Source organism: Streptomyces sp. NPDC006624 (genome assembly GCF_040611555.1).
GTDB lineage: Bacteria > Actinomycetota > Actinomycetes > Streptomycetales > Streptomycetaceae > Streptomyces.
The window spans coordinates 1-54898 of the sequence record NZ_JBEXOM010000014.1 but is presented as its reverse complement, the minus strand read 5'-3'; the positions used below and the strand labels follow the sequence as shown (position 1 = coordinate 54898).

Sequence of the window (54898 nt, the reverse complement as noted above, 5' to 3'; positions counted from 1 at the left end):
CAGGAGCCCTTCGACGAGCAGGACCAGCGCCTGGCCGAGGACCTCGTCGCGCGCGCCGCGGTCTACCTCGACAACGCCCGCCGCTACACCCGTGAGCGGGACGCCGCCCTGGTGCTGCAGCGCAGTCTGCTCCCGCGCCGGCTGCCCGAGCAGGAGGCCGTCGAGGTGGCCGCCTGCTACCGGCCGGCCGACGAGCTCACCGGGCTCGGCGGCGACTGGTACGACCTCATCCCGCTGTCCGGGGCGCGGGTCGCGCTGGTCGTCGGCGAGGTGCCGGGGCACGGGATCGACGCCGCCGCGGCGATGGGCCAGCTGCGGACCGCGGTCCGCACCCTGGCGGCTCTGGACCTGCCGCCGGAGGAGGTGCTGGCGCACCTCGACGACCTGGTGGCGCGCTCGGCGCGGGACAACGGCGAGGAGGACGCCGAGCCGGACGCGGTGGACGCCGACAGCGGGCGGTCGGTGGGCGCCGCGTGCCTGTACGCCGTCTACGACCCGGTCGACGGCACGTGCGCCATGGCCGCGGCGGGGCAGCCCGCGCCGGCCGTGGTGCTGCCCGACGGCTCGGTCACCTTCGCCGACCTGCCGCAGGGGCCGCCGCTCGGCGTGGGCGGCCCGCCCTTCGAGGCGGTGGAGCTGTCCCTGGCCGAGGGCACCGTCCTCGCCCTGCACACCGACGGGCTGCTGGCCCGCGGTGAGACCTGGGCCGTCGACGCCGGGCGCGAACGGCTGCGCCGGGTGCTGGAGCAGGGGGGACCGCTGGAGTCGTACTGCCGGACGGTGGTCGACGCGCTGGTGCCGGCGCGCCCGCACGACGACGTGGCCCTGCTGATGGCCCGGACGAAACGTCTCGGCACCGGGCAGGTCGCGGCCTGGGAGCTGCCCTCCGACCCGGCCGTGGTCGCCGACGCCCGCCGCACCGCGACCGGGCAGCTGGCGCGCTGGGGGCTGGACGAACTGGTCTTCACCACGGAGCTGGTGGTGAGCGAGCTGGTCACCAACGCCATCCGGTACGCCACCGGGTCGATCCGGCTCCGGCTGATCCGCGACCGCGCGCTGGTGTGCGAGGTGTTCGACGGCGGCGCCACCGCACCCCATCTGCGCCATCCCCGGACGACCGACGAGGGCGGGCGCGGGCTGCTGCTGGTCTCCCAGCTCACCCAGCGCTGGGGCACGCGGTTCGTCCCGCAGGGAAAGATCATCTGGGCCGAGCAGTCCCTGACGGACCTTCCCGAATGAAGCGGGGCAGAATTCGCTCATACCGTGGGAAACTGGTGTGATCCCGGCAGGGTGAGGCGGCAGCCATGGCGGATACGGCGATCGACTACGCGGCGGTGTTCCACGCGCTGCCCGGCATGGTGGCGCTCCTGACCCCCGAGCTCGTGTTCGCGGACGTCAACGAGGAGTACGCGCGCGTCTCCGGCCGCTCACGCGAGGAGCTGGTCGGCCGGTACCTGTTCGACGCCTTCCCGGACAACCCCCACGACCCGGCCGCCACGGGCGTGCGCAATCTGTCGGCCTCGCTGTACCGCGTCCTGGCCACCAGGGAGCGTGACGCCATGGCGCTGCAGCGTTACGACCTGGAGGATCCCGAGCGGCCCGGGACCTGGGAGGAGCGCTACTGGAGTCCGGTGAACGCGCCGCTGCTCGGCCCCGACGGGAAGGTCGCGCTGATCCTGCACCGCGTGGAGGAGGTCACCGAGCTCATCCGGGCCCGGGGCCGCTCCGGAGGCAACCGGAACGGCCGCGCCCGGGTGCTGGAGGCCGAGCTGTACACCCGCGCCCGGGAACTGCAGGAGCTGAACGAGCGGCTGCGGCGCGCGCACTCGCGGGAACGGGAGGTGGCGCTGGCCCTGCAGGAGGCGATGCTGCCGGCCCGCCGCCAGGTCCGCCACCACCACCGGGCCGCCGTCCGCTACCGGCCGGCCGTGGGAGCGCTCAACGTCTGCGGGGACTGGTACGACCTGGTCGACCTGGTCGGCGGCCACCGGATCGGCGTGTCCGTGGGCGACGTGGTCGGGCACGGGCTGGAGGCGGCCGGGGTGATGGGCCAGCTGCGCAGCGCGCTCAGCGCGGCCTCCCGGGTCGCCGCGGGGCCGGGACAGGCCCTGGACGTGGTGGGGCGGTACGCCCACGTGGTCGACGGTGCCGAGTCGGCGACCGCGGTGACGACGTTCATCGACTTCGACCGGCACGCCATCACCTACAGCAGCGCCGGGCACCCCCCGCCGGTGCTGGTCCACGCCGACGGCCGTACGGAGTTCCTCGACCGGGCCACCGACACCCCGCTCGACGCCCGGCCCGACCCCATCCCCCGGCCGCAGGCCGAGACCTCGTACACGCCGGGCGCCACGCTCGTGCTGTACACCGACGGCCTGGTCGAACGGCGCCGCGAGGACATCGACGTGGGCCTGGACCGGCTGGCCGAGGCACTGCGCCGGCACCGCGACCAGGATCCCGAGGCCCTCGCCGACACCGTCCTGCTGGAACTGCTGCCGTCCGGGGGCGCCACCGACGACACCGCACTGGTCATCGTGCGGCTGTGACCTACAGGCGGGACTTGCCGTGATCGAGCAGCCGGAGGCGGTCCACGTTCTGCCGGTCCTCGGCGTCCGTGCTGGGCTCGCCCGCGAACCAGGCGTCGAGGATCTCCCGCAGCAGCGGCTCCGAGGTGAGCCGCAGACTGAGCGCGAGCACGTTGGCGTCGTTCCAGCGGCGCGCCCCGTCGGCCGAGTAGGCGTCCGTGCACAGGGCGGCCCGCACGCCGGGCACCTTGTTCGCGGCGATCGAGGCTCCCGTGCCGGTCCAGCAGCACACCACCGCCTGGTCGGCCGCGCCGTCGGCGACCTCGCGGGCCGCGGCCTCGGAGCACACCGCCCACTGCGCGTCGCCGCCGGGGCGCAGCGCGCCGTGCGGGTGCACCTCGTGGCCCCGGTCGCGCAGCGCGGCGACGAGGGCGCGGGCGACGGGCTCGTCCATGTCCGAGGAAACAGAGATGCGCATGCCTCGCAGGTTACTCGGCCGGGCGGTGGAAGCCACCGGCCCACAACGGCCCCGCGCCGGCAAGAGCCGGCGGCGCGCCGACCACCCGCCGCGATCACGCCAGGACCCCCGTTCGGCTTGCCGGTCACCCGAGTGGCGCAGCACGCTGGTCGCGCGGTCCTCCCCCGCCGCTCGAGCACCCCGGGACACTCGCGCCTGACTGACCGTCAGTCAATCGGCGAAGGATCCACACGGCCTGTCCGACGAGGTGCCCGGCGGCTGCGCCTGCACCTACACTGGCACCCCACGACATGCCGGTTGACCTGCTGGAACGCGACGGCTGAGGCCGTCGCGAGAGTCGAGGAGCGCCCGCTTTGTTCTACTACCTGTTGAAATACGTGCTGCTGGGCCCGCTGCTGAGACTGGTCTTCCGGCCCCGGATCGAAGGCCTGGAGCACGTTCCGCAGGAGGGCGCGGCCATCGTCGCCGGCAACCACCTGTCCTTCTCGGACCACTTTCTGATGCCCGCGATCCTCAAGCGGCGCATCACCTTCCTCGCGAAGGCCGAGTACTTCACGGGACCGGGCGTCAAGGGGCGGCTGACGGCCTTCTTCTTCCGCAGCGCGGGACAGATCCCGGTCGACCGCTCCGGCAAGGACGCCGGCCAGGCCGCGATCCGCGAGGGCCTCGGCGTGCTGGGCAAGGGCGAGTTGCTCGGCATCTACCCCGAGGGCACCCGCTCGCACGACGGGCGGCTCTACAGGGGCAAGGTCGGTGTCGCGGTGATGGCCCTCAAGGCCGGGGTCCCGGTCGTCCCCTGCGCGATGATCGGCACCTTCGAGGCGCAGCCGCCCGGCAAGGTCATCCCGCACATCCGCCCGGTGGCGATCCGCTTCGGCGAGCCCCTGGACTTCTCCCGTTACGCCGGCATGGAGAACGAGAAGACCATCCTGCGGGCGGTCACCGACGAGATCATGTACGCGATCCTGTCCCTGTCCGGGCAGGAGTACGTCGACCGGTACGCGGCCGACGTGAAGGCCGAGGAGGCGGAGCGGGCGGCCGCCGCGAAGGAGCGGAAGTTCCCGCGGGTGCCGCGCCGTTGACGTCCTCCTGGGACGCGGTGGGGTGACGCGCGGCAGCGGCAGGAACCGGAGGCGGCCCGCCGAGGTGCGGACGCGGCGGGGCGAGCCGGAGGGGCATCCCCCGGTACGCCGCCGTGCCGGCCGGGGAGGCCCGCTGCACGGCCCGGGGAGTACGAGGGAGGGGCGGCCGGAGGACTCCGGCCGCCCCTCGCCCCGTTCGGTCGGGATCGTTGCCGCTACGGCTTCGGCGTGGCGTGCGGCGCGCAGGTCACGTCCGCGGAGTCCAGCCGGCCCGTCAGCAGGTAGTTGTCCACCCGGTCGTTGACGCACGGGTTGGCCAGGCCGGTGACGCCGTGGGAGCCCGCGTCCTTCTCGGTGATCAGGCGGGAGCCCTTGAACCGCTTGTGCAGTTCGACGGCGCCCCCGTACGGGGTGGCCGCGTCCCGCTCGGACTGGACGATCAGCACCCCGGGCAGGCCCTTGCCGGTCCTGACCTCCAGCGGCGTCCGCTGCTTGACCGGCCAGGTGGCGCACGGCAGGTTCATCCACGCGTTGGACCAGGTGAGGAACGGGTTGTCCCGGTGGAGCCGGGTGTTGTCGCGGTCCCAGGTCCGCCAGTTCGTGGGCCACTTGGCGTCGGCGCACTCGACGGCGGTGTAGACGGCGTTGCCGTTCTCCGAGGCGGCGTTGCCCACCGTGTCCGACAGGTCGGGGGCGGCGGCGTCGACGAGCGCCTGGGTGTCACCGGCGAAGTACTTGCTCATCACCGCGGCGACCGGCGCCCACGCGGAGTCGTAGTACGGGGCGCGCTGGAAGAAGCCGGTCAGCTCGGCCGGGCCGACGACCCCGCCGATCGGGTCCTTCTTCGCGGTGGCGCGCAGCCGGAGCCACTTGTCCTGGACGGCGGCGCGGGTGGTGCCGAGGTGGTAGGTCGCGTCGTTCGCGGCGACCCAGTCCTGCCAGTCCTTCCAGCGGACCTCGAAGGCGACGTCCTGGTCCAGATTGGCCTGGTACCAGATCTTCTCCCGGGAGGGGTTGACGACGCTGTCGACGACCATGCGGCGCACATGGCCCGGGAAGAGGGTGGCGTAGACGGCGCCGAGGTAGGTGCCGTAGGAGACACCGAGGAAGTTGAGCTTCTTCTCGCCGAGGGCGGCGCGGATGACGTCGAGGTCGCGCGCGGTGTTCGGGGTGGTCATGTGCGGCAGCATCCAGCCGCTGCGCTCGTTGCAGCCCTCGGCATACTCGCGGGCCAGCTTGCGCTGGGCGCGCTTGTCGGCCTCGGAGTCGGGCACCGGGTCCATCTTGGGTGCCTTGACGAACTCCTGCGGGTCGACGCAGGAGATGGGCGTGGACCTGCCGACGCCGCGCGGGTCGAAGCCCACGAAGTCGTAGGCCTTGGCCGTGTCGGCCCAGATGGGGTTCTTGCCGGTGACCCGGGTCGGGAAGCGCAGTCCGGAGCCGCCGGGGCCGCCCGGGTTGTACAGGAGCGCGCCCTGGCGCTCGGCCTTGGTGCCGGTGTTGCCGATGCGGTCGACGGCGAGCTTGATCTGCTTGCCGTACGGCTTGGCGTAGTCGAGCGGCACGGTGAGGTACCCGCACTGGATCGGCTTGGCCAGGTTCCAGTCGGCGGGGCAGTCCTGCCAGTCGACGCCCGCCTCGGCGGCCCGGGCGGCGGCGAGGGCGGTGCCCCGGGCCTCGCGGTCCTGGCTGTGCCCGTAGCCGCTGCTCGCGTTCGCGTTCGCCGTGGGCGCCGCGACGGCCCCCGCTATCAGTGTGGCCGCGACGAGCGCGCCGGCCGAACCGAGCGCCGCCACCCGCCTCTTCGGTCTCGTACCCCTCAAGGGGGACCTCCCCGTACATCGTTGCGATCAGTACGGAGGATCCTCGCGGCTGGGCGGTCCCCGGGGACAGGGGTGGTCGCCCTTCTTTGCCAATCCGATAAACGGAGAAGGGGTGTTGCTCTACGGACGCCTAGGCCAGGGACCTCAGCCCGTCGTCCAGCAACCGCCGCAGCCGCAGGGCGTCCGGCGCGACCGCGGTGACGAGCGCTGCGGGCCCGGCGAGCGGCACCACCGAGGCGCCCTCCCCCAGCACCCGGGCCGTCACCGGTTCGGTCCGGAACTCGGGTCTCACCACGACCAGTTGGCCGACCGCCCGGTGTCCTCCGAGCACGGCGGGACCGTCCCAGCCGCCCGGGGCGCCGGGCCCGCAGGCCAGTTCCTGGTCCAGCACGGTCCGGCCGGCGACGCGTACGGTCAGACGGCTCGTCAGCCGCCCGGGTTCCTCGCCCGCCCTCCCGAGCACCTGCTCCTCGCGCAGGACGAGCCGGGCCGTGGGGGCGAGGTCGACGCGGGTGGTGACGTGCAGGTCGCTGCCCCGGGCGGAGATCAACTGCTCCGGCAGCCAGTGCAGTTCGGCGTGATCGGCGGCGCCGAGCCGGACGTCGTACCGGGCCCCGCCCTTGGCCTGGCCCGGCAGCGCGAGGGTCGCGGCGGCCGATCCGACGGTCAGCCGCGCCCCTTCCTCCGCCCGGGCCTCCACGGTGAAGTGGTCGCCGCCCAGCGGTCCGCTCATGGCGCCGACCAGCATGACCCTGGCCTCGCGGCCGGCGGCCCGGGTGCGCCGCACCGCCAGGGGCCCGTCGCTCTCCAGCACCGGCAGGGACGTTCCGCCCCGCCCGTCGTCACGGGCGCGGATCCTCGCGACGGCCCGGACCCCGGGGCCCTTCACCCGCCCGCCGTCCACGCGCCGAGCCGCGCCCGCACCCACGCGGCGACCTCCGCGACCCCGGTCCCGCCGCGCAACGACTGGAAGACGACCGGCAGTTCTCCCCGCTGGGCCTTGGCGTCGGCGGCCATCCGGGCCAGGTCGGAGCCGACGTGGGGGGCGAGATCGGTCTTGTTGACGACGAGCAGGTCGGCGGTGGTCACGCCCGGGCCGCCCTTGCGCGGGATGTCGTCGCCCCCGGCGACGTCGATCACGAAGATCTGCGCGTCCACCAGCCCTCGGGAGAAGGTGGCGGTGAGGTTGTCCCCGCCGGACTCCACGAGCACCAGGTCCAGCGGCCCGGCCGCGTCCTCCAGGTCCTCCACCGCCTCCAGGTTCGCGGAGATGTCGTCCCGGATCGCGGTGTGCGGGCAGGCGCCCGTCTCCACGGCGGTGATGCGCTCGGGCGGCAGCACGGCCTGGCGCAGCAGGAACTCCGCGTCCTCCCGCGTGTAGATGTCGTTGGTGACGACGGCGAGCGCCAGTTCGTCGCGCAGCGCACGGCAGAGCGCGGCGACGGTGGCGGTCTTCCCGGATCCGACGGGTCCGCCGAGCCCGATGCGCAGGGCGCGGCGCCTGCCGTCCGGGCGGTGCGCGTCGGCACCGACGGCGGCCGGCCCGTCGTGGCTGTGGTCGAGGTGCATGTACGGCTCCCGCGTTCGTGTCCGACTGAGGTGACGAGGTGGGTGAGGTGACGGCGGCTAGGACGCGAACAGCCGCACGGGCCATCCGGCGTGCGCCTGGGCGCCGATCTCCAGCAGCGGCGCCGACCCCGCAGGCAGGGCGTCGGCTCCTTCGTCGACGACGTGGCGCGCCGCCTCCACCGCCCGGTCCGCGACCCGGTCCACCTCCGGCGCCAGCCGGGCCAGCACCCCCGTGGCGTCGAAGGGGTCCAGGCTCAGCAACCGCACCGTCGCCGTGGCCGGCCCGCTCACGCTCTCGTACGCCGCGCAGTACGCGGCGTCGACCGGCCCCAGCCCCGCGGCCCGGGCCGCCAGCCCGAGCACCACCGGCTGGTGCGCGCCCTTGGGGAACTGCCGTCCCAGGGCGTCCAGTTCGGCGGACGGCCAGGTCGCCCGCGCGGCGCGCAGCAACTGCCGCCCCAGCTTGCGCGCGGCGGCCCGCAGCGCGGGCGAGGGCGTCCGCGCGTCCGCCGCGCCGTCCAGCGTGACGGGGTCGATGCCGAGCGCGGCCGCCGCCGCGAGGGACGCCGACACCAGCCCGGCCGTGTGCAGCCGGCCCCGGCAGAACTCCGCGAGGCTCGCCGCCCCGCTGATCCGCCCGGCCTTGACGGCCTCCTCGGCCCCGCCGGAGTGCGCGTGCCCTCCGGCGGGGAACCGGCCGTCCGCCAGCACGAGCAGTGCCGCCCGTGACATCGTCACCCCGCCTTCAGAAGAGGAAGTAGCGCTGCGCCATGGGCAGCTCGGCCGCCGGTGCCGCCTCGACGAGCTCCCCGTCGATGTCCACGGCGAAGCTGTCGGGATCCACCCGCACCTCGGGCCGCGCGTCGTTCTCCCGCATGTCGGCCTTGGTGACCGCGCGGGTCGACTCGATGGCCATGAACCGCTTGCCGAGGGCCAGCCTCTCCGGCAGCCCGTCCTCGACGGCGAGCGGCGCCACGAAGTTGACGGAGTTCGAGGCGGGCGCCCGCCCGATCGCCCCGTACATGGGCCGCGGCAGGATGGGCTGCGGGGTCGGGATCGAGGCGTTCGCGTCGCCCATCTGCGCGTACGCGATCTGCCCGCCCTTGACGACGAGGTGCGGCTTGACGCCGAAGAACGCGGGCTCCCACAGCACGAGGTCGGCGAGTTTGCCGCTCTCCACCGAGCCGATCTCGCGGGCCAGTCCCTGGGCGAGGGCCGGGTTGATCGTGTACTTGGCGACATAGCGGCGCACCCGGCGGTTGTCGGCGCGCCCGTCCCCCGGCAGAGCCCCGCGGCGCCGCTTCATGACGTGCGCGGTCTGCCAGGTGCGCAGGACGACCTCGCCCACGCGCCCCATGGCCTGGGAGTCGGAGGAGATGATGGAGATCGCGCCCAGGTCGTGCAGCACGTCCTCCGCCCCGATGGTGGAGGGCCGGATCCGGGACTCGGCGAAGGCCAGGTCCTCCGGCACGGCCGGGTTGAGGTGGTGGCACACCATCAGCATGTCGAGGTGTTCCTCGGCGGTGTTGACGGTGAACGGCCGGGTCGGGTTCGTGGAGCTGGGCAGCACGTGGGACTCGGAGACCACGGTCATGATGTCGGGCGCGTGCCCGCCGCCCGCGCCCTCGGTGTGGTACGCGTGGATGCCCCGTCCGGCGATCGCGGCGAGCGTGTCGCCCACGAAACCGGCCTCGTTGAGGGTGTCCGTGTGGATGGCGACCTGGATGCCCGTCCGCTCGGCGACGGTCAGCGCGGCGTCGATGACGGCGGGCGTCGAGCCCCAGTCCTCGTGCAGCTTCAGGCCGAGCGCGCCGCCGCGGATCTGCGACAGCATCGCCTCGTGGGAGACGGTGTTGCCCTTGCCCAGCAGGCCGACGTTGAGGGGATACGCCTCCATGGCCTCCAGCATCCGCGCCAGGTGCCAGGGGCCGGGCGTCACGGTCGTGGCCTTGGAGCCCTCGGCCGGGCCGGTGCCGCCGCCCACCAGGGTCGTGACGCCGGACGCCAGGGCCTCGTCCGCGATCTGCGGGCAGATGAAGTGGACGTGCGCGTCGATCGCGCCCGCCGTGAGGATCCGACCGTTGCCGGCGATGATCTCGGTCTCCGGGCCGATGACCAGGTCCGGGTGGACGCCGTCCATGGTGTCGGGGTTGCCGGCCTTGCCGATGCCGGTGATCCGCCCGTCGCGGATGCCGACGTCGGCCTTGACGATCCCCCAGTGGTCGATGATCACCGCGCCGGTGATCACGGTGTCCGGGGTGCCTTCCGCCCGGGTGGCCCGGGCCTGGCCCATGGACTCGCGGATGACCTTGCCGCCGCCGAACACGGCCTCGTCGCCGGCGTGCCCGGGGCCGCCGGAACGGTCCTCCTCGATCTCGACCAGCAGGTCGGTGTCGGCGAGCCTGATCCGGTCGCCGGTCGTCGGGCCGAACAGGTCGGCGTAGGCGGCGCGGGAGATCTCAGGCATCGAGGGCGCCTCCGGTCTCCCCGCGCAGCCCGTGCACGACACGGGCTCCGGCGAGCGGGACGAGTTCGACGTCGACCGGGATGCCGGGCTCGAAGCGCACGGCCGTGCCGGCGGCGACGTTCAGCCGCTTGCCGCGCGCGGCGGCGCGGTCGAACTCCAGCCCGGGGTTGGCCTCGGCGAAGTGGTAGTGGGAGCCGACCTGGACGGGCCGGTCGGCGGCGTTGAGGACGGTCAGGCGGGTGGTCTCGCGGCCCTCGTTGCAGCGGATCGGGTCGTCGGCGAAGAGGATCTCTCCGGGGATCATCGGGGCCCTCTCAGACGATCGGCTCGTGGACGGTGACGAGCTTGGTGCCGTCCGGGAACGTCGCCTCCACCTGGACGTCGTGGATCATCTCGGGGACGCCTTCCATGACGTCGTCCCGGGTGAGCAGCTGCCGTCCGGAGGCCATGAGTTCGGCGACGGTACGGCCGTCACGGGCACCTTCGAGGAGGTGCGAGGTGATGAGGGCGACGGCCTCGGGGTGGTTGAGCCGGAGTCCGCGGGCCCGGCGCTTCGCGGCCACGTCGGCCGCCACGTGGATCAGCAGTCGCTCCTGCTCGTGCGGGGTCAGCTGCACGGTGCACCTCACAGTCCTCGCTCCGGGCCGTGCGGGGCCCGGTCGCCGCGGCCACGGGGCAAAGTGCCAGGTGGCGTGGAGGCGCAGGCTAGTTGGACCGCGTTTCGGGGACGTTAACCGTGCTGTGATCCGCCGTCCGCGCCCGCGCCGCCCGGCATGCTCGTCAGCGCCCGCAGACCGTCCCGGAGGACCTCGACCGGGGCGGGTCCGAAGAGGGACTGCTGTGCGATGAACCCGAGCACGGCGGCGATCATCGTGCGGGCCACGTGGTCCGGCGCGACGTCCGTCCGCATCATCCCGGCCTCCTGGTAGCCCTCGACGATCTTCCCCCAGGCGGCACGCACCGAGCCGTAGCCCTCCCGCAGGACGGCCGCGAGGTCCTCGTTGCGCAGCGTCTCCGTCCACACCTGGATGACGAGCCGCGGGAACGCCGGGCGGCCGTCGACGACCAGGGACTCGCGGGCGGCGAGGGTCCTGCCGAGGACGTCGGTGACGAGCTCGTCCGGCGGCGGGGGCGGGCTCTGCCGCGCCGCCTCCTCGAAGGCGGCTCGCACCGAACCGAGCACCTCGCCGACGATCGCGCCGATCAGTTCCTCCTTGCCGCTGAAGTACCGGTAGACGGCGCCGGCGGACAGGCCGGCCTCCTTCAGGACGTCCTGCATGGACGTGGCGTGGAAGCCGTTGCGGGCGAAGCAGACGGCGGCGCCGTCGAGGATCTGCCGACGGCGGGCGTCGAGGTGTTCCTGGGTCACGCGAGCCATGGCCCCAAAGTAAAACGAATATTCATTCTTGACAAGACGGGCCGGGCGTGAGCACGGTGGGAGCACAGCAAAACGAACGATCCTTCTTTTTGGCTTTCCGGCTCCACCGCTCAGAGGAGACCCTCATGCCGTCCGCCAGCCCCGGCCGCCGCCTGATGGCGGTCGTCGTCCTCGTTCCGGTCCTCGCCGCCCTCGCGCTGTGGGCCTTCGCCTGGCCCGCCGCCCGCACCGCGCCGCGCGACCTGCCGCTGGGTGTGGCCGGCCCGGCCGCCGCGACGGCCCAGGTGGAGAAGCGGCTGGAGCAGCGTGAGGGCGCGTTCGAGATCCACCGCTACGCCGACGAGGCCGCCGCCCGCGAGGCCGTCGAGGCCCGGACCGTGTACGGCGCCGTCGCCGTCACCCCGAGAGGGCCGGTGCTGCTCACCGCCTCGGCCGCGTCACCCGCGGTGGCCCAGTTGCTCCAGCAGGCCGTGGCAGGGCAGGCCGACGGCACGCGGGTCGGGACGGTCGACGTCGTGCCGCTCCCCGAGGGCGATCCGCGCGGCGCGGGACTGAACGCCGCCGCGCTGCCGCTCGCGCTGGCCGGCATCGCGGCGGGCGCGGTGGTGACCGTCGCCGGGCTGCGCGGCGTCCGGGCCGCGGCCGCGCTGACCGGCGCCTCGGTCCTGGTGGGCGCGGTCGCGGCCGGGATCGCGCACAACTGGCTGGGGATCCTGACGGGCGGCTGGTGGGCGGAGGCCGGGGTGCTCGGGCTGACGACGCTGGCCGTCGCCGGTGCCGTCGCGGGACTCGCCGCCCTGCTCGGCCGCGCGGGCCTCGGGATCGGCGGCGCCCTGGTGATGCTCCTGGGCAACCCCTTCTCCGGCGCCGCCACGGCACCGGAGCTGCTGCCGGAGCCGGCGGGCGCGATCGGCCAGTGGCTGCCGCCCGGGGCGGGCGTGACGCTCCTGCGATCGGTGGCGTACTTCGACGGCGCGGCGGCGGTGGGACCCGCCCTGACCCTGACCTGGTGGGCGGTACTGGGCCTGGGCGCCGTGCTGCTGGGCGGGACGCTCCGGACCCGGAAGGCGGGCTCCGCGCCCGCGGCCGAACGGCAGGAACTCGCGGCCGTCGGGTGACCAACCACCCGCGCGCCGCAGTGACCCCGGAAGGACGACCGCGCATCCCCGCCGCAACGGACGGGGGTGTGCGGTCCTTCTTCCGTCCGCCTTCCGTCCGCCCCGGCCGTACCACCGGCGCCGTCGGTGGCGACGGGACCTCAGGCCGGGTCGGCCCCCCGGTGCTGCGCCGCGATGCCGAAGCTCCGGCGTTCGCGGGGAGCGGACGCGACCTCGCGGACCGTGGAGACCGCGCTGATCACCTGTTCCTCGGAGGCCTCCGCGAGCTCCCGGGCCTCCTCCAGTCGTCGCAGGTCATCGGCGGAGACGAGGGCGACGAGGGGCTTGCCGTGCCGGGTGACGACGACGCGCTCCCCGGCGTACACCACGCGGTTGATCAGGTCGGCGAGCTCAGCCCTGGCTTGCGTCACCGGAATCTCGTAGGCCATGTCCCCATCATAACGTCACGTACATCCTGTACATTTTTTACGGAGACAGCCGTCGCCGGAACGGCTCCGTCCGCGAGGAGGGGTTCCCCATGACCCGATCGTCCGCCCGTCACGTGCTGCCCGAGTTCACCGAACGGACCGGGTCCGGGCAACGGACCATGGACCCGTACTCGAAGCTCCTGGAGGAGCGGATCGTCTTCCTGGGGACGCCGGTGGACGAGACCTCGGCGAACGACGTGATGGCCCAGTTCATGTACCTGGAGCACCAGGCCCCGGACCGCGACATCTCGCTCTACGTCAACTCCCCCGGCGGCGCGTTCCACGCGATGTCGGCGATCTACGACACGATGCGCTACGTCACCTGCGACGTGGAGACGGTCTGCCTCGGCCAGGCCGGCGCGGCCGCCTGCGTGCTGCTGGCCGCGGGCACACCGGGCAAGCGCTCGGTGCTGCCGGACGCGCGTCTGGTGCTCCATCAGCCGGCGCTGCCCGTGCCGGTCCGCGGACAGGCCAGCGATCTGGCGATCCAGGCCGACGAGTTGCTGCGGATCCGCGCCCGTATGGAGGAACTGCTCGCGCGCCACACGGGCCGCAGCCGGGAGCAGGTCGGCGCCGACATCGAGCGCGACAAGGTGCTCACGGCCCAGGAGGCGGTGGAGTACGGCCTGGTGGACCGGATCGTGCCGAACCGTAAGGCCACCATGGCCGTGCCGACCGGGGAGTGAGCCGGTGCTGCCACCCGAACTCCCTCCGCTGCCCGCCCTGACCCGGGCCGAGGCGGAGTTGATCGACCGTTACCTCGACGTCGTCGACCTGCTCGGCCGCATCAACCCGGCCCTGCCCGGCGACACCTACCGCGGACTGCGCGCCGCCCAGGCCCTGGTCGGCAAGGCGACGGCGCTGCGCGACGCGCTCACCCTGATGCACCAGCGGGGCGAGACGGAACTGCACGCCGCCACGCTGGCGCGGGCGCTGCGCGTCCTGGACGGCGAGCGGCGCACGGCACGGGTCACCCTGCCCCCGGAGTCGGTGAGTTGACGCGGAGACGACGGGCCGGACGCCCGCCCGGCGGCGGAGCGTCCGGCCCTGAGTCGAAACGCCCCAAACGACGTACCCCTGTTCGGAGTAGACAGGGGTCCTTTTTCTGGGCCCTCACAGTTGCGCAACGCGCCTGACCGAAGGGCGGAATGGGACATTCCACCGCTGGTCCGGCGGTCCGCACGGTGGTGGACGGCGGCTCGAACACAGACGTGTCCACCCGAACGGGTGAGTGGTGAGTAACAACACAAATCCCCGGTTCCGTTGGGATTTCCGGACAAGCATGAGCCAAGATCCCTGACTGACGACAAGCCCCCGCCACGGCGGCGGGGCGGTCCGGGCGGACGCCGAGTCCTGCCGCCGCCCGGATGACCGGTCGACAGAAGTGCATCGGCAGGAGTGGAGGACCCAAGCACGACGGGTCGCCGGGACGGTCACGCCATGACCGGACCGAGCAGCCCTTGGGGTGAAGCCGCGTCAGCGGCCGGGCAACTTCGCCAGCCCGAATCCGACAGGTCATCCTTCACAGGCGGCTGACGAAGGGTTGCGCATGACTGCGCTCAATCGTGTCCCGTCGCTCATGGTCCGGGCCGGTACGGCCTCGGCCCTCACGATCGCCGCCGTGGGCGGCTCGATCGTGGCGCCCGGCTTCTCCTCCGAGGCCTCGGCGGCCACCCATGGGACGAAGGCACTCCAGATCGCGGCCTCCAAGAAGGGTTCGCCCTACAAGTACGGCGCCACCGGACCGCACCGGTTCGACTGCTCCGGGCTCACGCTGTACTCGTTCAAGAAGGTGGGCAAGAAGCTGCCGCGTACGGCCGCCCAGCAGTACAACAGGACGCGCCACATCTCCCCCAAGAACCGCAAGGCGGGGGACCTGGTGTTCTTCCACTCGGGCCGGAACGTGTACCACGTGGGCATCTACGCGGGTAAGAACAGGCTCTGGCACGCCCCGAAGACCGGGGACGTGGTGCGGCTGCAGAAGATCTGGACCAAGAGCGTCTGGTACGGGCGCGTGAAGTGACCGCCCGGTGTGCGGCGGCGTCCTGACGCGCCGCCGCACACCGGAGCGTGACCCGGGTCCTTCCGGATCCCCGTCACCCCGGGGCCGAGCACCGTCCCCGCACGGCGCGCGACGCGACACCGCCGCAACGCGCAGACCGCAACGTCGTCGAGTTGCTCCAGGAGCTGCGCGTCACCCGGACGGGTGCAGATCCTCTTCACACCCGGACGGGTGTGCAGATCCTCTTCGGCTTCCTGCTGCCGCTCGCCTTCACCTCGCGCGGCGAGGACCTCGACGGGGTCCAGCGCGTGACCCGCGTCGTCACCCTGCTGCCGGTCGTCCTGGCCGCCGCGCTCTTCACCGCGCCGGCCGCCCTGCACCGCTCCCTCGTCCAGCAGGCCGCCGAGCCGCGCATCGTGCAGGTCTCCTCACGGCTGGCCGCCACCGGCCTGGCCGTGCTCGTGTGCGCGTCCAGCGGTTCCGTGCTGTGGTGGTCGACGTGACGACCGGCCGGGCGGCGTCGCCGCGGGCGGGGCGCCGTTCCCGGTGTGCGTTCACCTGTGGGGCGTGCTGCCGCGACCGGTGCGGCGGGCCGGACTGCGGGCCCGGGGCCGGCGCGCCCGTCTCCGAGCACACCTTCGAGGAGCCGACCCGGGACGGCGTCCGTGTCCCGGCACCCCTGCGCCGCACGGTCAGGCAGCCGTCGGGGGTACGGGGAGGAGCGGACCAGCGACCAGGGGCGCCGGAGCGGGGGCGCTGAGACGCGGCGGGGTCTGACGAGGGCGAGGAGACGGTCTCGGCCGGCTCGGGAAGCCGGCGGTGGCCGGGAGGGCCGCGCGAATGCTGTCGTGTCGGCCGGAGGGCCGCGCGATGCCGCTCGTACGGGGCGTCGTGTCGGCAGGGCGGCGCGATGCCCCTCGTGCGGGGCGGGGCGCGTCCGCTGCCCGTGGGGGTGCGGAGGGCCGCGATGCCTGTCGGGACCGCCGCCGGATCACGGCTCCGGCTGACTCACCGCGGTCATCGGCTGGGCCGGGACCGTCCACGGAAGCTCGATCGAGATGGTCTTGCCGCCCTCGCGGGTGGGGCGGATGCGGAGCTTGCCGCCGCATTCGGCGGTCAGCCAGCGGATGATGACGAGTCCGCGTCCGTTGTCCTGCTGGACGGCGGCGGGGAGCCGTCTGGGCAGGCGCGGGTGGCTGTCCGTGACGCCGATCCACAGGTGCTCGTCGCGTTCGAGCACGACGTCCACGGTGAAGGTGGGCGACTGGCCGAACGTGTGCTGGACGGCGTTGGTGGCGAGCTCGGAGATGATGAGCCGGACGGTGTCGGACACTTCCGTGTCCGCCGGCAGCCCCCACTCCGCCAGCGTGCCCACCACGTAGGCGCGTGCCGCGGAGACCGAGGCGGGATCGCTCGGCAGAGTGACGGATGCTTCCAGATGGTCTGCCATGGCGACGTCGTCCCTTTCCCACGGGACCGCAGTCCGACACGGAGCGGATGGTTCGAGTACGGTCCCGGACTGGTGCTTCGTCCGCCAGAGTGCCACCAGAACCCCCTGAAGGACGGCGATCCACCAAGATATGCATATATCTGTCGCTCAAAGCGGTGAACTCTGCGACGCGAGACCGTATTTGGGTGGCTCGGAAGGAGTAAGGAGGAGCCCATGCAGCACGGTCCCGCGGTGCGCCGCCGGAAACTGGGCGCCGAACTGCGCGCACTGCGCACCTCGGCAGGGCTCACCAGCGGTGAGGCGGCCCGGCTGGTGGGCTGGCACCAGTCCAAGGTCAGCCGGATCGAGACGGGCACGAGCGGGGTGAAACCGGCCGATGTGCGGTTACTGCTCGACGCCTACGGTGTGGCGGACTCCCAACTGCGCGATTTGCTGCTGGTGTTGTCGGGTTCCGACGACGGCGGTGGCCGCCACCACTGGTGGCACGCCTACCGGGGGGTGCTGCCGCCGACCTACCGGGACTTCATCAGCCTGGAGTCGCAGGCCGGCGCGATGCGCACGCTGGAGACCACCGTCGTCCCGGGGCTGCTCCAGACGCCCGAGTACGCGCGTGCGGTGACGAAGGCGGCGGTGGGCAGCCTGCCGGAGGACCGGCTGGACACGCTCGTGGAGGTGCGGCTGGCCCGTCAGGACGTGCTGCGCGCGGATCCGCCGCTGGAGCTGAGCGCCGTGCTCGACGAGGCGGTGCTGCGGCGTGAGGTGGGCGGGCCCGGGGTCATGGCGCGGCAGCTGGAACGGCTGGTGGAGGCGGCGCGGCTGCCGCAAGTGCGGCTCCAGGTGCTGCCGTTCGCCGCCGGGGCGCACATCGGCGTGACGGGCCCTTTCGTTATCTTCTCATTTTCGCGCACTTCTGATTTGGATGTGGTTGTTCTCGACCACTTGACGAGTAGCCTCTACCTCGAACGGAAAGAAGACCTCCAGGCCTACACGGAGGCCTTCAACGCCCTTCAGATCCACGCCCTTTCGCCCGAGGACTCGTTGGATTTCATCGCCGGGACAGCCGCCGGCGCCTAAGGAGGCACCATGCGTGCACTGCCTCGTCACGTCCACTCAAGTACCGAACTGCACGGTGTGCGGTGGTTGCGCAGCAGCTACAGCACCGGCGCGAACAACTGCGTCGAGACCGGATGCCCGCAGTCCCCGCCGTGGGCCGGGCTCCTCGCCGTGCGCGACTCCAAGGCCCCGGACGGGCCCGCGCTGCTCTTCTCACAGGGCAGCTGGGCCGCGTTCACGGCCGCGGTCGACCGTATGTGAACACCCGTCCGGTCCACTCCTTCATCGTCCGCCCTCGTGCGACGCACGGCCGTGTCACGCCGACTCATGGCCGCGTCTCGCCGATCAGCCGTACAGCGCGTTCGATCTGCTGACCGGTCAGGTCCGCACGTGCGGTCAGCCTGAGCCGTGAGATGCCGTCCGGCACCGAAGGGGGCCGGAAGCAGCCCACGGCCAGGCCCGCCGCGCGGCACTCGGCCGCCCAGCGCACGGCGCCCTCGGGAGAGGGCGCCCGCACCGAGACCACCGCGGCGTCCGGACGCACCGCTTCCAGACCCGCGGTGGTCAGGCGTGCGTACAGCTCGTCCGCCACCGCGCGGGCCCGCGTGGCCCGATCCGGCTCGCGGCGCAGCAGCCGCAGGGCCGCCAGGGCGGCCCCCGCCGCGGCAGGGGCGAGCCCGGTGTCGAAGATGAACGTCCGTGCCGCGTTGACCAGATGCCCGACGACCCGGCGCGGGCCGAGGACGGCGCCGCCCTGGCTGCCGAGCGACTTGGACAGGGTCACCGTCGCGACCACGTCGCCGGCGCCCGCGAGCCCCGCGGCGTACGGCGCGCCGCGGCCGCCGTCCCCGAGGACGCCCAGGCCGTGGGCGTCGTCGACGACCAGTCCCGCGCCGTGTTCCCGGCAGGCCTCGGCCAGTGCGGTCAGCGGGGCCGCGTCGCCGTCGACCGAGAAGACCGTGTCGGACACGGCGATGGCCGTGCCCTCGTGCGCGGACAGCGCCTTGCGCACGGCCTCCGGCTCGGCGTGCGCCACGACCTGGGTCGTACCGCGGGCCAGCCGGCAGCCGTCGATGAGCGAGGCGTGGTTGCCCGCGTCGGAGACGATCAGCGAGCCGTGCGGGGCCAGTGCGGTGACCGCCGCGAGGTTGGCGGCGTAGCCGGAGGAGAAGACGAGGGCGGCCTCGAATCCGCAGAAATCGGCCAGTTCCCGCTCCAGCTCGGTGTGGAGTTCGGTGGTGCCGGTGACGAGCCGGGAGCCGGTCGAGCCGCCGCCCCAGTCCCGCGCGGCCCGTACCGCCCCCTCGACGACCTCGGGATGGCGGGTCAGCCCCAGGTAGTCGTTGCTCGCCAGGTCGAGGAGCGGTGACGCGGCCGGACGGGGACGCAGGGTCCGTACGAGTCCGGCGCGGCGGCGCAGTTCCGCCTGCTCGTCGATCCAGCCGAACGCCATGGGTGGTCCTCCGCGGATTTTGTAGGCAGTGCACAGACACTAGCGGGACCACCAGCAGGTCAGTGTGTGGCAATACCCACACCTCGAAGCGACTCTGTTGTGCGAACTCTCCTTGGCCCGAAGCACCCGAGTAGGACAGGATCGGCTCTCATGGACCTGCTGAACACGCTGGTGGAGAAGGGGCTTCGGCGCGAGCCGCCGACCCGGGACGAGGCACTGGCCGTCCTCGCGACGTCCGACGACGACCTGCTCGATGTGGTGGCCGCGGCCGGCAAGGTGCGCCGGCACTGGTTCGGCCGGCGGGTGAAACTCAACTACCTCGTCAACCTGAAGTCCGGCCTGTGCCCCGAGGACTGCTCGTACTGTTCGCAGCGGCTCGGCTCCGAGGCCGGGATCCTGAAGTACACCTGGCTCAAGCCCGACCAGGCGTCCGACGCGGCGGCGGCCGGGGTGGCCGGGGGCGCCAAGCGGGTCTGCCTGGTGGCCAGCGGGCGGGGCCCGACCGACCGGGACGTGGACCGGGTCTCCGAGACCATCAAGGCGATCAAGGAGAACAACGAGGGCGTCGAGGTGTGCGCCTGCCTCGGCCTGCTCTCCGACGGTCAGGCGGAGCGGCTGCGCGAGGCCGGCGCCGACGCCTACAACCACAACCTCAACACGTCCGAGGCGACGTACGGGGAGATCACCACCACGCACACGTACGCCGACCGCGTCGACACGGTCAACAAGGCGCACGCGGCCGGCCTGTCCGCCTGCTCCGGTCTGATCGCCGGCATGGGCGAGACGGACGAGGACCTCGTCGACGTCGTCTTCGCGCTGCGCGGGCTGGACCCCGACTCGGTCCCGGTCAACTTCCTCATCCCGTTCGAGGGCACCCCGCTCGGCAAGGAGTGGAACCTCACCCCGCAGCGGTGCCTGCGGATCCTGGCGATGACCCGGTTCGTCTGCCCCGACGTCGAGGTGCGCATCGCGGGCGGGCGCGAGGTCCATCTGCGCACGATGCAGCCGCTCGCCCTGCACCTGGCCAACTCGATCTTCCTCGGCGACTACCTCACCAGTGAGGGCCAGGCGGGCAAGGCCGACCTGGAGATGATCGCGGACGCCGGGTTCGAGGTGGAGGGCACCGACCAGGTGACGCTGCCGGAGCACCGGGCCGGGGGCTGCCACGACGGTGGCGGGGTGTGCGGGTCCGGGGGCGGCGGGGCGTGCGGTTCCGGCGCGGAGCCGGAGCCCGAGGCCGCGGCGCAGGCCGCCGAGCCCCGTACGGCCACCGGGCCCCGTACCGATCTGGTCGCCGTGCGCCGCCGGGGTGCCGGGACGGACCTCGCGCCCAATGCCTGAGCCGACGGTCCCCGAGCTGCTGGAGCTCGACCGGCGGCACGTCTGGCATCCGTACGGCCCGATGCCCGGACGGCAGGAACCGCTCGTCGTGGAGTCGGCGAGCGGGGTGCGGCTGCGGCTCGCCGACGGCTCGGGAGAGCTGGTCGACGGCATGTCGTCCTGGTGGTCGGCGATCCACGGCTACAACCACCCGGTGCTGAACGAGGCCGCGCGCGAGCAGCTCGGGCGGATGAGCCACGTGATGTTCGGCGGGCTCACCCACGAGCCCGCCGTGCGCCTGGCGAAGCTCCTTGTCGACATGTCACCCGACGGGCTGGAACACGTCTTCCTCGCCGACTCCGGGTCGGTGTCGGTCGAGGTCGCGGTCAAGATGTGCCTGCAGTACTGGCGTTCGCTGGGCCGCCCCGGCAAGGCGCGGCTGCTGACCTGGCGCGGCGGCTACCACGGCGACACCTGGCAACCCATGTCGGTGTGCGACCCCGAGGGCGGGATGCACGAGCTGTGGGCCGGGGTGCTCCCCCGCCAGGTGTTCGCGGACGCGCCCCCGGCGGAGTACGACGAGGCGTACGCCGAGCACCTGCGGTCGGCCGTCGAGCGGCACGCCCACGAGCTGGCCGCGGTGATCGTCGAGCCGGTGGTGCAGGGCGCGGGCGGGATGCGGTTCCACTCCCCCGCGTATCTGCGGGTGCTGCGCGAGGCGTGCGACGCACACGACGTGCTGCTGGTGTTCGACGAGATCGCCACCGGCTTCGGCCGTACGGGCGCGCTGTTCGCGGCGGGGCACGCGGCCGTGACGCCGGACGTGATGTGCGTGGGCAAGGCGCTGACCGGCGGTTATCTGACCATGGCGGCGACGCTGTGCACGCCGCGGGTGGCCGACGGCATCTCGCGGGGCGAGGTGCCGGTGCTCGCGCACGGTCCGACCTTCATGGGCAACCCGCTGGCCGCGGCGGTGGCCTGCGCCTCGATCGAGCTGCTGCTCGGGCAGGACTGGCTCACGGAGGTCAAGCGGATCGAGGCGGGGCTGCGCGAGGGGCTGTCGGCCGCCTCGGCGCTGCCCGGTGTGCGGGAGGTGCGGGTCCTCGGCGCCATCGGGGTCGTGCAGCTCGACCACGAGGTGGACATGAAGGCGGCCACGGAGGCCGCGGTACGCGAGGGCGTGTGGCTGCGGCCGTTCCGCGATCTGATCTACACCATGCCGCCGTACGTCACGGGCGACGCGGACCTGGCGCGGATCGCGCGGGCGGTGTGCGCGGCGGCGCGGGAGGGATGACATGCCGGTACTGGTGATCACGGGCACGGGCACGGAGGTCGGCAAGACGGTCGTGACCGCCGCCGTCGCCGCGGCGGCGCTGGCGGCCGGCCGGTCGGTGGCCGTGCTCAAGGCGGCGCAGACGGGCGTGCGGCCCGGCGAGCCGGGCGACGCCGCCGAGGTCGCGCGCCTCGCCGGCCCGGTGACGACGGCGGAACTCGCCCGCTACCCGGAGCCGTTGGCGCCGGCCACGGCCGCCCGCCGGGCCGGCCGTGCCCCGGTCCGTCCGCCCGAGGTGGCGGAGGCCGCGGCCAAACTGGCCGCCGAGCACGACCTGGTGCTGGTTGAGGGCGCGGGCGGACTGCTCGTACGGTTCGACGCGGCCGGCGGCACCCTGGCGGACGCGGCCGGGCTGCTGTCGGCTCCCGTGCTGGTCGTGGTGCCCGCGGGGCTCGGCACGCTGAACACGACGGAGCTGACCGCCCGTGAACTCCGGTCCCGGGGCCTGGACCTGGCGGGACTGGTGATCGGCAGCTGGCCCGCCGAACCGGATCTCGCCGCCCGCTGCAACCTCGCGGACCTTCCGGACGTGTCCGGAGCCCCCTTGCTCGGCTCGGTCCCCGCGGGCTCGGGGAGCCTGTCCCCCACGCAGTTCCGCACCTCGGCCCCGCACTGGCTGGCGCCCCGTCTGAACGGCACGTGGGACGCGGAGGCCTTCCGGACACGAGAGGCACCCCCGGCGGGCTGACGGGCGGGCGGGGCGCACCCTTCGGCGCCCCGCCCCCTCACCGACCGGCTCCGGCCGGGTCAGGGACACCCCACGACCGGGTCCCGCTCACCGGCATCACCCCGAACGGCACTCGGGATGGGAAGCCTTCGCGACGCGAGAAGCACCGTGCCTGCGGATATGCCCCGGTTCGCGCGGCCGCGCAAAGCGCCCGCGGGCGTGTGCTGAAACCGGCGCGGGCGTGATCGCGTGTTGGAGTACGTACGTGATCATCTCCGAAGGGAAACCCCGTGCACTCGACACACCCCCGCCCCTCCCGCCGTACGGCCCTCGCGCTGGGCGCGGGGACGTTACTCGGCATCGCCGCCGCACCGGCACACGCCGTGGCGGGGACCGGTGCCGGCGCCACCGCGCGGCTGAGGGAGCTGGAGCGGGAGCACACCGCACGGCTGGGCGTGTACGCCCGCAACCTGCGCACCGGGCGGACCGTCACCCACCGGGCCGGTGAACTCTTCCCGATGGCCTCGCTGTTCAAGACACTCGCCGCCGCGGCCGTCCTGCGCGACCTCGACCGCGACGGCGAGTTCCTGGCCCGGCGCGTGCACTACACCGCGGAGTACGTGGAGCGGTCCGGGTACTCGCCGGTCACCGTGGAGCACGTCGCGACCGGCATGACCGTCGGGGAACTGTGCGACGCCACGATCCGCTTCAGCGACAACACCGCGGGCAACCTGCTGTTGAAGGAGCTGGGCGGTCCTGCCGCCGTCACGCGGTTCGCGCGCTCGATCGGTGACCGGGTCACCCGGCTCGACCGCTGGGAGCCCGAACTCAACAGCGCCGAGCCGTGGCGGGTGACCGACACGACCTCCCCGCGCGCCATCGGCCTCAGCTACGCCCGTCTCGTGCTCGGCGACGCGCTGGAGCGTCGCGACCGCGCCCGGCTCACGGACTGGCTGCTGCGCAACACCACCAGTGAGGAGAGGTTCCGCAAGGCCCTGCCCGCCGACTGGCTGATCGCCGACAAGACCGGCGGCGGACGGTACGGCGGCAACAACGACGTGGGCATCGCCTGGACGCCGGACGGCGCGCCGATCGTGCTGTCGGTCCTGACGACACAGCCGGAGGAGGACGCCCCGGCGGACAACGCGCTGGTCGTCCGGGCGGCCGAGCTGCTCGCGGCGGAGCTGGGCCAGACAGCCGGATGACGGTCACGGGCAGGCGAGGAGCGCGGGACGCGTGGCCGGCCGCGGGCGCCCTCGGTGTCGCCGGGCTACTGGTTCTGCACTCCGCCGTGCCCAACGGCGCCGGCCGTGCCGGGAGCCTGCTGGAGACGTTTCTGCCGTGGCTGGGCGCGGCCGTGCCGGTCCTCGTCTGCCTCTCGGTGGTCCTGCGGTCCACGCCGGGGCTGGTGGCCTGTCTGGCGCCCGCGCTCGCCTGGCTCTGGCTGTTCGGGGGGCTGTGGTTCGCCTCGCCCCCCGGCGCGCACGATCTGACGGTCGTCCAGCACAACGTGGCCGACGACAACGCCGACCCCTCCGGCACGGCACGCGCGCTGCGCGCGACGCGCGCCGGTCTGGTGGCCGTACAGGAGCTGACGCCCGCGGCGCGGCCCGCGTACGAGGACGTCCTGGGCGCCTCGCACCCGCACCGGGCGTTCCACGGCACGGTCGGGCTCTGGTCGGCCTGGCCCCTGTCGGACGTGCGGCCCGTGGACATCCGGCCCGAGGGCTTCCCGCGGAGCTGGCGGCGCGGGCTGCGGGCCACGGTGGCCGCGCCGGGCGGGCGGGTCGCGGTGTACGTGGTGCATCTGCCGTCCGTCCGCCTGGGCGTGACAGGTCTGGCGGCGGGGCCCCGGGACGGGAGCGCGGCGCTGCTGGGGGCCCGGATCGCCGCCGACCCGGCCGAGCGGCTGCTGGTGGCCGGGGACCTCAACGGCACGCTGGACGACCGGGGTCTCGGTCCGCTTACCTCCCGGCTGGACGCCCCGGAGTCGGGCTTCGCGTTCAGCTGGCCGGCCGCCCTGCCGGTGGCCAGGATCGACCAGGTGCTGGGCCGGGGCGTCGACGTCACGGAGGTGGCGGCGCTGGACACGACCGGCAGCGACCACCTGCCGGTGCTGGCCCGCGTCCTCCTTCGGTAGGCACGCGCGGTGGCGGCAGGGGTGCGTCCGGTCCGTACGGGGGACAATCCCCGTAGGGCCAGCCTCGTGAGGGAGGTCGTCATGCCGCTCCGCTCCGGCCGCGTGCCGCGGGATGCCGTGCACCATCCGCTGTTCGCCCGCTGCTACGCCCGGGTCAGCGTGACAGCCGAGACCAGGATGGGCATGGCCCGCGTACGCGGCCGGCTGCTGCACGGACTGTCGGGGCGGGTGATCGAGATCGGCGCGGGCAACGGGCTGAACTTCGCCCACTACCCGGACACCGTCGCGGAGGTCGTGGCCGTCGAACCGGAGCGGCTGCTGCGCAGGATGGCCGTGGAGGCCGCCCGGCGGGCGGAGGTGCCGGTGGACGTGGTGCCGGGCGCGGCCGAGGCGCTGCCGGTCAAGAGCGAGGGTTTCGACGCGGCGGTCGTGTCGCTGGTGCTGTGCAGTGTGCGGGACGTGCCCCGGGCGCTCGCGGAGCTGCGGCGGGTGCTGCGGCCGGGCGGTGAGCTGCGGTTCTTCGAGCACGGTCTGGGTGAGGGCCGGGCGATGGTCTTCACGCAGCGGGCGCTGGACCGGACGGTGTGGCCGCTGCTGAGCGGCGGCTGCCATCTGTCCCGGGAGCCGGTGCGGTCGCTGCGGGACGCCGGGTTCGAACTGGGCCCCTACCGGCGGGTGATGATGCCGGAGGAGGGTCCGGTGCTGCCCAGCTCGTACTGCGTGCTGGGCACGGCCTGGCGCCCGGCGGCCACGGAGTAGCCGCGGGCCCGGCCGGGACTTCGGTGGCCGCGGTACGCGGTCACAGGCTCCAGGTCCGCAGTTCCCGCTCGATGTCCCGCACGGAGGCCTCGCCGCTCTTGACCAGCCGGGCGAGGTCGCGGACCTGCTCGGGCGAGGTGACGACCTTGGCGCCGCCGGCGACCAGGTAGGCGTAGGCGACGGCGGAGGCGAACAGCGCGTTGGAGCGCTCCAGCGCGGGGACGTGGATCAGGAGCTGCAGCAGCGCGGCGGCGCGGGCGTGCGGGCTGTCGTAGACGGGGACGTCGAATATGCGGGCCTGGTGGCGTGCGACGGCGGCGACGAGGGCTCCCCAGTCGGTGACCTGGGGGTCCCCGGGGGTCTTCTGCTCGGCGAGCATCAGCAGCCAGGCGAGGTCGATCGTGAGGTCGTCCAAGGTTCAGCGGCGACCTTCGCGCGTGCCTTCACGGTCGGGGCCGAACTCCTCGGCGAACACCGACTCGTACTGCTTCATGAAGTCGGCGGCGGCTTCGACGAACGTGTGGCCGACCTCGCCGGTGTCCTGTCTGACCAGCTCCTCGATGTAGCGGTTGACGCTCATGCCGCGGGCCAGGGCTCGCTCGCGGGCGGCGCGGGCGGTGCCCTCGTCGACGCGCACGTTCAGCTGGGTCTTCGCCATGCCTCGACGCTAGCGCGCAGGTGCTAGCACCGGCAAGGGTGCGACTCCGACCCGCGGAGGATACCGAGTGTGGGCCGGGTCACATTACGCTCGGGCAGACCAGGAGGTCCCTGGCGTCCACCCTGAGGAGGCGGCCTTGTCCACACCTGCTGCGGAGCACGCCCCGGGCCTCGCACCCGCCGACGGCATCGCGGCCCGCGCCCGGGGGCTGACGAAGGCGTACGGCTCGGGCGAGACGACCGTCCTCGCGCTCGACTCGGTGGACGTGGACATCGTCCGCGGCCGGTTCACGGCGGTGATGGGCCCGTCCGGTTCCGGGAAGTCCACCCTGATGCACTGCCTGGCGGGGCTCGACACCGTCTCGGCCGGGCAGGTGTGGCTGGGCGACACCGAGATCACCGGGCTGAGGGACCGCGAGCTGACGCGGCTGCGCCGGGACCGGATCGGTTTCATGTTCCAGTCGTTCAATCTCATCCCCACGCTGAACGCGCTGGAGAACATCACCCTGCCCATGGACATCGCGGGCAAGAAGGCCGACGAGGGGTGGCTGCGGCAGGTGATCGACACCCTGGGCCTGCGGGACCGGCTGCGGCACCGGCCGTCGCAGCTGTCCGGCGGGCAGCAGCAGCGCGTGGCCTGTGCGCGGGCGCTGGCCTCCCGGCCCGAGCTGATCTTCGCGGACGAGCCGACCGGCAACCTCGACTCCCGCGCCGGTCTCGAGGTGCTGGGCTTCCTGCGCGAGGCCGTGGACCGGCTGGGGCAGACCGTCGTCATGGTCACCCACGACCCGGGCGCCGCCGCCCACTCGGACCTGGTCCTCTTCCTGGGGGACGGCCGGATCGTCGACGAGATGCCGCAGCCCACGGCGGAGGCGGTACTGGAACGCATGAAGCGTTTCGACGTCATCCGCACCCGCTCCGAGGACGCCCCGGCGCCGGCCGAGGAGCACTGACCCCGTGCTCAAGGCGACCCTGCGCAGCTTCCTGGCGCACAAGGGGCGGCTGCTGCTCTCCGCGCTCGCCGTCCTGCTGTCCGTCGCGTTCGTCACGGGGAGCCTGATCTTCTCCGACACCGTGAGCCGCACCTTCGACCGGCTGTTCGCCTCCACCGCGGCCGACGTCACGGTCAGCCCCAAGGAGGGCCTCGACGAGGCGGTGCCCTCGGGCCGGACGGCCACCCTGCCGGCGGCGCTCGCCGAGCGGGTCCGGCGGGTCGAGGGCGTCGCGGCGGCCCGCGCCGAGGTGGACGTCAGCGGCCTCACCGTCGTCGACGCGGACAACGAGCCGGTCGGGCCGACCAACGGCGCCCCCACGCTCGGCAACGCCTGGAACCCCACCGAGCGCAGCCCCGTGGAGCTGTCCTCGGGTCGCGCCCCGCGCGGCCCGGCCGAGGCGCTGATCGACTCGGAGACCGCCGAACGCCGGAACGTGCGCATCGGGGACCGGCTCACCGTCATCGCGCCGCCCGGGTCGTTCCGGGTCCGGGTCGTCGGCATCGTCACGTTCACCACCACCAACCCGGGCGCCGCCCTCGTCTACTTCGACACCCCCACCGCGCGCACCGGGTTGCTGGGCGATCCGGACGCCGCCACCGCCATCTCCGTGGACGCGGCGGCCGGGGTCGGTGACGAGCGGCTCAAGCAGCGGGTGGCCGACGCGCTCGGCGCGCGGGCCTACGACTACCGGACCGCCGGTGAACAGGCCGAGTCCGACGTCCAGAAGCTGGGCGGGTTCCTCGACGTCATCAAGTACGTGATGCTGGGCTTCGCCGGGGTCGCCGTGCTGGTCGGGGTCTTCCTGATCGTCAACACGTTCTCCATGCTCATCGCCCAGCGCACCCGCGAGCTGGGCCTGCTGCGCGCCCTGGGCGCCGACCGGCGCCAGGTCCGCCGCTCGGTGCTCGCCGAGGCCCTGCTGCTCGGCCTGGTCGGTTCCACGCTGGGGCTGGTCTCCGGGATCGGGCTGGCGGCCGGGCTGATCGCGCTGATGGGCCTGCTCGGCACCAGCATCGCCACCGGCGAGATGGTCATCGGCTGGGTGACACCGGTGGCCGCGTACGCCGTCGGTCTCGGGGTCACTTTCGTCGCCGCCTACCTCCCGGCGCGGCGGGCTGCGGCGGTGTCGCCGATGGCCGCGCTGGCGGACGCCGAGGTCGGCGGGGTGGGCCGGCCGCTGCGCAACCGGGCGGTGGCGGGCGCGGTCGTCGGGACGGCCGGGGCGGCGGCGCTCGCGGGCTGCGCGGTGTCCGGGCGGACGTCGTCGGCGGCGTCCCTGCTGGGGCTCGGTGTGGTGCTGTCCCTGATCGCGACCGTGATCGCCGGACCGCTGCTGGTGCGCCCGGTGATCCGGGTGCTGGGCGCGGCCTTCCCCGCCCTGTTCGGGTCGATCGGCCGGATGAGCCAGCGCAACGCCCTGCGCAACCCCCGCCGCACCGGCGCCACCGCGGCCGCGCTGATGGTGGGCATCGCCCTGGTCGGCGGGATGTCGGTGGCGAGCGCCTCGATGACCAAGTCGTTCGACCAGCAGATCGACAAGACGCTGGGCGCGGACTTCGTCGTCCAGAACAGCAACTTCCTGCCGTTCCCGCGGGAGGTCACCGACGCGGTGCGCGGCACGGAGGGTGTGGGGCTGGTCGTGCGCGGGCGGTTCACGCCGGTCGCGCTGCGCCTGCCGGACGGCGACCGCGTGGAGACGACCGCCGCGGGCTACGACCCGCGGCTCGACGAGGTCGCCGACGTCACGTACGCGCAGGGCGATACGGCGGCGGCGCTCGCGCCCGGGCGCCTGGCCATGGACCGGGACTTCGCCCGCGACCACGGCGTACGGGTCGGCAGCACCGTCCCGGTGGAGTTCCAGGGCGGGCGCAGGGCCGAGCTGACCGTCGGCGCCCTCACCGACCAGGACGCCGCCGAGGGCTTCGGGACGCAGGGCGGGGTGTACTTCGGGCTCGCCACCCTGGAGCGGTACGCGCCGGGCGGTCAGGACTCCGCGCTGTACGTCAACGCCGCCCCGGGCACGGGCGAGGACGAGCTGCGCGCGGGCCTGGAGAAGACCCTGGACCCCTATCCGCAGGTGCAGGTGCGGGATCTGGCCGACTACAAGCAGCTGGTCCGCGACCAGATCGCGGTGCTGCTGTACCTGGTGTACGCGCTGCTGGGGCTGGCCATCATCATCGCGGTGCTCGGCGTGGTGAACACCCTCGCCCTGTCGGTCGTCGAACGCACCCGGGAGATCGGGCTGCTGCGGGCCATCGGGCTGGCCCGGCGGCAGCTGCGGCGGATGATCCGCCTGGAGTCGGTGGTGATCGCGGTGTTCGGCGCGGTCCTGGGGCTCGTCCTGGGCCTGGTGTGGGGTGTGTGCACCCAGCAGGTGCTGGCGCTGCAGGGCATGACGGCCTTCGCGATCCCGTGGCTGACGATCGTGGCGGTGGTGATCGGCTCGGCGGTGGTCGGGGTCGTGGCGGCGCTGCTGCCGGCGTTGCGCGCCTCGCGCATGAACGTGCTGGCGGCCATCGCCCACGAGTGAGGGGGACGGCCGCGCCCGGCCCGCCACGGGTGCGCGCGGTCCGGCGTCCGCATCCTGGAATGGTGCGCCGCGACGGAGGGCCGGTGGTGTGATCACCGCATGAACGAGCCGCGTATCCGGGCCGCGACGCCCGAGGACCTCGACACGGTGCTGGCCTTCTGGAAGGTGGCCGCCGAAGGCACGAGCATCAGCGACGACCGCAGTGGGGTGGAGCGGCTCCTGGCACGCGATCCCGGGGCGCTGCTCCTGGCCGAGCGGGACGGCGAGCCGATCGGGACGGTCATCGCCGGGTTCGACGGCTGGCGCTGCCATCTGTACCGGCTGGCCGTGCACCCCGGCCACCGCCGCCAGGGGATCGCCACGGCGCTGCTCGCCGCCGCCGAGGAGCGGTTCGCGCGCCTGGGCGGACGGCGCGCCGACGCGATGGTGCTCACGCGCAACGAGAGGGCGCAGCGGGCGTGGGAGGCCGCCGGGTACGGGCCGGAGGAGCAGTGGCGGCGCTGGGTGAAGCCCCTGGACGGGCGGGAAGCGGGGCGTCCCGCGTAGGCGGCGCCCGGGTATGGACGCGCGCTGTGCGGGTACGCCCTTCTCGCCGCTCCGAGGGCGGGGGCCGGCCACGCCCGAGCCGCCGGCCGGAGGACTTTACCCGTCCTTTACCCTGGGGTGGCCACTCGGTTCCTATGAAAGGTTGTGAGCGTCCGCCCATGGGCGAGCCTCCCAGTGCGCCGCGCCGCGCGTTCCGCCCCGTCCTGGAGAACCATGGAACGGGGGTGAACCGATGACCGAAGTGCTCCTGCTGTTCGTGGCGATCCTGCTGTCGCTCGCCTGCGGCGCCTTCGTGGCCGCCGAGTTCTCCCTCACCACGGTCGAGCGCGCCGAGCTGGAGCGGTCGGTGGAGCGCGGCGAGCGCGGCGCCCGCGGCGCGCTGAAAGCCGTACGGAACCTGACCTTCCAGCTCTCCGGGGCGCAGCTCGGCATCACCGTCACCAACCTGGTCGTCGGCATGCTCGCGGAGCCGTCGATCGCCGCGCTGATCGCCGGTCCGCTGGAGGACCTCGGCGTCTCGCGTTCGGCGTCGCGCAGCCTGGCGCTGGTCATCGGCACGGCCCTGTCGACGGTGTTCCTGATGGTCGTCGGCGAGCTGGTGCCGAAGAACTGGGCGATCTCCTCGCCGCTGGCCGTCGCCAAGAACGTGGGCAACGCCCAGCGCTGGTTCAGCGCCGCGTTCCGGCCGTTCATCACGCACCTCAACAACACGGCGAACCGGATCGTGCGGCGGATCGGCGTCGAGCCCGCCGAGGAGCTGGCGTCGGCGCGCGGGCCGCAGGAGCTGGCCGCGCTCGCCCGGCACTCCGCCAAGGAGGGCGCCCTGGAGGCCGACACCGCCGAGCTGTTCGTGCGCACGCTGAACCTCGCCGACCTGACCGCCGAGAACGTGATGACGCCCCGCGTGCAGGTCGTCGCACTGGAGGTGCAGGCGACCCTGGAGGACGTGGCGAACGCGACCCGCGCGACCGGCCTGTCCCGGTTCCCGGTCTACCGGGGCACGCTCGACTCGGTCGTCGGGACGGCGCACGTGAAGGACGTGCTGGCGGTGCCGGCCGAGCGCCGGACCCGCGTCTTCGTCTCCGAGCTGATGCGCGAGCCGCTGCTGGTCCCCGAGACCCTGACCGTCGACCGGCTGCTGGACCGGCTCTCCGGCAAGCGCACGATGGCCGTCGTGATCGACGAGTACGGCGGCACGGCCGGGGTGGCCACCCTGGAGGACATCGTCGAGGAGGTCGTCGGCGAGGTGCGCGACGAGCACGACCCGCACGAACTGCCGGACCTCGCGCCGGCCGGCACGGACGAGTCCGGGCACGCCCTGTACTCGGCCGACGGCTCCGCGCGCGTGGACCACCTGGAGCGCGTGGGACTGCGCGCGCCGGAGGGGCCGTACGAGACGCTCGCCGGGCTGGTGGCCACCGTGCTCGGCCGGATACCGGCCGCCGGTGACACCCTCGAGGTCGCCGGCTGGCACCTGGAGGTCCTGGACGCGACCGGCCGCCGGGCGGCCCGCGTCCGGCTGCGCGCGCCCCTCGACGACAAGAAGCCCGACGAGAAGGGGGCGGAGCTGTGACCGCCGTCCAGCTGCTGATCGGTCTGGCGACGCTCGTCGTCAACGCCTTCTTCGTCGGCGCCGAGTTCGCGCTGATCTCGGTGCGCCGCAGCCAGATCGAGCCCTACGCCGACCAGGGCGACCGCCGCGCCAGGAGCGTGCTGTGGGGGCTGGAGCACGTGTCGGCGCTGATGGCCGCCGCGCAGCTCGGCATCACACTGTGCACGCTGGTGCTCGGTGTGGTCGCGGAGCCGGCGATCGCGCACCTGCTGGAGCCGGTGTTCCACGCGATGGGCGTGCCCACGGGCGCGGGGCACGCGGTGTCCTTCGTGATCGCGCTGGCCCTGGCCACGTATCTGCACATGCTGCTCGGCGAGATGGTGCCGAAGAACATCGCGCTCGCCGAACCGGTGCGCAGCGCGCTGGCGCTCGGACCGCCGCTGGTGGCGCTGTCCCGGGCGCTGCGCCCGGTGATCTTCACGGTGAACGCCTTCGCCAACACCCTGCTGAAGCTGCTGCGCGTGGAGGCCCGCGAGGAGGTCGCGGCCTCGTACTCGGACGCCGAGATCGCACAGATCGTGAAGGACTCCAGCGAGGCCGGCCTGATCGACGACCGCGCCCAGGAGCGGCTGCACGACGCGCTGGAGCTGGGCCGCCGCCCGGTGCGCGACGTGGTGCTGCCGCTGGAACGCGTCGTGTACGCGAGCGTCGGGGTCACTCCGGAGCAGCTGGAGCGGCTGTCGGCGGAGTCCGGGTTCTCCCGCTTCCCGGTGGTGGACCAGGGGCGGCGGATCGTCGGCTACCTGCACGTGAAGGACGCGCTGGACGCCGCCGGGCGGGACGTGCCGTTCCGGCTGCGGGACATGCGCTCCATCGCGCGCGTACGGGAGCAGACACCGCTGGACGACGTCCTCACCGCGATGCGGGGCAGCCGCACGCACCTGGCGGCCGTCCTCGGCGCGGACGGGCGCCTGGCCGGTCTGGTGACCATGGAGGACGTGCTGAGGGAGCTGTTCGGGCAGCGGACGTGAGCGCGCCGGATCGGTGAGGGCCCGCCGGGGCGGGGCATGGGCGGCGGGAGCGGGCGGGCGCCTGCGGGAGTCCGCCCCCGGGACCCCGCTCGCCGACCGGTGAGAGCGCCGACCGGCAACCGGCTCGCGAGGGAGGTCCGGGCGCGGGAGAGCCGGCCCCCGGCAGCCGACCGACTGCTGGGTATGTGCACGGGATAGTATTTCCGTCGCCATGCAGAAGAACCCCACCTACACCAGCCTCGTCGCGGTCGGCGACTCCTTCACCGAGGGCATGTCGGACGTGCTGCCCGACGGCACCTACCGGGGCTGGGCGGACCTGCTCGCCGCACGGATGGCGGCCCGTACGCCCGGCTTCCAGTACGCCAACCTCGCCGTGCGCGGCAAGCTGATCCGGCAGATCGTCGAGGAGCAGGTGGACGTGGCGGCGGCCATGCGGGCCGACGTGGTCACCCTGGTCGGCGGGCTCAACGACACCCTGCGGCCCAAGTGCGACATGGGCCGGGTGCGCGGGCTCCTTGAGGAGGCCGTGGAGAAGCTGGCCCCCTCCTGCAAGCAGCTCGTGCTGATGCGCAGCCCGGGCCGGCAGGGCCCCGTCCTGGAGCGGTTCCGGCCGCGCATGGAGGAGCTGTTCGCCTGCGTCGACGAGCTGGCCGCGCGGCACGACGCGATCGTCGTCGACCTGTACGGCGCGCCCTCGCTCGCCGACCCGCGGATGTGGGACGTGGACCGGCTGCACCTGACGGCCGAGGGACACCGCAGGGTCGCGGAGGCGGTGTGGCAGGCGCTCGGGCACGACCCCGAGGACGCCGAGTGGCGCACCCCGCTGCCCGCGACGCTGCCGCCCGGCTGGGTCATGCGGCGGGTGGCGGACGCGCGCTTCGCCCGGCAGCACCTGCTCCCCTGGATCGGCCGCCGCCTGACGGGCCGCTCCTCGGGCGACGGCCTGCCGCCGAAGCGTCCCGAGCTGGCGCCGTGGGAGCTGTAGGCGGGTCACGCCCACCGCGGGATGCCCGCTCGCACCGCCGACAGCAGCTCCGCCCGGGCCGCGCGGCAGGGCTCCGACCTGCCGCGGTGTGCCCCCGGCGGGCCGCGCCGGGCCGTCCGTGAGCCCCCGCCTCAGCCCCGCCGGAGCGCTCTCGTAGGTTCCGACGAACCCACCCGTGGCGCTGGCCTGCACGAATCGCCAGTAGAATCCGTCCACGTGACTTCAGCGCCCGCCAAGCCCCGCATCCCGAACGTCCTCGCCGGACGCTACGCCTCCGCCGAGCTCGCCACGCTCTGGTCGCCCGAGCAGAAGGTGAAGCTGGAGCGGCAGCTCTGGCTCGCCGTGCTGCGCGCCCAGAAGGACCTCGGGATCGAGGTGCCCGAGGCGGCGCTCGCCGACTACGAGCGCGTCCTCGACACCGTCGACCTGGCCTCCATCGCCGAGCGCGAGAAGGTCACGCGGCACGACGTGAAGGCGCGCATCGAGGAGTTCAACGACCTCGCCGGGCACGAGCACGTGCACAAGGGCATGACCTCCCGCGACCTCACCGAGAACGTGGAGCAGCTGCAGATCCGGCTGTCGCTGGAGCTGATGCGCGACCGCACGGTGGCGGTGCTGGCCCGCCTGGGCAGGCTGGCCGGCGAGTACGGCGAGCTGGTCATGGCCGGCCGCTCCCACAACGTCGCCGCCCAGGCCACCACCCTCGGCAAGCGCTTCGCGACCGCCGCCGACGAACTGCTCGTCGCCCACGGCCGGGTCGAGGAGCTGCTCGGCCGCTACCCGCTGCGCGGCATCAAGGGCCCGGTCGGCACCGCGCAGGACATGCTGGACCTGCTGGGCGGGGACGCCGCCAAGCTCGCGGACCTGGAGCAGCGGATCGCCGCGCACCTGGGCTTCTCGCAGGCGTTCACCTCCGTCGGCCAGGTCTACCCGCGGTCGCTGGACTACGAGGTCGTGACGGCGCTGGTGCAGCTGGCGGCGGCGCCGTCCTCGCTGGCGAAGACCATCCGGCTGATGGCCGGGCACGAGCTGGTCACCGAGGGCTTCAAGCCCGGCCAGGTCGGCTCCTCGGCGATGCCGCACAAGATGAACACCCGCTCCTGCGAGCGCGTCAACGGCCTGATGGTCATCCTGCGCGGCTACGCCTCGATGACGGGCGAGCTGGCGGGCGACCAGTGGAACGAGGGCGACGTGTCCTGCTCGGTGGTGCGCCGGGTCGCGCTGCCGGACGCGTTCTTCGCGCTGGACGGTCTGCTGGAGACGTTCCTGACCGTGCTCGACGAGTTCGGGGCGTTCCCCGCGGTCGTCGCCCGCGAGCTGGACCGGTACCTGCCGTTCCTCGCCACCACCAAGGTCCTCATGGGCGCGGTGCGCGCGGGTGTCGGGCGTGAGCTCGCGCACGAGGCGATCAAGGAGAACGCCGTCGCCTCCGCGCTCGCGATGCGGGAGCAGGGCGCCGAGCGCAACGAACTGCTCGACAAGCTGGCCGCCGACGAGCGCCTCCCGCTGGACCGGGCACAGCTGGACGCGCTGATGGCGGACAAGCTGTCCTTCACCGGCGCCGCGGGGGACCAGGTGGCCGCGGTGGTCGCCCGGGTCGAGGAGATCGTCAAGCAGCACCCCCAGGCCGCGGGCTACACGCCCGGGGCGATCCTCTGACGCCGCGCACGCGATGCCGCGCTTCACACCCGAGGAACTGGAGGCCGCCCGCGACCGCGTCGTCCCCGACGTGGTCGCGGAGGACCTCCGGGTCCTGTTCTGCGGGATAAATCCCGGTCTGATGACGGCCGCGACGGGCCATCACTTCGCCCGCCCGGGCAACCGCTTCTGGCCGGTGCTGCACCGGTCCGGGTTCACCCCGCGGCTGCTGAAGCCGTCGGAGCAGCGGGAGCTGCTGGCGTACGGGCTGGGCATCACCAACGTCGTGGCCCGGCCGAGCGCCCGGGCCGACGAGCTGGGCGCCGAGGAGTACCGGGAGGGCGGGCGGCTGCTCGCGGTGAAGGTGGGGCGGCTGCGGCCGCGCTGGCTGGCGGTGGTGGGGGTGACCGCGTACCGGGCCGCGTTCGACGACCGCAAGGCCCGGGTCGGGCCGCAGACGCGGACGATCGGCGGCACGCGCGTGTGGGTGCTGCCCAATCCGAGCGGCCTGAACGCGCACTGGACGGCCGAGACGATGGCGCAGGAGTTCGCGCGCCTGCGGGAAGCGGCCGAGGACTGACGGCTCACGGCGGGGCGGTCTCCGTGACCAGGGCGAGCAGTTGGAGCCGCTGTGACGCGTCCCGGTCGGTGACCGCCACGGCGACCCAGCGGCCGGTGCCCTCGACCTCCCACACGTACGCGAGGCTCGCGCGCTCGCTCAACTCGCCCCAGGGCCCGGGTATCTCCTCGTGCGCGGTGCGCAGCAGGACGGTCCGCAGGCTGTACGGCGGGGTGTCGCCCCAGCGCGAGGCCAGCAGCTCGCAGACGGCGTCCCGGTCCTTCTCCAACTGGTCCGCCACCACCCCCCATCGCGCCGGGTCGTCGTCCGTCGCGGCGTCCAGCACCGCGACATGCCGGCCGGGCCCGGAGGCGCCGACGTCCGACGGGCCGTGCTCCGCCGGGAAGGGGCGGTAGCACAGCTCGTCGATGAGGGCGATGTGCTGTGCGATGTTCATGGCTGCAGTAAACCCGCCGCCACTGACACTTGGCGGTGCGTCAGGCCGGGCCGCCTCCCCCGGCGGTGGAGGTCGCCTCCCCCGTGCGGGGGAGGCTCGCTGCCGGTGGCGGCTGGCACGATGACGCCATGGTCCGCGTGCTGCGCCCGTTCGGCCGGGCGGTGACGTACACACGATGGCTGCATCTGGTGATGGCCGTCGTGTGGCCGTCCCTGTGGCTGTTCGTCGAGGAGTCCTGGTGGACGCAGGCCGCGGCGGCCGCCCTGCTCGCGCTCGCCGGTCTCGTGCCCGCGATGCGGCTCGTGGAGGGGCTGCAGGCCCGGCTGCTGCTGACCGGGCACCGGTACGACAGCCCGCACGCGCGGATCGTTGCCGCCCCGTCGGTCACCTGGGCCGACCGCGGACGGACCGTGCTGTGGCTGCAGGCGCGGCTCGTCGCCGGCTGCGTGGTGGCCATGCTGTCCGTGCGGCTGCCGCTCCTGTCGGCCGACCTCGTGACGATCGCGCTCGGGGGCGAGCCGGACGGCGGCGCGTGGCTGCCGGCCGGGGAACACCGCGGGTGGTACGCCCTGTTGGCGCTCCTGCCCCTGGCGCTGCTGCCCGTGGTCGTGGTCTGGTCGGGCCGCCTCATCACCGCGCTGGCGGTGCGGCTGCTCGGCCCGTCGCCGGCCGACCGGCTCGCCGCGATGGAGGAGCGCACCGAGCAGCTCCTGGAACGGACGCGCATCGCCCGCGAGTTGCACGACTCCATCGGGCACGCGCTGACGGTCGCCGTCGTCCAGGCGGGGGCCGCGCGCGCGGCGGGCGACCCGGCCTTCACCGACCGGGCGCTGGGCGCCATCGAGGAGACCGGCCGGGCCGCCCTGGAGGATCTGGAGCGGGTGCTGGCCGTCCTGCGCGCGTCGCGGGAGCCGGCCGGCGGCAGACCCACCCTCGCGGACGCCGGCCGGCTGCTGCAGTCGGCGCGGGTCTCCGGGGCGAAGGTGGACGCCGAGATCACGGGCCCGGTGGAGTCCGTGCCGGGGCCGGTGTCGCGGGAGGGCTACCGGATCCTGCAGGAGTCGCTGACCAACGTGCTGCGGCACGCGGGCGCGGTCCCGGTGCGGGTGCGGGTGCACGTCCTCGCGGACAGGCTCGTCCTCGCGATCGCCAATCCGCTGCGGGCTCCCGTTCCGGTCTCCGGGCGGGGCAGCGGCCTGCGCGGCATACGCGAGCGGGCGGCCCTGCTCGGCGGACGGGCGCGCACCGGCCCCGACGAGGGCGACTGGCAGGTTCATGTCGAGCTGCCGTTGAGTTGATCTACGCTGGTCCGATGCCGGTCACCGTTCTCCTCGTCGACGACGAACCCCTGGTGCGCGCGGGGTTGCGGGCCGTGCTGGAGGCGCAGCCCGACATCGAGGTCGTCGGGGAGGCCGCGGACGGGGCGGCGGTCATCCCCCTGGTGCGGCGGCTGCGGCCGGACGTGGTCGCCATGGACGTGCGCATGCCGCTGCTGGACGGCATCGAGGCCACCCGGGCACTGCTGCGGACGGTCGACGAGCCGCCGCGGATCCTGGTGGTGACGACGTTCGAGAACGACGAGTACGTGTACGAGGCGCTGCGGGCCGGAGCCGACGGGTTCCTGCTCAAGCGGGCCCGCCCGGCCGAGATCGTGCACGCGGTGCGGCTGATCGCCGAGGGCGAGTCGCTGCTGTTCCCGGCCTCGGTGCGGCAGCTCGCCGCCCAGTACGGCGACGGCGGGAACGGCAACCGCGCGGCCCGGGCCGTGATGGAGCGGGCCCGGCTGACCGAGCGCGAGGCGGAGGTGCTGCGGCTGATGGCACGCGGGATGTCGAACGCGGAGATCGCCGCCCGGCTGGCCGTCGGGACGGAGACCGTGAAGTCCCATGTCAGCGCGGTGCTGACGAAACTGGGGGCGCGGGACCGCACCCAGGCGGTGATCGCCGCCTACGAGTCGGGGTTCGTCGCGCCGGGCTGATCGTCCCGGGCCGGTGCCCGCCCCTCGCCGCGGTGTGCCGCGCCGAAGTACGATCCGGCCAACACGCGCACGACCTGGGAGGACGGACGGTGGGGCGGCTGACCGGCGGGGATCCCTCGCTGCTGCGCAGGATCAACTCCGCGGTGGTGCTGCACGCGCTGCGTGCCACGGACTGCGCGACGCTGACCGAGATCACCCGGGTGACGGGGTTGTCGAGGCCGACCGTCGAGGGCGTCGTGGAGGGGCTCATCGAGGCCGGGCTCGTCGTCGAGAAGGCGGCCGAGGAGGGTGCCGCCCGGCGGCAGGGACGGCCTGCGCGGCGGTTCCGGTTCCGGGCGGAGGCCGGGCATCTGCTGGGGGTGGAGATCGGGGCGCGCCGGGTGGCCGCGCTGCTGGCCGACCTGGACGGCCGGGTGATCGGCTCCCAGGCCAGGGAAGTGGCCGAGACGGCGGACGCCGACGAGCGGCTGGAGCGGCTGCGCGGGGCCGTCGCCGAGCTGCTGCGCCGGGCCGGTGTGGCGCGCGGGTCCCTGCGGGCCGTGGGCGTGGCGACGCCCGGAATCGTCGAGGCGGACGGCACGGTGCGGCTCGGGACCGCGCTGCCGGGGTGGACGGGGCTGCGGCTGGGCGAGCGGCTGAGCCGGTCGTTCAAGTGCCCGGTCCTGGTCGAGAACGACGCCAACGCGGCCGCGGTCGCCGAGCACTGGAAGGGCGCGGCCACCGAGTCGGACGACGTGGTGTTCGTGCTGGCGGGGCTCAGCCCGGGCGCCGGCGCGCTGATCGGGGGCAGGCTGCACCGGGGCTACGGCGGAGCGGCCGGTGAGATCGGGGCGCTGCACCTGCTGGGCCGGGAGGTGACGCCCGAGAAGCTGCTGTCCACCACGGACGAGCCTCTGCACCCCCTCGACGAGCAGGCGGTGGCGGAGGTCTTCGCCCAGGCGCGCGAGGGCGACCAGCGGGCCCGCGCCGCCGTGGACCGCTTCCTCCAGCGTCTGGTCCACGACGTGGCGGCCCTCGCCCTCGCCCTCGACCCGGAGCTGGTCGTCGTGGGCGGCTGGGCGGCGGGCCTGGACGGTGTCCTGGAGCCGCTGCGCCGGGAACTGGCCCGCTACTGCCTGCGCCCCCCGCAGGTGACGCTCTCCCGCCTCGGGGACGCGGCCGTGGCCACGGGCGCCCTGCGGGTCGCCCTGGACCATGTGGAGGAGGAGTTGTTCAGCGTGGAGGGCACGACCAGGGTCCGCCGGTAGGGCGCCGGCCCTCAGGGGCGCGTGCGCGCCGAGCCGCGGCGCACCCGCGCTCCCTCCTTCCCGCCGCCCCCGCGGCGTCGGCGTCAGGACGCCTGACGGATCTCCAGGCCGCCCGCGTCGCCGAAGGTCAGCCGGCATGTGTCGGCCCGGTAGGTCGCGACGGACAGGGCCGCCGTACGCGCCGCGGAGACGAACCGGGTCGTGACGACGAGGACGGGCGCTCCGGGCAGCCGGTCCAGCTCCTTGGCGTCGTCGGCGCCCGCGGAGCCCAGCTCCACCGCGTTCTCCTGCCGGTCCAGCTCGGCGCGCTGCAGCTCGCGCAGCACGGCACGCGCGCGTGCCGACCCGGACGGCGCGTCGATGCCGGAGAGGTCCGGCACGGAGAACTCCGGGACGTACAGCAGCTCGGCGGCCACCGGCCGTCCGTGCGAGACCCGCGAGCGGCGCACGATGTGCACGGCCTCGTCCCGCCCGGTCTCCAGGACCTCGGCGACGGCGGCGGGCGGCACCGCCGCCACGCAGTCCACCGGCTGCCAGGCGTCCTCGGGCCCGCCGGGCCAGGTGTGCGGGCCGGTGCCCAGGGAGACACCCATGCGGGGCGGCGCGACGGTCGTGCCGACGCCGCGGCGGCGCTGCAGCCTGCCTTCCAGTTCGAGCTGCTCCAGGGCCTGGCGGAGCGTGGCGCGGGCGACGCCGAAGCGGGCCGCGAGATCGCGCTCGTTCGGCAGGATCTCCCCCACCGAGAACTCCGAATCGAGCGCTTCGCTGAGCACCGTCTTGAGATGCCAGTACTTCGGTTCAGGTACCGATTCCAGCTGCGTGGTCCCCACCCTGTCCTCCGCAATAGCCGTGGTCGGCGGCGTTTTAACGCCCTTGTTTATTAAAGGTTGTTGCACTTCTCTGCGACCATAGGGCGGCCCTGATCCTTGGTCAAGACCAATCGCCGGGAACGTTCACGGGACGCTCGGTGAGCGCGTCCGAGCGCTCGGTGCCCGTGGGCGGCGGCCCGCTACACCTCTGTCAGCGCCCGTAGCTTGTCGGGGTTGCGGACGACGTAGACGGCCTGGACGCGTCCGTCGGCGACGTCGAGCTGGAAGACGGCGTCCGGCTCGCCGCCGGCGAGCACCAGTGCGGCCGGACCGCCGTTGACCTCCAGGAACCGCACGGTGAAGTCCTGGGCGCCCTTGCGCGCCGCGCCGATCACGAAGCGGCCCACCTTGTCGGCGCTCTCCAGCACGCGCAGCGGTGCCCGCGCCTTGCCGCCGCTGTCGCCGACGAGCCGGACGTCGGGGGCGAGCAGGGCCAGCAGCCCGTCGAGGTCGCCCTCCGCCGCGGCGGCGAGGAACCGCTCGGTGAGGTCGCGGCGCTGGGCGGGGTCGACCCGGTAGCGCGGCCGGCGCTCCTCGACGTGCTTGCGGGCCCGCCCGGCCAGCTGGCGTACCGCCGCTTCGCCGCGGTCGAGCATGGCGGCGATGTCGGCGTACGGGAAGCCGAAGGCCTCCCGCAGCACGAACACCGCCCGCTCCAGCGGTGACAGCGACTCCAGCACGACCAGGACGGCGAGCGAGACGGAGTCGGCGAGCACGGCCCGTTCGGCGGTGTCCGCCACGGTGTCGCCGAAGTCGGTGACGTACGGCTCGGGCAGCCAGGGACCGACGTACGTCTCGCCGCGGGACTTGATCTGGCGCAGCCGGTCGATGGCGAGGCGGGTGGTGATCCGGACGAGGTAGCCGCGTGGTTCGCGCACGTCGGCGCGGTCGGCGCCGGACCAGCGCAGCCAGGCCTCCTGGACCACGTCCTCCGCGTCGGCCACGCGGCCCAGCATGCGGTAGGCGACGCCCAGCAGGACGGGTCGGTGCGCTTCGAAGAGGTCGGTCGCGGTCTCGGTGGTCACGGCTCCATCCCAGCCCACCGGTGGAGCGCTGTCCAGGCGCCCTCGCCCGGGTCCGGACAGAATGGCCGAGAGGACGCCGGTGACCGGCGGCACGGCTTGCGGAGGTGGCGATGCGGTACGGAGTACTGGGCACCGGCCAGGTCGGGCGCACGCTCGGCGGACGGCTGGTGGAGCTGGGTCACGAGGTGCGTCTCGGTTCGCGCACCCGGGACAACACGGCCGCCGTGCGGTGGGCGGCCGCCGCGGGTCCGGCGGCGAGTGCGGGGACGTTCGCGGAGGCGGCGGAGTTCGGCGAGGTGCTGGTGAACGCGGTGGGCGGCCGGGTGGCGCTCGCGGCGCTGGAGGCTGCGGGCGCGCAGAACCTCGACGGGAAGGTCCTCGTGGACGTCTCCAATCCGCTGGCGTTCGAGGGGGACGAGCTGCGGCTGTCCCCCGTGGAGTCGGACAGCGTGGGCGAGCAGATCCAGCGGGCCTTCCCGCACGCGCGCGTGGTGAAGTCGCTCAACACCGTCAACTGCCGGGTGATGGTGGAGCCGGGGCGGGTGCCGGGCGGGCACCAGGTGTTCGTGTGCGGGGACGACGCGGACGCCAAGGCGCGGGTGACGGCCCTGCTCGGGGAGTTCGGCTGGCCGGCGGAACGGGTGCTCGACCTCGGCGGCATCCGGCAGGCGCGGGCCGTCGAGATGTGGCTGCCCCTGTGGGTCGGCCTGTTCCGGAAGTTCGGGCACGGGGAGTTCAACCTGGAGGTGCGCCGGGCCCGCTGAACGGCACCCGCCGGGAGGCACCGACCCCTTGGGGCTACCCGTCGGTAGCAATTGCTGACAAGCTGTCTACAGCGTCCGTCAGCGAGTACAGCCGAGGAGCACCGCATGTCCGCCACCGTCTCCTTCGAAGTCGCCTCCGCCGGGGGCGAGCGGAGCGTCACCCTGGCCTACACACGCCGGGGCAGCGGTGAACCGCTGCTCCTGCTGCACGGCATCGGCCACCACCGGCAGGTGTGGGACCCCGTGCTCCCCGCGCTGGCCGCCGAGCGCGACGTGATCGCCGTGGACCTGCCCGGATGCGGCGAGTCGCCGGCGCTCCCGGACGGCATGGCGCACGACCTGCCCACCATGGCCGGCGTCCTGGCGGCCCTCTTCCGGGCCCTGGAGGTCGAACGGCCGCACGTGGCCGGGAACTCGCTGGGCGGTCTGCTGGCCCTGGACCTGGCCCGCGCGCAGCTGGTCCGCTCGGTCACCGCCCTGTCCCCCGCCGGGTTCTGGAACGAGCCCGAACGCCGGTACGCCTTCGCCGTGCTGACGGCGATGCGGCAGCTGGCCCGGCGGATGCCGCCGCCCCTGGTCGAGCGGCTGGCCCGGCCGGCGATCGGCCGCACCCTGCTGACCAGCACCATCTACGCCCGCCCGGGCCGCCGTTCACCCGAGGCCGTGGTCGCCGAGACGCTGGCGCTGGCCGGCGCGCAGGGGTTCTCCGAGACGCTCCGCTCGGGCCGGACCGTGCGGTTCACCCACGACATCGTGGGCACGCCGGTCACCGTCGCCTGGGGCAACCGCGACCGGCTCCTCATCCCCCGCCAGGGCGTGCGCGCCAAGAGCGTCATCCCCCGGGCCCGGCTGGTGCGGCTGCCCGGCTGCGGCCACGTCCCGATGAACGACGACCCGGCACTGGTGGCCCGCGTGGTGCTCGACGGCAGCCGCTGACCCGCCGGGCGACGGCCGGCGGGCGTCCCGGGGCCTCTAGGGTCTTCCTCCATGAGGCCTCCGCAGAGCGATCCGGGCGACGGCCCCCACTCGGCCGCCTGGGAACTGCTGCTCCCCGCCGTGTCGGCGCCGGCCCGCACACGCGGCCGCGCCCTCCAGGCCGCGCTGCGCGACGCGGTCCGCTCCGGCCGGCTGGCGCCGGGCACCCGCCTGCCGTCGAGCCGGGACCTCGCGGCGGACCTGGGGGTGTCGCGGGGGCTGGTCACCGAGGCGTACGAGCAGCTCACGGCGGAGGGCTATCTGCGCAGCGGCCGGGGCGCCGGGACCTGGGTGGGCGACGCCGTACGGGCGGCCCGGCCGCGGGCCGGCGACCTGGCCCCGCGCACGCCGGGCTCGCGTGCCGACTTCGTGCCGGGGACACCCGACCTGGCGCTGTTCCCGCGCTCGGCGTGGGCCGCCGCGCAGCGCGGGGTGCTGGCCGGACTGCCGCACCGGGACCTGGGCTATCCCGATCCGCGCGGGCTGCCCCGGCTGCGTACCGCCCTGGCCGAACTGCTCGCCCGGCGGCGGGGCGTGGTGGCCGACCCGGAGCGGATCGTGGTCGTCTCGGGGGTCGCCCAGGCGACCACGCTGCTCGGCTACGCGCTGCACGCGCGCGGGATGCGCTCCATCGCGGTGGAGGACCCGGGCAGCCCCCAGCACGACACCCTGTACGCCTCGGCCGGGGTCACCGCCGTGCCGGTGCCGCTGGACGGCGAGGGCGTCGCCCCGCAGCCGCTGCGGGCGTCGGGCGTCCGGGCCGTGGTGACGACACCGGCGCACCAGTTCCCCACCGGCATCGCCTACTCGGCACGGCGCCGCGCCGCACTGCTCGACTGGGCACGGGAGGTGGACGGCCTCGTGGTGGAGGACGACTACGACGGCGACTTCCGTTACGACCGCGCCCCGGTCGGCGCGCTGCAGGGCCTCGACCCGGACCACGTGGCCTACACGGGCTCGGTCAGCAAGTCCCTCGCGCCGGGACTGCGGCTGGGCTGGCTGCTGGTGCCCGCGTCCTGGGCGGAGGACGTCGTCGAACGCAAACGCACCATGGACCTCGGCCACCCCACCCTCGACCAGGCGCTGTTCGCCCGTTTCCTGGAGCGCGGCGACTACGACCGTCAGCTGCGCCGCTGCCAGCGCGCCTACCGCGAGCGGCGGGACGCGCTGGTCGCCGCGCTTCACGAGCACTTCCCCGGCTCGGCGGTCTCCGGGATCGCCGCCGGCCTGCACGTCATCGCCACGCTGCCGCCGCGCCACGGCCCCGAGGAGCGGTTCCTCGCACGCGTCACGGCGGCCGGGGTGGCGGTGCGCCCGCTGTCGGCCTACACCCACCGGCCGGACGAGGACCCCGGGGCGAAGGAGGTGCGGCTCGTGCTGGGATACGCCCATGTGCCGCCCGCCCGGATCGCCGAGGGCGTACGGCTGATGGCGCGGGCGGCCGGCGGGTGATCCGGCCGGATCGCGGGTTCCGTCACCCCGCGGCCGGTTGTTCACTCGGTGTTCGTGCGGGCGCCGCGCCGCACCAGTAGGTGTGGCTCTGCACACTGGCCGGATCCCGTCCCTGGAGGCGTATCCATGTCCCACCGTCCCTTCCCCGGGCGCCGCGGCCTCCTGCGCGGCGCCCTCGCCGCGCCCGCGGCCCTGTCCCTGCCCGCCGCCCTCGGAGCGGCACCGGCCTTCGCACGCTCCGGGCGCCCGAAGGCGGGCTGGGGTGTACAGACGGGTGATGTGACCTGCGACTCCGGGCTGGTGTGGGTGCGCTCGGACCGGCCGGCCCGGATGGTCGTGGAGACGTCGGCGACCGAGTCGTTCCGCAACCCGCGCAGATGGCACGGCCCGCTGCTGGGCCCGGGCACCGACTTCACGGGCACGACCCGGCTGCGCGGACTGCCCCCGGGCGAGCAGATCCACTACCGCGTGCTACTGGCCGACCCGGACGACCCGCGCCGCACCGGCGAGCCGGTCACCGGCACCTTCCGCACCGCGTCCGTGCGACGCCGCGACGGGGTGCGGTTCGTCTGGTCCGGCGACCTGGCCGGACAGGGCTGGGGCATCAGCCCCGAGTTCGGCGGCTACCGGATCTACGACGCGATGGCCGCGCTGGACCCGGACTTCTTCCTGTGCAGCGGCGACAACATCTACGCCGACGGCCCCCTCACCGAGACCGTGGCCCTGCCCGACGGCCGCACCTGGCGGAACCTGGTCACCGAGGAGAAGGCCAAGGTCGCCGAGACCCTCGCGGAGTTCCGCGGCAACTTCCGCTACAACCTGCTCGACGAGAACCTGCGCGCCTTCAACGCCCGTGTCCCCTCCGTCGTCCAGTGGGACGACCACGAGGTCACCAACAACTGGTACCCGGGCGAGATCCTCACCGACGGCCGCTACACCGAGAAGCGCGTCGACGTCCTCGCCGCCCGCGCCCGCCGGGCGTTCTCGGAGTACTTCCCGATCTCCACGCTGCGCCGCCCCGACGGCCGCGTCTACCGGGTGCAGCGGCACGGGCCGCTGCTCGACGTGTTCGTCCTGGACATGCGCACCCACCGCAACGCCAACTCCCCGGGCGACCAGACCGTCGACGCACAGGGCGTCCTCGGCCGCGAGCAACTGGACTGGCTCAAGCGCGAACTGTCGCGCTCGCGGGCGGTGTGGAAGGTGATCGCCTCCGACATGCCGATCGGCCTGGTCGTGCCGGACGGCCAGAACGTCGAGGCCGTCGCCCAGGGTGACCCCGGCGTGCCGCTGGGCCGTGAGCTGCAGATCGCCGAGCTGCTGCGGCACATCAAGCACCGGCGGATCACGGGCACGGTGTGGCTGACCGCCGACGTGCACCACACCTCGGCGCAGCACTACCAGCCGTCGCGGGCCGCGTTCGGCGACTTCGAGCCGTTCTGGGAGTTCGTCTCGGGTCCGCTCAACGCCGGTGCCTTCCCGGCGAACGCGCTCGACGGCACCTTCGGGCCGGACCGGGTGTTCGTCAAGGCCCCGACCGTCGCGAACGTCTCGCCCGCAGGTGGCTACCAGTTCTTCGGCGAGGCCGACATCGACGGCGGCAGCGGCGAGCTGACGGTGCGCCTGCGGGAGCAGGACGGCACCGTGCTGTTCACGAAGGTGCTCCAGCCGGGCCGCGTCGGCCAGTAGGCACACAGCGCAACGTTTGAAGCGTGCACAAAGAGGGCACAATGCCCCCTTTACCCGCCGGTCACAGAGAATTCGCGATCACGCAACACCGTTCCGTCACAGTGGGTGCATGACGCGGAAGACGACACACACGACGGACCGGAACGACGGGCACGGCGCCGCGGGCCCGTGGCAGCACCTCGCGGGGACCTTCCGGGCCTGGCGGAGTCGACGCCACGAACACGCGCCGCCCGCGAGCGATACCGGGTCCCCGGCACCGCAGCCGGTGCCGGGGGCCCCCACGCTCTGGCGGATGCGGACGACCGTGAAGGACGAGCCGGGCTCCCTGGCGGTGCTGTGCGCGGCCCTGGCCGGGCAGCGGGTCGACATCCTCAGCCTCCAGACGCATCCGCTGGCCGAGGGCACGGTGGACGAGTTCCTGCTGCGGGCCCCGGGCGAGCTGCCGGCGGACGGGATCACCACGGCGGTCCGGTCGGCCGGCGGCACCGACACCTGGATCGAGCGGGCCGACGCGCACGACCTGGTCGACGCGCCGACCCGGGTGCTGGGACTCGCCGCCCGCACCGCCCTGGACTCCGCGGAACTCCCGCTCGCGCTGCGCCAGTTGCTGGGCCGGTGCACGATCCGGTCCCGGCCCGCGCCGGCCGGTGGCACCCGGGAGTCCGCGGGGCTGCCGGTGGAGGGCGCCCTCGACGGCACGGTGATGCGGCTGCGCGCCCCCGAGGGCGGGACGATCACCGTGGAGCGGCCCCATCTGCCGTTCACGCCGACCGAGTTCGCCCGCGCCCGGGCTCTGGTGGAACTGGACGCCCGGCTCGGGCAGCGCCTCCCGCACGGCCGGGACGTGCTCACGCTCGCCGAGGGCAGCGACATCACCGTGCGGCGGGCCGACACCCGAGACCTGGAAGCGGCCCGGGCGATGCACGACCGGTGCTCGGACCGCACGTTGCGCCTCCGCTACCACGGGCCGGTCGGCGACGCGGACCGCTATCTCAACCACCTGCTGAGCCCGCGGTTCGGCCGCACCCTCGCCGTGCAGACCGCCTCCGGGCGGATCGTCGGCCTCGGTCATCTGCTGTGGGACGGGGACGAGACGGAGGTCGCGCTGATCGTGGAGGACGCCTGGCAGCGGCGCGGGGTCGGTGCCGAGCTGCTGGGGCGGCTGGCCGGGATGGCCGTCGAAGCCGGGTGCGCGAGTGTGTACGCCGTGACGCAGGCGTCCAACACGGCCATGGTGGCGGCGATGCGGGGGCTGGGCCTCCCCCTCGACTACCAGGTCGAGGAGGGGACGCTGGTGATCACGGCCCGGCTGGACGAGTCCGCGGCCGGACGGGTGCCGAGCGTGGGGAACGCCTCGGCACCCTGAGGGCGCCGGTCAGCCGGCGGTCGCGGGCTCACCGAGACGCCGCACGCTGGGGCCCGCGCCCCCGGACCCCAGCGCCCGGTCGAGGTCGGCCCACAGGTCCTCGACGTCCTCCAGGCCCACGGACATCCGCAGCAGTCGGTCGCTCACGCCCGCTCCCCTGCGGTCCTCGGCGTCCACGATGCGGTGGCTGATCGAGGCCGGGTGCTGGATGAGCGTGTCCACGCTGCCGAGGCTCACCGCCGGGGTGATCAGGCGCACCCCGGCGATGACCTCGTGCGGGTCGCCCAGGACCTCGAAGGAGACCATGGCCCCGCCGATGCGCGGGTAGTGGACGCGGGTGACCCGCGGGTCGGCGGCGAGGCGTCCGGCGAGTTCGGCGGCCGTGGCGGAGGCCGCCCTGACCCGTACGGGAAGCGTGGACAGGCCGCGCAGCAGCAGGTAGCCGGCCAGCGGGTGCAGGACACCGCCGGTGGCGAAGCGCACCAGGCGCAGCCGGCCGGCGAACTCCTCGTCGCAGGCGACCACGCCCGCCAGCACGTCCCCGTGGCCGCCGAGGTACTTGGTGGCGCTGTGCAGGATCAGCCGGGCGCCCTGCTCGGCGGGGCGCTGCAGGACCGGCGTGGCGAAGGTGTTGTCCACGAGCAGCGGGACGGAGCCGCAGGCGTGGGCGACGGCGCGCAGGTCGACCTCGGCGAGCGTGGGGTTGGCCGGGGACTCGACCATGACCAGGCCGGTGTCGGGGCGCAGCGCGTCGGCGACGCCGGCCGGGTCGGTCCAGGTCACCTCCGAGCCCAGCAGTCCGGCGGTGAGCAGGTGGTCGCTGCAGCCGTACAGGGGGCGGACGGCGACGACGTGGCGCAGGCCCATGGAGGCCCTGGCCAGCAGGACGGCGCTCAGCGCGGCCATGCCGCTGGCGAAGGCGACGGCGGCCTCGGTGCCCTCGAGGCGGGCCAGGGCGGTCTCGAAGCGGGCGACGGTCGGGTTGCCCAGCCGTCCGTAGACCGGCGGGCCGTCCGGCTCCGCGCCGGTGGCGGCGAACGCGTCGATGCGCGCCGCCTCGTCACGGCTGTCGTACGAGGGGTAGGTGGTGGACAGGTCGATCGGCGGGGCGTGCAGCCCCTGCCGGGCGAGGTCGTCCCGCCCGGCGTGCACGGCCTCGGTGGCCAGTGCTCGCGCGGTGGTGCGTACGTCGTCGTGGGCGCCCGGGCGCGCTGTGTCCATGTCCATGGCAGGACAGCGTGAACATCGGCCGGGGTGCCGTGCGCACATCCCGTGCTACGTTCGGCCGATGGCTGAATCTGTCGTACTGGATCCGGTGGACCTGCATCTGCTGCGGCTGCTGCAGAACGACGCCCGGGCGACGTACCGGGACCTCGCCGCGCAGGTCGGGGTGGCGCCGTCGACCTGTCTGGACCGGGTCACCCGGCTGCGCCGCTCGGGTGTGATCCTCGGGCACCGGCTGGAACTGGATCCGGCCAAGCTGGGCCGTGGCCTGGAGGCGCTGCTGTCGGTGCAGGTCAGACCGCACCGGCGGGAGCTGGTGGGGCCGTTCGTGGAGCGGATCCGGGCGCTGCCGGAGTCGCGGACGGTGTTCCACCTGACCGGGCCGGACGACTACCTGGTGCATGTCGCGGTGGCCGACATGGCGGACCTGCAGCGGCTGGTCCTGGACGGGTTCACCTCGCGCCGGGAGGTGGCGCGGGTGGAGACCCGGCTGATCTTCCAGCAGTGGGAGTGCGGGCCGCTGCTGCCGCCTTCGCCCTCGGCTCAATCGGCGTGACGCGTGCGGTCCCCCGTACGAGGATGGCCGCATGTCTGAGATCACGAACCCGCTGCCCCGTGAGGTCGCCGACGCCTACGTCGACGAGCTCGTCGCCCTCGACCCGATCACCGGTACGTTCCTCGGCGTGCGGGAGAGTTCGGGCAGGCTGCCCGACACCTCGCCCGCGGGCCAGGAGGCGCTCGCGGAGCTGGCGCGCCGGACGCTGGAGCGGCTGGACGAGGCGGAGCGGCGGCCGGGCGCGGACCGTGACATCGAACGCCGCTGCGCACGGCTGCTGCGCGAGCGGCTGACCGCTGAACTGGCCGTGCACGAGGCCGACGAGAGCCTGCGTTCCGTCAGCAACCTGAGCTCCGTCGCGCACGCGGTGCGGCAGGTGTTCACGGTGACGCCCGCGCAGAGCGAGGAGGACTGGGCGGCGATCGCCGAGCGGCTGCGGGCGGTCCCGGCCGCGCTGGAGGGCTACCGCGCGTCCCTGGCGCTCGGCCTGGAGCGGAAGCTGTACGCCGGGCCCCGCGCCACGGCCACGTTCACGGAGCAGCTCGGCGAGTGGGCGGACGCCGACGGCGAGGGACGCGGCTGGTTCGAGGTCTTCGCGGCCGCCGGACCCGAGTCCCTGCGGCCGGAGCTGGACGCGGCGGCCCGCGCGGCAGGCGAGGCCGTGGTGCGGCTGCGCGACTGGATGCGGGACGTGTACGCCCCGACGGTCGAGGGCGCCCCGGACGTGGTCGGCCGGGAGCGGTACGCCCGCTGGGTGCGCTACTTCAACGGCACGGACCTCGACCTGGACGAGGCGTACGCCTACGGCTGGTCCGAGTACCACCGGCTGCTCGCGGAGATGCGGACCGAGGCCGAGAAGATCCTGCCGGGCGCGGCCACGCCGTGGGTGGCGCTGGCGCACCTCGACGAGCACGGGACGCACATCGAGGGCGTCGACGAGGTGCGCGACTGGTTGCAGGGCCTGATGGACGAGGCGATCGACGCCCTCGACGGCACCCACTTCGACCTGGCCGAGCGGGTGCGCCGGGTCGAGTCGCGCATCGCCCCTCCGGGCAGCGCCGCCGCCCCCTACTACACCCCGCCGTCGGACGACTTCTCCCGCCCGGGCTGCACCTGGCTGCCCACCATGGGCAAGGACCGCTTCCCCGTCTACGACCTGGTGTCGACGTGGTACCACGAGGGCGTTCCCGGCCACCACCTGCAGCTGGCGCAGTGGAAGCACGTGGCGCGGGACCTCTCCCGCTACCAGGCGAGCGTGGGCATGGTGAGCGCCAACGCCGAGGGCTGGGCGCTGTACGCGGAGCGGCTGATGGACGAGCTGGGCTTCCTGACGGACGCGGAGCGCCGGCTCGGCTACCTGGACGCGCAGATGATGCGGGCCGTGCGCGTCATCATCGACATCGGCATGCACCTGGAGCTCTCGATCCCGGACGACTCGCCCTTCCACCCCGGCGAGCGCTGGACGCCGGAGCTGGCGCAGGAGTTCTTCGGCGCGCACAGCAGCCGCCCGTCGGACTTCGTGGAGAGCGAGCTGACCCGCTACCTGTCCATGCCGGGTCAGGCCATCGGGTACAAGCTCGGCGAGCGGGCCTGGCTGCTGGGCCGGGAGAACGCCCGCAAGCGGCACGGGGACGCCTTCGACCCGAAGGCGTGGCACATGGCGGCGCTGTCGCAGGGCTCCCTGGGCCTGGACGACCTGGTGGACGAGCTGTCGCGGCTGTAGCCGTCGCGCCGGCTCCCGGGGGCCGCGTCGCCGGGCGGGTGCGGGTCCGTCGTGGCCGGTCGCGCGGTTCCCCGCGCCCCTGGAGGGCGTCCTTCAGCGCGGCGACAGCAGGTGGAGCCGGACGAGGTCCAGCCAGGTCTCCGGGCCCGGCTGGACCCGCGCCGCGCTGACGGCGTAGGTGCCCGGTTCCAGGGCGACCCGGACCTGGCCGGAACCGGCGAGGCCCGTCCCGGGCCAGGCCGCGTCGAAGAGGCGGACGGGCCCGGGCACCTTCCAGGTCAGCACCGGGCCCCACTGGGCCGAGGCAGCCGCCGCGGCGACGCTCGCCAGCACGTCCTCCTCGGAGTCGGCCGCGCACCAGCGGACGAGCAGACCGGGCCCGGGCAGGTAGGCCGTCGCGGCCGGTTCGTCGCCCAGGACGAGGGCGGCGCCGTCGCCGACCGGCAGGAGCCCGACCTGGCCGTCCACCTCGCAGGCCCGGTCGTAGTCCGAGGCGGTCTCCTCGCCGTCGGCGCCCGTCCAGAACGGCAGGACGGTCTCGGGCACCGCTATCAGCGGCCCGCCGCCCGACTCCACCCATTCCACGACGCCCGGTTCCGCGTATCGCACCATGACGCAAGAACCTACAGGGTCAACTCGCGTGCGGTGAGCGGGGGTTCAGCAGCCGCACGCGGCGGCGTCCACGGGGGCCGTCAGCGGGTCCGGATCGCGGCGTCCGCGCCCCCGCCGGGTCTCGTACTCCAGGCCCTCGCGCACCCAGTACTCGAAGCCGCCGAGCATCTCCTTGACCCGGTAGCCGAGTCCGGCGAGGGCGAGGGCCGCGCGGGCGGCGCCGTTGCAGCCGGGCCCCCAGCAGTACGTCACCACCGGCACCGACGGGTCGAGCAGCCGCCCGGCCCGCTCGGCGACGAGCGCGGTCGGCAGGTGGAGCGCACCCGGGACGTGGCCCTGGTCCCAGGCCTCGGTGGAGCGGGAGTCGACGAGGACGAAGCCCGGGTCGCCGGTGGCCAGGGCGGTGGCGACGTCGGACACGTCGGTGTGGAAGGCGAGACCGGCACGGAAATGGGCGGCGGCCTCGGCCGGAGCGGCGGGGGCGACGCGCAGGACGGGGTTCACGGTGGTGGTCATGGACAGGAAACTACGGCCGTCCGGCCACCGGCTGAAGGGGCGATCACCGGCGCGGGGCTTGATCGGCCGGGGATTCCCCTGCTATTCCTCGGTGATGACCGCGTATTCCCCGGACGCCACAGACTGGCGCATCCTCGAGGTCCTCCAGCGGGAGGGCCGGACCGGTTTCGCCGAGCTCGCCCGGGCCGTCTCCATGTCCGCGAGCGCGGTCACCGAGCGGGTCCGGCGCATGGAGGAGGCCGGGGTCATCCAGGGCTACGCGGCCGTGGTGGACCCCGAGCGGCTGGGGCTGCCGATCCTGGCGTTCGTGCGCCTGAGGTACCCGACCGGCAACTACAAGCCCTTCCACGACCTCGTCGCCGCCACGCCCGAGATCCTGGAGGCGCACCACGTCACGGGCGACGACTGCTTCGTCATCAAGGTCACGGCCCGCTCCATGCGGCACCTGGAGGAGGTGTCCGGGAAGATCGGGGCGCTGGGCTCGGTGACCACGAGCGTCGTGTACTCCTCGCCCCTCCCCCGCCGGCCCCTCGGCCGCTGAGCTGCGCCGGGCTCAGCCGGCGCCGCGCTGCCGCAGCACCGAACCCGACCTGCCCTTGACGACCTCCAGCTGGGCGTGGACGCGCCGCCGCAGGTCGGCCACGTGGCTGACGATGCCGACGCTGCGGTCGCGTTCGCGCAGCGAGTCGAGGACGTCGAGGACCTCGTCGAGGGTCTGGTCGTCGAGGCTGCCGAAGCCCTCGTCGATGAAGAGGGTGTCGAGCCGCACCCCGCCCGCCTCGTCCGTGACCACGTCGGCCAGACCGAGGGCGAGGGCGAGGGAGGCGAAGAACGTCTCCCCGCCCGACAGCGTCGCCGTGTCGCGTTCGCGGCCCGTCCAGGCGTCGACGACGTGCAGCCCGAGGCCGCTGCGGCCGCGTCCGGTGCGGTCGTCGGAGTGGACCAGGGTGTAGCGGCCGGACGACATGCGCCGCAGCCGTACGGTCGCGGCGGCGGCGACCTGCTCCAGCCGGGCCGCCAGCACGTACGACTCCAGGCGCATCCGGCGTTCGTTGTCGGCCGAGGTGCCCGCGGTGAGGCCGGCCATCCGGGCGACCCGGTCGTACTCCTCGCGCAGCGGACCCAGCCGGCGCACCGAGGCGGCGGCCCGGGCGGACAGCCGGTCGAGTTCGGCGCACCGCCGCACGGCGGCGTCGTGCGCGGAGGCCGCGTCGCGCAGCCGGCGGGTGGCGTCGTCGGCCGCGCGCTGGGCCGTCCCGGGGTCGGCGGGCGCCCGCCCGGCCGCTGCCGCGGCGTCGGCCTCGGCGAGGACCGCGCGCACGGCGGCCTCCTCCTGCTGCCAGTCGTCCAGCCGCCGTTGCAGCTCGCGGTGGGCGCGGGCGTCGAGGAGGGCGTCCGCGGCGGCCTGCGGGGTGTCGAAACCGGCGCGAAAGGCGGCGTCGGCGAGCCGGGCGTCGGCGTCCTTCAGGCGCTGGGCGCTGTCCTCGGCGGCACGGGCGGCGTCGGCGGCGTCCGTGAGCAGGGCCGCCCGCCGCTCCAGCTGCGCGGCCCGCGCGGCGACGCTGTCCAGGTCGCCCCGTGCCCGCTCCAGCTCCTCCTCCAGGGAAGCGCGTTCGCGGTCCAGTCGTTCGCGGTGCCCGACCCGGGAGGCGGCCCGGACGGCGGCCTCCTGCCGGGCGGCGACCCGCCGTTCGTGCTCGTGCCCGGCCTGCCGCAGCCGCTCCTGCGCGGCGTGCAGCTCGGCGGCGGCGCCGCGGGCCTGCGCGTACTGCTCCTCCAGCTCGGCGGCTTCGCGCTCCAGCAGGGCGGTCGGCGCGTCGCCCGCCTCGGCGGTGGCGGCGGCCAGTGCCTCCCGTACGACGCCGAGGCGCCGCTCGCACTCGGTGTGCGCGTCGTCGGCACGCTGGAAGGCGGCCAGGGCGCGCTCCTCCGCCTCGCGGTCGACGTGCCCGGCGACCTTGCGGGCGGGGGCGGGGTGTTCGGTGGCTCCGCAGACGGCGCAGGGCTCGCCGGGGGTGAGGTGGGCGGCCAGTTCGGCGGCGATGCCGGTGAGGCGCTGCTCCTTGAGGTCGAGCCAGTGCTGCTTGGCCCGCAGCGCCTCCTCCCGTGCGGCGGTGGCCTGCCCGACCGCCTCCTCGGTGTCCCGGGCGAGCCGGTCGCGCAGCCGGGCGGCCCGCAGGCGCTGCCGGGCGGGCTCGCGCCGGACCGCGAGCTGCTCGGCGAGGGAGGCGGCCTGCTGTGCGGAGTCCACCCGGGCCTGGAGGCGGTTGCGGGTCTCCTCCCAGCCGTCGAGCCAGGACTCCGCCTCTTGCAGGAGGTCGGCGTCGGCGCGCTCCTGGCGGTCGAGACCGGCGCGTTCGTCGAGGAGTTCGGTCAGGCGGCGCTCGGCGCGGCGGGCCGCGTCCAGGCCGCCCAGTTCCTCGGCGGCGCGGCGTGCGGCGGTGGCGAGTCCGGCGGCGCCCGCTTCGGCGAAGCGCTCGGGCAGCAGGGCCCGCGCACGGTCCTCGGCGGCGGTGGCGCGGCGGTGTTCGGCGTCGGCGGACTCGCGCAGGTCCAGGGCGGGCGCGACGGCCTCGGCCTTGCGGGAGCGCTCCATGAGCGCCTGCGCCTCCCGGTACGCCCCGGCTCCCTCCGCCAGGCGCGCGGCCCGTTCCCGCGCCTCGGCGTGGCGGCGCTGGAGCCGGGCGAGTTCGCGCGCCTCGTCCAGGGCGCGGCCTGCGGCGGCCTGCGCGGACTCGGCGGCGGCGAGCCCGCACTCGGCGACGGTGAGCTGCTCCCGGGCGGTGCTGCGGGCCACGGCGGCGGCGGCCAGCACGGCGTCGGCGAGCCCGGGCGCGCCCGGTGCCCGGGCGGGGCGCTCCAAGGCGC

Annotated in this window: 56 protein-coding genes and 1 riboswitch (1 of these 57 cut by a window edge); of the genes, 35 read left to right on the top strand and 21 right to left on the bottom strand. The window is 74.2% G+C overall.

What is annotated here, in order from left to right; translation table 11 throughout:
* Both ABZY20_RS24450 and ABZY20_RS24445 read left to right on the top strand, forming a co-directional pair.
* On the top strand, positions 1-1239 hold the 3' portion of the coding sequence (locus ABZY20_RS24450) for a SpoIIE family protein phosphatase (protein WP_356443667.1). It extends 1227 nt beyond the left edge of the window; only the last 1239 of its 2466 coding nucleotides appear in the window; its start codon lies off the left edge, out of view; the stop codon is at positions 1237-1239.
* A gap of 65 nt (positions 1240-1304) precedes the next feature.
* Positions 1305-2546 carry a SpoIIE family protein phosphatase gene (locus tag ABZY20_RS24445; protein ID WP_356443666.1) on the top strand — a complete coding sequence of 414 codons (1242 nt, stop codon included), beginning with the start codon at positions 1305-1307 and terminating at the stop codon, positions 2544-2546.
* Position 2547: 1 nt separating this feature from the next.
* Here the strand turns inward: ABZY20_RS24445 and ABZY20_RS24440 are convergent, their stop codons facing one another.
* Positions 2548-3003 (bottom strand): RpiB/LacA/LacB family sugar-phosphate isomerase, encoded by a 456-nt coding sequence (locus ABZY20_RS24440; protein ID WP_356443665.1) that lies wholly within the window; start codon positions 3001-3003, stop codon positions 2548-2550.
* A 353-nt stretch (positions 3004-3356) separates the two neighbouring features.
* On the opposite strand from ABZY20_RS24440, the gene ABZY20_RS24435 reads away from it, so the two are divergent.
* The gene (locus ABZY20_RS24435; protein ID WP_356443664.1) at positions 3357-4085 is read left to right on the top strand and encodes a lysophospholipid acyltransferase family protein; all 729 of its coding nucleotides are present in this window, start codon (positions 3357-3359) and stop codon (positions 4083-4085) included.
* Positions 4086-4300: 215 nt separating this feature from the next.
* Here the strand turns inward: ABZY20_RS24435 and ABZY20_RS24430 are convergent, their stop codons facing one another.
* From ABZY20_RS24430 to ABZY20_RS24395, 8 genes are all read right to left on the bottom strand, one after another.
* Complete coding sequence (locus ABZY20_RS24430; RefSeq protein WP_356443663.1) at positions 4301-5908, bottom strand: alpha/beta hydrolase; 1608 nt, start codon at positions 5906-5908, stop codon at positions 4301-4303.
* 130 nt (positions 5909-6038) lie between these two features.
* On the bottom strand, positions 6039-6797 hold the full coding sequence (locus ABZY20_RS24425; protein WP_356443662.1) for an urease accessory protein UreD: 759 nt from the start codon (positions 6795-6797) through the stop codon (positions 6039-6041).
* Positions 6794-7477 carry an urease accessory protein UreG gene (ureG, locus tag ABZY20_RS24420; protein ID WP_356443661.1) on the bottom strand — a complete coding sequence of 228 codons (684 nt, stop codon included), beginning with the start codon at positions 7475-7477 and terminating at the stop codon, positions 6794-6796. The genes ABZY20_RS24425 and ureG overlap by 4 nt, the downstream gene beginning before the upstream one ends.
* Before the next feature lie 57 nt (positions 7478-7534).
* Positions 7535-8209: an urease accessory UreF family protein gene (locus ABZY20_RS24415; protein ID WP_356443660.1), complete on the bottom strand. Its 675-nt coding sequence runs from the start codon at positions 8207-8209 to the stop codon at positions 7535-7537.
* A 13-nt stretch (positions 8210-8222) separates the two neighbouring features.
* Positions 8223-9944 (bottom strand): urease subunit alpha, encoded by a 1722-nt coding sequence (locus tag ABZY20_RS24410; RefSeq protein WP_356443659.1) that lies wholly within the window; start codon positions 9942-9944, stop codon positions 8223-8225.
* A complete protein-coding gene (locus ABZY20_RS24405; RefSeq protein ID WP_356443658.1) occupies positions 9937-10248 on the bottom strand; it encodes an urease subunit beta in 312 nt (103 codons plus the stop codon). Before ABZY20_RS24405 ends, ABZY20_RS24410 begins: the two co-directional genes overlap by 8 nt.
* A 10-nt stretch (positions 10249-10258) precedes the next feature.
* Positions 10259-10561: an urease subunit gamma gene (locus ABZY20_RS24400; protein ID WP_356443657.1), complete on the bottom strand. Its 303-nt coding sequence runs from the start codon at positions 10559-10561 to the stop codon at positions 10259-10261.
* Positions 10562-10674: 113 nt separating this feature from the next.
* Positions 10675-11322: a TetR/AcrR family transcriptional regulator gene (locus tag ABZY20_RS24395; protein ID WP_356443656.1), complete on the bottom strand. Its 648-nt coding sequence runs from the start codon at positions 11320-11322 to the stop codon at positions 10675-10677.
* Between the two features lie 125 nt (positions 11323-11447).
* Between ABZY20_RS24395 and ABZY20_RS24390 the strand changes: the two genes are divergently transcribed.
* Positions 11448-12440 (top strand): ABC transporter permease, encoded by a 993-nt coding sequence (locus tag ABZY20_RS24390; RefSeq protein WP_356443655.1) that lies wholly within the window; start codon positions 11448-11450, stop codon positions 12438-12440.
* A 140-nt stretch (positions 12441-12580) separates the two neighbouring features.
* Here the strand turns inward: ABZY20_RS24390 and ABZY20_RS24385 are convergent, their stop codons facing one another.
* Positions 12581-12868, bottom strand: a complete 288-nt coding sequence (locus ABZY20_RS24385) for a type II toxin-antitoxin system Phd/YefM family antitoxin (protein WP_356443654.1) — start codon at positions 12866-12868, stop codon at positions 12581-12583.
* 89 nt (positions 12869-12957) lie between these two features.
* Between ABZY20_RS24385 and ABZY20_RS24380 the strand changes: the two genes are divergently transcribed.
* From ABZY20_RS24380 to ABZY20_RS24365, 4 genes are all read left to right on the top strand, one after another.
* Positions 12958-13593 carry an ATP-dependent Clp protease proteolytic subunit gene (locus tag ABZY20_RS24380; RefSeq protein WP_356443653.1) on the top strand — a complete coding sequence of 212 codons (636 nt, stop codon included), beginning with the start codon at positions 12958-12960 and terminating at the stop codon, positions 13591-13593.
* Positions 13594-13597: 4 nt separating this feature from the next.
* Positions 13598-13906, top strand: coding sequence for a hypothetical protein (locus ABZY20_RS24375; RefSeq protein WP_356443652.1), 309 nt, complete (start codon positions 13598-13600; stop codon positions 13904-13906).
* 367 nt (positions 13907-14273) lie between these two features.
* Positions 14274-14453, top strand: a riboswitch (cyclic di-AMP (ydaO/yuaA leader).
* Between the two features lie 3 nt (positions 14454-14456).
* Positions 14457-14930, top strand: coding sequence for a C40 family peptidase (locus tag ABZY20_RS24370; RefSeq protein ID WP_356443651.1), 474 nt, complete (start codon positions 14457-14459; stop codon positions 14928-14930).
* Between the two features lie 47 nt (positions 14931-14977).
* Entirely contained in the window at positions 14978-15412 is a 435-nt protein-coding gene (locus ABZY20_RS24365) for a DUF6328 family protein (RefSeq protein ID WP_356443650.1), read from the top strand.
* Positions 15413-15900: 488 nt separating this feature from the next.
* Here the strand turns inward: ABZY20_RS24365 and ABZY20_RS24360 are convergent, their stop codons facing one another.
* Entirely contained in the window at positions 15901-16359 is a 459-nt protein-coding gene (locus ABZY20_RS24360; protein WP_356443649.1) for an ATP-binding protein, read from the bottom strand.
* Between the two features lie 213 nt (positions 16360-16572).
* Between ABZY20_RS24360 and ABZY20_RS24355 the strand changes: the two genes are divergently transcribed.
* On the top strand, positions 16573-17433 hold the full coding sequence (locus tag ABZY20_RS24355) for a helix-turn-helix transcriptional regulator (protein ID WP_356443648.1): 861 nt from the start codon (positions 16573-16575) through the stop codon (positions 17431-17433).
* A gap of 9 nt (positions 17434-17442) precedes the next feature.
* Positions 17443-17673, top strand: a complete 231-nt coding sequence (locus ABZY20_RS24350; RefSeq protein WP_356443647.1) for a DUF397 domain-containing protein — start codon at positions 17443-17445, stop codon at positions 17671-17673.
* Between the two features lie 64 nt (positions 17674-17737).
* Here ABZY20_RS24350 and ABZY20_RS24345 read toward each other — a convergent pair whose 3' ends face one another.
* A complete protein-coding gene (locus tag ABZY20_RS24345) occupies positions 17738-18865 on the bottom strand; it encodes an 8-amino-7-oxononanoate synthase (RefSeq protein WP_356443646.1) in 1128 nt (375 codons plus the stop codon).
* A gap of 150 nt (positions 18866-19015) precedes the next feature.
* Here ABZY20_RS24345 and bioB point away from each other — a divergent pair, with 150 nt between their 5' ends.
* The 6 genes from bioB to ABZY20_RS24315 all read left to right on the top strand — a co-directional run bounded on the left by bioB (position 19016) and on the right by ABZY20_RS24315 (position 25084).
* Positions 19016-20206 (top strand): biotin synthase BioB, encoded by a 1191-nt coding sequence (gene bioB / locus ABZY20_RS24340; protein ID WP_356443645.1) that lies wholly within the window; start codon positions 19016-19018, stop codon positions 20204-20206.
* Positions 20199-21479, top strand: coding sequence for an adenosylmethionine--8-amino-7-oxononanoate transaminase (locus ABZY20_RS24335; protein ID WP_356443644.1), 1281 nt, complete (start codon positions 20199-20201; stop codon positions 21477-21479). Before bioB ends, ABZY20_RS24335 begins: the two co-directional genes overlap by 8 nt.
* A 1-nt stretch (position 21480) precedes the next feature.
* Entirely contained in the window at positions 21481-22206 is a 726-nt protein-coding gene (bioD, locus tag ABZY20_RS24330; RefSeq protein ID WP_356443643.1) for a dethiobiotin synthase, read from the top strand.
* 269 nt (positions 22207-22475) lie between these two features.
* A complete protein-coding gene (gene bla / locus ABZY20_RS24325; protein WP_356443642.1) occupies positions 22476-23390 on the top strand; it encodes a class A beta-lactamase in 915 nt (304 codons plus the stop codon).
* Entirely contained in the window at positions 23387-24325 is a 939-nt protein-coding gene (locus ABZY20_RS24320) for an endonuclease/exonuclease/phosphatase family protein (protein WP_356443641.1), read from the top strand. Before bla ends, ABZY20_RS24320 begins: the two co-directional genes overlap by 4 nt.
* Positions 24326-24406: 81 nt before the next feature.
* Positions 24407-25084, top strand: a complete 678-nt coding sequence (locus ABZY20_RS24315; protein WP_356443640.1) for a class I SAM-dependent methyltransferase — start codon at positions 24407-24409, stop codon at positions 25082-25084.
* A 40-nt stretch (positions 25085-25124) separates the two neighbouring features.
* On the opposite strand, the gene ABZY20_RS24310 is transcribed toward ABZY20_RS24315, so the two are convergent.
* Together ABZY20_RS24310 and ABZY20_RS24305 are read right to left on the bottom strand one after the other, a co-directional pair.
* The gene (locus ABZY20_RS24310) at positions 25125-25499 is read right to left on the bottom strand and encodes a fic family toxin-antitoxin system, toxin component (RefSeq protein WP_356443639.1); all 375 of its coding nucleotides are present in this window, start codon (positions 25497-25499) and stop codon (positions 25125-25127) included.
* Between the two features lie 3 nt (positions 25500-25502).
* Positions 25503-25742: a toxin-antitoxin system HicB family antitoxin gene (locus ABZY20_RS24305; RefSeq protein ID WP_086853303.1), complete on the bottom strand. Its 240-nt coding sequence runs from the start codon at positions 25740-25742 to the stop codon at positions 25503-25505.
* 136 nt (positions 25743-25878) lie between these two features.
* On the opposite strand from ABZY20_RS24305, the gene ABZY20_RS24300 reads away from it, so the two are divergent.
* The 8 genes from ABZY20_RS24300 to mug all read left to right on the top strand — a co-directional run bounded on the left by ABZY20_RS24300 (position 25879) and on the right by mug (position 35598).
* Positions 25879-26694: an ABC transporter ATP-binding protein gene (locus tag ABZY20_RS24300; protein WP_356443638.1), complete on the top strand. Its 816-nt coding sequence runs from the start codon at positions 25879-25881 to the stop codon at positions 26692-26694.
* 4 nt (positions 26695-26698) lie between these two features.
* The gene (locus tag ABZY20_RS24295; protein WP_356443637.1) at positions 26699-29266 is read left to right on the top strand and encodes an ABC transporter permease; all 2568 of its coding nucleotides are present in this window, start codon (positions 26699-26701) and stop codon (positions 29264-29266) included.
* 54 nt (positions 29267-29320) lie between these two features.
* Positions 29321-29812 carry a GNAT family N-acetyltransferase gene (locus tag ABZY20_RS24290; protein WP_356443863.1) on the top strand — a complete coding sequence of 164 codons (492 nt, stop codon included), beginning with the start codon at positions 29321-29323 and terminating at the stop codon, positions 29810-29812.
* A 232-nt stretch (positions 29813-30044) separates the two neighbouring features.
* Positions 30045-31385, top strand: coding sequence for a hemolysin family protein (locus ABZY20_RS24285; protein WP_356443636.1), 1341 nt, complete (start codon positions 30045-30047; stop codon positions 31383-31385).
* Complete coding sequence (locus ABZY20_RS24280) at positions 31382-32395, top strand: hemolysin family protein (RefSeq protein WP_356443635.1); 1014 nt, start codon at positions 31382-31384, stop codon at positions 32393-32395. The genes ABZY20_RS24285 and ABZY20_RS24280 overlap by 4 nt, the downstream gene beginning before the upstream one ends.
* 211 nt (positions 32396-32606) lie before the next feature.
* Entirely contained in the window at positions 32607-33380 is a 774-nt protein-coding gene (locus ABZY20_RS24275; protein WP_356443634.1) for an SGNH/GDSL hydrolase family protein, read from the top strand.
* A 216-nt stretch (positions 33381-33596) separates the two neighbouring features.
* Entirely contained in the window at positions 33597-35039 is a 1443-nt protein-coding gene (purB, locus tag ABZY20_RS24270) for an adenylosuccinate lyase (protein ID WP_356443633.1), read from the top strand.
* A gap of 13 nt (positions 35040-35052) precedes the next feature.
* The gene (mug, locus tag ABZY20_RS24265) at positions 35053-35598 is read left to right on the top strand and encodes a G/U mismatch-specific DNA glycosylase (RefSeq protein ID WP_356443632.1); all 546 of its coding nucleotides are present in this window, start codon (positions 35053-35055) and stop codon (positions 35596-35598) included.
* A gap of 4 nt (positions 35599-35602) precedes the next feature.
* Here mug and ABZY20_RS24260 read toward each other — a convergent pair whose 3' ends face one another.
* Complete coding sequence (locus tag ABZY20_RS24260) at positions 35603-36034, bottom strand: hypothetical protein (protein ID WP_356443631.1); 432 nt, start codon at positions 36032-36034, stop codon at positions 35603-35605.
* 128 nt (positions 36035-36162) lie between these two features.
* Here ABZY20_RS24260 and ABZY20_RS24255 point away from each other — a divergent pair, with 128 nt between their 5' ends.
* The 3 genes from ABZY20_RS24255 to ABZY20_RS24245 all read left to right on the top strand — a co-directional run bounded on the left by ABZY20_RS24255 (position 36163) and on the right by ABZY20_RS24245 (position 39259).
* The gene (locus ABZY20_RS24255) at positions 36163-37332 is read left to right on the top strand and encodes a histidine kinase (protein WP_356443630.1); all 1170 of its coding nucleotides are present in this window, start codon (positions 36163-36165) and stop codon (positions 37330-37332) included.
* Between the two features lie 14 nt (positions 37333-37346).
* Positions 37347-38012 (top strand): response regulator transcription factor, encoded by a 666-nt coding sequence (locus tag ABZY20_RS24250; protein WP_356443629.1) that lies wholly within the window; start codon positions 37347-37349, stop codon positions 38010-38012.
* Positions 38013-38101: 89 nt separating this feature from the next.
* Positions 38102-39259 carry an ROK family transcriptional regulator gene (locus ABZY20_RS24245; protein WP_356443628.1) on the top strand — a complete coding sequence of 386 codons (1158 nt, stop codon included), beginning with the start codon at positions 38102-38104 and terminating at the stop codon, positions 39257-39259.
* A gap of 83 nt (positions 39260-39342) precedes the next feature.
* On the opposite strand, the gene ABZY20_RS24240 is transcribed toward ABZY20_RS24245, so the two are convergent.
* Positions 39343-40089: a GntR family transcriptional regulator gene (locus ABZY20_RS24240; protein WP_356443627.1), complete on the bottom strand. Its 747-nt coding sequence runs from the start codon at positions 40087-40089 to the stop codon at positions 39343-39345.
* A gap of 179 nt (positions 40090-40268) precedes the next feature.
* Positions 40269-41153: an RNA polymerase sigma-70 factor gene (locus ABZY20_RS24235; protein ID WP_356443626.1), complete on the bottom strand. Its 885-nt coding sequence runs from the start codon at positions 41151-41153 to the stop codon at positions 40269-40271.
* Positions 41154-41263: 110 nt separating this feature from the next.
* Here ABZY20_RS24235 and ABZY20_RS24230 point away from each other — a divergent pair, with 110 nt between their 5' ends.
* The 5 genes from ABZY20_RS24230 (at position 41264) to ABZY20_RS24210 (ending at position 47399) form a co-directional block, all read left to right on the top strand.
* Positions 41264-41917: an NAD(P)-binding domain-containing protein gene (locus ABZY20_RS24230; protein WP_356443625.1), complete on the top strand. Its 654-nt coding sequence runs from the start codon at positions 41264-41266 to the stop codon at positions 41915-41917.
* 105 nt (positions 41918-42022) lie between these two features.
* Positions 42023-42853 carry an alpha/beta fold hydrolase gene (locus ABZY20_RS24225; RefSeq protein WP_356443624.1) on the top strand — a complete coding sequence of 277 codons (831 nt, stop codon included), beginning with the start codon at positions 42023-42025 and terminating at the stop codon, positions 42851-42853.
* Positions 42854-42904: 51 nt separating this feature from the next.
* Positions 42905-44344, top strand: coding sequence for a PLP-dependent aminotransferase family protein (locus ABZY20_RS24220; RefSeq protein WP_356443623.1), 1440 nt, complete (start codon positions 42905-42907; stop codon positions 44342-44344).
* A 126-nt stretch (positions 44345-44470) separates the two neighbouring features.
* Positions 44471-46033, top strand: coding sequence for an alkaline phosphatase D family protein (locus ABZY20_RS24215; protein ID WP_356443622.1), 1563 nt, complete (start codon positions 44471-44473; stop codon positions 46031-46033).
* A 109-nt stretch (positions 46034-46142) separates the two neighbouring features.
* Positions 46143-47399 (top strand): GNAT family N-acetyltransferase, encoded by a 1257-nt coding sequence (locus tag ABZY20_RS24210; RefSeq protein WP_356443621.1) that lies wholly within the window; start codon positions 46143-46145, stop codon positions 47397-47399.
* Between the two features lie 9 nt (positions 47400-47408).
* Here ABZY20_RS24210 and ABZY20_RS24205 read toward each other — a convergent pair whose 3' ends face one another.
* Positions 47409-48620: a PLP-dependent transferase gene (locus ABZY20_RS24205; protein ID WP_356443861.1), complete on the bottom strand. Its 1212-nt coding sequence runs from the start codon at positions 48618-48620 to the stop codon at positions 47409-47411.
* 67 nt (positions 48621-48687) lie between these two features.
* Between ABZY20_RS24205 and ABZY20_RS24200 the strand changes: the two genes are divergently transcribed.
* Both ABZY20_RS24200 and ABZY20_RS24195 read left to right on the top strand, forming a co-directional pair.
* Entirely contained in the window at positions 48688-49179 is a 492-nt protein-coding gene (locus tag ABZY20_RS24200) for an Lrp/AsnC family transcriptional regulator (protein WP_031137002.1), read from the top strand.
* A 31-nt stretch (positions 49180-49210) separates the two neighbouring features.
* Positions 49211-50902 (top strand): DUF885 domain-containing protein, encoded by a 1692-nt coding sequence (locus ABZY20_RS24195; RefSeq protein ID WP_356443620.1) that lies wholly within the window; start codon positions 49211-49213, stop codon positions 50900-50902.
* A gap of 93 nt (positions 50903-50995) precedes the next feature.
* On the opposite strand, the gene ABZY20_RS24190 is transcribed toward ABZY20_RS24195, so the two are convergent.
* Both ABZY20_RS24190 and ABZY20_RS24185 read right to left on the bottom strand, forming a co-directional pair.
* The gene (locus tag ABZY20_RS24190; protein ID WP_356443619.1) at positions 50996-51514 is read right to left on the bottom strand and encodes an Imm21 family immunity protein; all 519 of its coding nucleotides are present in this window, start codon (positions 51512-51514) and stop codon (positions 50996-50998) included.
* A gap of 45 nt (positions 51515-51559) precedes the next feature.
* Positions 51560-52030 carry a rhodanese-like domain-containing protein gene (locus ABZY20_RS24185; protein ID WP_356443618.1) on the bottom strand — a complete coding sequence of 157 codons (471 nt, stop codon included), beginning with the start codon at positions 52028-52030 and terminating at the stop codon, positions 51560-51562.
* A 94-nt stretch (positions 52031-52124) separates the two neighbouring features.
* Here ABZY20_RS24185 and ABZY20_RS24180 point away from each other — a divergent pair, with 94 nt between their 5' ends.
* On the top strand, positions 52125-52571 hold the full coding sequence (locus ABZY20_RS24180; RefSeq protein WP_356443617.1) for an Lrp/AsnC family transcriptional regulator: 447 nt from the start codon (positions 52125-52127) through the stop codon (positions 52569-52571).
* Positions 52572-52583: 12 nt separating this feature from the next.
* On the opposite strand, the gene ABZY20_RS24175 is transcribed toward ABZY20_RS24180, so the two are convergent.
* A partial coding sequence (locus ABZY20_RS24175) for an SbcC/MukB-like Walker B domain-containing protein (protein ID WP_356443616.1) occupies positions 52584-54898 on the bottom strand: 2315 nt, incomplete at its 5' end.

What these genes read in the sequence shown, in the direction of transcription:
- mug (WP_356443632.1), top strand. Translation starts at nt 35,053, where the DNA reads ATGCCGCGCTTCACACCCGAGGAACTGGAGGCCGCCCGCGACCGCGTC.
- ABZY20_RS24395 (WP_356443656.1), bottom strand. Translation starts at nt 11,322, where the DNA reads ATGGCTCGCGTGACCCAGGAACACCTCGACGCCCGCCGTCGGCAGATC.
- ABZY20_RS24275 (WP_356443634.1), top strand. Translation starts at nt 32,607, where the DNA reads ATGCAGAAGAACCCCACCTACACCAGCCTCGTCGCGGTCGGCGACTCC.
- ABZY20_RS24355 (WP_356443648.1), top strand. Translation starts at nt 16,573, where the DNA reads ATGCAGCACGGTCCCGCGGTGCGCCGCCGGAAACTGGGCGCCGAACTG.
- ABZY20_RS24210 (WP_356443621.1), top strand. Translation starts at nt 46,143, where the DNA reads ATGACGCGGAAGACGACACACACGACGGACCGGAACGACGGGCACGGC.
- ABZY20_RS24185 (WP_356443618.1), bottom strand. Translation starts at nt 52,030, where the DNA reads ATGACCACCACCGTGAACCCCGTCCTGCGCGTCGCCCCCGCCGCTCCG.
- ABZY20_RS24215 (WP_356443622.1), top strand. Translation starts at nt 44,471, where the DNA reads ATGTCCCACCGTCCCTTCCCCGGGCGCCGCGGCCTCCTGCGCGGCGCC.
- ureG (WP_356443661.1), bottom strand. Translation starts at nt 7,477, where the DNA reads ATGCACCTCGACCACAGCCACGACGGGCCGGCCGCCGTCGGTGCCGAC.
- ABZY20_RS24405 (WP_356443658.1), bottom strand. Translation starts at nt 10,248, where the DNA reads ATGATCCCCGGAGAGATCCTCTTCGCCGACGACCCGATCCGCTGCAAC.
- bioB (WP_356443645.1), top strand. Translation starts at nt 19,016, where the DNA reads ATGGACCTGCTGAACACGCTGGTGGAGAAGGGGCTTCGGCGCGAGCCG.
- ABZY20_RS24390 (WP_356443655.1), top strand. Translation starts at nt 11,448, where the DNA reads ATGCCGTCCGCCAGCCCCGGCCGCCGCCTGATGGCGGTCGTCGTCCTC.
- ABZY20_RS24260 (WP_356443631.1), bottom strand. Translation starts at nt 36,034, where the DNA reads ATGAACATCGCACAGCACATCGCCCTCATCGACGAGCTGTGCTACCGC.
- ABZY20_RS24350 (WP_356443647.1), top strand. Translation starts at nt 17,443, where the DNA reads ATGCGTGCACTGCCTCGTCACGTCCACTCAAGTACCGAACTGCACGGT.
- ABZY20_RS24220 (WP_356443623.1), top strand. Translation starts at nt 42,905, where the DNA reads ATGAGGCCTCCGCAGAGCGATCCGGGCGACGGCCCCCACTCGGCCGCC.
- ABZY20_RS24345 (WP_356443646.1), bottom strand. Translation starts at nt 18,865, where the DNA reads ATGGCGTTCGGCTGGATCGACGAGCAGGCGGAACTGCGCCGCCGCGCC.
- ABZY20_RS24335 (WP_356443644.1), top strand. Translation starts at nt 20,199, where the DNA reads ATGCCTGAGCCGACGGTCCCCGAGCTGCTGGAGCTCGACCGGCGGCAC.
- ABZY20_RS24255 (WP_356443630.1), top strand. Translation starts at nt 36,163, where the DNA reads ATGGTCCGCGTGCTGCGCCCGTTCGGCCGGGCGGTGACGTACACACGA.
- ABZY20_RS24445 (WP_356443666.1), top strand. Translation starts at nt 1,305, where the DNA reads ATGGCGGATACGGCGATCGACTACGCGGCGGTGTTCCACGCGCTGCCC.
- ABZY20_RS24370 (WP_356443651.1), top strand. Translation starts at nt 14,457, where the DNA reads ATGACTGCGCTCAATCGTGTCCCGTCGCTCATGGTCCGGGCCGGTACG.
- ABZY20_RS24190 (WP_356443619.1), bottom strand. Translation starts at nt 51,514, where the DNA reads ATGGTGCGATACGCGGAACCGGGCGTCGTGGAATGGGTGGAGTCGGGC.
- ABZY20_RS24410 (WP_356443659.1), bottom strand. Translation starts at nt 9,944, where the DNA reads ATGCCTGAGATCTCCCGCGCCGCCTACGCCGACCTGTTCGGCCCGACG.
- ABZY20_RS24320 (WP_356443641.1), top strand. Translation starts at nt 23,387, where the DNA reads ATGACGGTCACGGGCAGGCGAGGAGCGCGGGACGCGTGGCCGGCCGCG.
- bioD (WP_356443643.1), top strand. Translation starts at nt 21,481, where the DNA reads ATGCCGGTACTGGTGATCACGGGCACGGGCACGGAGGTCGGCAAGACG.
- ABZY20_RS24415 (WP_356443660.1), bottom strand. Translation starts at nt 8,209, where the DNA reads ATGTCACGGGCGGCACTGCTCGTGCTGGCGGACGGCCGGTTCCCCGCC.
- ABZY20_RS24385 (WP_356443654.1), bottom strand. Translation starts at nt 12,868, where the DNA reads ATGGCCTACGAGATTCCGGTGACGCAAGCCAGGGCTGAGCTCGCCGAC.
- ABZY20_RS24285 (WP_356443636.1), top strand. Translation starts at nt 30,045, where the DNA reads ATGACCGAAGTGCTCCTGCTGTTCGTGGCGATCCTGCTGTCGCTCGCC.
- ABZY20_RS24380 (WP_356443653.1), top strand. Translation starts at nt 12,958, where the DNA reads ATGACCCGATCGTCCGCCCGTCACGTGCTGCCCGAGTTCACCGAACGG.
- ABZY20_RS24205 (WP_356443861.1), bottom strand. Translation starts at nt 48,620, where the DNA reads ATGGACACAGCGCGCCCGGGCGCCCACGACGACGTACGCACCACCGCG.
- ABZY20_RS24230 (WP_356443625.1), top strand. Translation starts at nt 41,264, where the DNA reads ATGCGGTACGGAGTACTGGGCACCGGCCAGGTCGGGCGCACGCTCGGC.
- ABZY20_RS24180 (WP_356443617.1), top strand. Translation starts at nt 52,125, where the DNA reads ATGACCGCGTATTCCCCGGACGCCACAGACTGGCGCATCCTCGAGGTC.
- ABZY20_RS24360 (WP_356443649.1), bottom strand. Translation starts at nt 16,359, where the DNA reads ATGGCAGACCATCTGGAAGCATCCGTCACTCTGCCGAGCGATCCCGCC.
- ABZY20_RS24200 (WP_031137002.1), top strand. Translation starts at nt 48,688, where the DNA reads ATGGCTGAATCTGTCGTACTGGATCCGGTGGACCTGCATCTGCTGCGG.
- ABZY20_RS24305 (WP_086853303.1), bottom strand. Translation starts at nt 25,742, where the DNA reads ATGGCGAAGACCCAGCTGAACGTGCGCGTCGACGAGGGCACCGCCCGC.
- ABZY20_RS24440 (WP_356443665.1), bottom strand. Translation starts at nt 3,003, where the DNA reads ATGCGCATCTCTGTTTCCTCGGACATGGACGAGCCCGTCGCCCGCGCC.
- ABZY20_RS24225 (WP_356443624.1), top strand. Translation starts at nt 42,023, where the DNA reads ATGTCCGCCACCGTCTCCTTCGAAGTCGCCTCCGCCGGGGGCGAGCGG.
- ABZY20_RS24315 (WP_356443640.1), top strand. Translation starts at nt 24,407, where the DNA reads ATGCCGCTCCGCTCCGGCCGCGTGCCGCGGGATGCCGTGCACCATCCG.
- ABZY20_RS24195 (WP_356443620.1), top strand. Translation starts at nt 49,211, where the DNA reads ATGTCTGAGATCACGAACCCGCTGCCCCGTGAGGTCGCCGACGCCTAC.
- ABZY20_RS24250 (WP_356443629.1), top strand. Translation starts at nt 37,347, where the DNA reads ATGCCGGTCACCGTTCTCCTCGTCGACGACGAACCCCTGGTGCGCGCG.